Raw genomic sequence first — 55,131 nt, 5'->3', positions numbered from 1 at the left:
CCGCCCAAACATTTAATTTACCAATGGATATTGAAAATAAACCAACGAAAAATGGTTCCAATCATCATTTTTTGATGTTTGGAACCACTTTTCATTTATTTTTGGCTAGTTATGTCCCAGCCTCTTTGTTGGTTGGAATAGCTTAATTTTTCCTTTCTGTTAATTGAAGCTCTACGATTTTTTTCTCGCCATTTCGGTACACTTCGAGTTCAACAGAGTCACCAATTTTTGTTTCAGTATACATATATTTTCTTAGTTCTAAAATCGTCGGTGTCTCATGACCATCTATCTTTGTAATAACATCAAATTGTTGTAGTCCAGCCTGGTCTGCTGGTGAACCAGCTTCAACACTAGCAACGACCATCCCATTCTCAATCCCATCTGGTAATACGATGTTATGACGGTACTGCATTGGCACCTGATTTATGGTTGCGGTGCTTATTCCAATAAATGGGCGCTGTATTTCCCCATTCGTTTCGAGCTGCTCCATTATTGGTAATGCAGAATCAATGGGTATTGCAAAGCCTATTCCTTCTACTTGTGTACTAGAAATTTTCATGGAGTTGATCCCAATTATATCGCCATTCGCATCGACTAGTGCGCCACCACTATTACCTGGGTTAATTGCAGCATCTGTTTGTATAACCTCTGTGATCCAATCAGCAACACTGTCACCATTCATATCAATAGAAACTGATCGGTCTAATCCACTAATAATTCCTTTTGTCAGAGAGTTTGCAAATTCCATCCCAAGTGGATTTCCTATTGCAAATACAGTCTCTCCAACTTGTTTTCCATCTGTTGTACCGAGCGTTGCGACTCGATTTACTTTACTTCCATCAATTTGTAATACGGCTAAGTCAGTTAGCTCATCTGAACCAAGTACCTTCGCTTGAATATGCTCATCATTTGATAGTACGACTTCAACCTCTTCGTCTCCATCAACTACGTGGTGATTCGTAACGACGTAAGCTTTACCATCTTCCTTTTTATATATAATTCCAGAACCAGTTCCAGCCTCTTGGCTATTGGTCCAGACGTTTTGCTTTTGTAGGTTTGTGACGCCAACCACTGCCTCTGACACTTCAGCTAAGTTTGTAGAGGTTTCTGCATCTTCTGTTGACAATGTCGTTATTACCTCAGGACTATTACTGTCTGTATCTAGCGCAGTTTTGACAGCACTGTCAGAACTGTCGAATGAGATAACATTGTTAGTCAGCAAAATCAGTAAAACTGCTACAGGAATTAAACCACCCAAAATCCCGACAAAAAATGCTCGAATTGTTGATGGACGCTTCGATTTTTCTTTTTTCTTTTTAGGTTTTGTTATTGGCTTTGTAAGACCAGGATTTTCTATGACTTCGGTTTGATAGGCGTTTTCATCAGCTGAGTGATGTTGCTGATCAGTAGAACTCGAAGCTTGCATCTTATCTTCGTTATGTTCCATTTTATTCACCCTTTCTTCATGTATGTGTATAGCATATCCAGTAGCAGCGGAATACCTTTGGTATAATTGTGGAATAAGTGTGTAATTATACGAAATCTATTGTTTAGCTTCTCTGTATTATGTGAAAATAGAAACTAAGAAAAATTTGTAAAGCGGTGAGAATAATGAAATACCATATTGCTGTGATTGAAGATGACCAAAATATCCAAAATATTGTCTCAGCCTTTTTGAATAAAGAGGGTTATGAAGTAACGGTGATGGAATCTGCAGAAGAGGGTATGGCGTTATGGAAATCAAATCCACCACATATGTGGATAGTTGATATCATGCTTCCAGGAATGGATGGATATGAATTTTGTAAAAAAATTCGAAATGAAAGTGAAGTCCCTATCATTATTGTTTCCGCCAAGGACGAAGAGATTGATAAGATTCTTGGTTTGGAATTAGGTGGGGATGATTATCTAACTAAGCCATTTAGTCCAAGAGAGCTTATTGCACGTATTAAGCGTATTTTTAAGCGGTATAGTCCAGAGAAAACAACGCAAGAAACTGATTCTGATCAAGTCGTTGTCGACCAATTAGCCATTCATAAACATGATCGTCGTGTTTTTTGGGGACAAGCGGAACAGGATGTTACAACGAAGGAATTTGATATGCTTCTCTTGTTTGCCGAGAATGTAAATCGTGCCTTTTCCCGTGAGGAACTATTAATAAAGGTTTGGGGAGAGGATTATTTCGGTAGTGATCGTGCTGTGGACGATTTAGTTAAACGAATTCGTAAAAAAATTAAGGATATGCCCCTTGAGACTGTTTGGGGATTCGGCTATCGGTTACGAAGTAAGGATGAGTAGATTATGAAGCTTCAATATCAACTAAATGCAGCTTTTACAGCACTTTTACTAATCATAATGGCTGTTACCGGTTACGTGATTTACTCCTTGATCTTAGATTTACTAATTCAAGATGAGCAAAGACAGCTTGAACAAAAAGGTGAAATTATCGTTAATGTATTGGATGAAGCCTATATTTCAAGACAAAATTTACAAGAATTTAATGATTTTTTACAGGAACAGGATTTACAATTAATCCTATATGATAAGCAACAGAATGCAGTCCTGTTCTCAACCATGTCCAAGCAAATCGTAACTGGCCTTTTTTTAAATAATGATTTCTCTAATCAAAGTGAAGAGCTTTGGGAATTTGGAAAGGAAAAATATGTAACCTCGCGTATTTTATTTGTACCAGAAAGTCTTGGATTGGAGCTTGTTTTATTAACACCTCTTCAGGACATACAAGGCGTCCAACAGAATTTCATACAGCGTATGCTAATTGTCTTTTTAATTGGAGCGATTGTAGCAATAGGGCTCAGCTATTTCTTAACGAGAAAACTCGTTACACCATTAACAAGATTGAAGTACCAATTAAAGAAAATTGAAAAACGAAAATTTGATGAAGTAGTACCTATTAAGGCGACGGGAGAAGTGAAGGAAGTTGCTCAAAGTGTCTATGACATGGCCAATGAGTTACAACGTTACATCAATACACAGCAGACATTCTTTCAAAATGCTAGCCATGAATTGAAAACACCACTGATGACAATACAGGGTTATGCGGAAGGGATTAAAGAAAAAGTGTTTGAAGAACAAGACGAGGAAAAAGGCTTAGAAGTCATGGTCTCTGAGGTGAATAGATTAAAGAAAATTATTAATGAGATGATCGTACTGGCAAAATTAGAAAGTGAAGAAGCGACCTATAAGCACGATCGTATTGAATTACAGGCGCTATTGGAAAAAGTAATGGAGCGAGCATTACCATTGGCGACGGAAAGAAATATAAAGATAAGTCAGGATTTGGACAATGCGGTATATCTAGTGGGCGATGAAGAGCGACTCCTACGGGCGTTCTCGAACATCACCTTTAATGGGTTGCGTCATGCGAGTACACATCTTTCTATAACGGCATCTATTCAAAACAATCAAGTATATATTATCTTTGAAGATGATGGGGAAGGCATTTCTGAAGATATGATACCGCATATTTTTCACCGTTTTGTGAAAGGTAAGAATGGAGAGACAGGTTTAGGTTTAGCCATTGCAAGAGCAATTATTGAACAAACAGAAGGAAGAATTACAGTGGATAAATCAATTTTCGGAGGAGCAAGATTTACGGTAATATTTCCGAGTAATGGCAATTCGTAATATTAGTGGGACATATATCACTATTTATGATATAATAATCTAGTTTGATTCATCTCGGAAAATAAGAGGAGCGTACTTTATGCAATTAAGAGAAGATATAAGAAATATCGCAATTATTGCCCACGTTGACCACGGTAAAACAACTTTAGTTGACCAGTTATTAAAATACTCTGGTACATTTCGTGAAAATGAGCATGTTGATGATCGTGCAATGGACTCAAATGATATCGAGCGTGAACGTGGAATTACCATTTTAGCTAAAAATACTGCAATTAGTTATAACGATACAAGAATTAACATCTTAGATACACCTGGACACGCAGACTTTGGTGGTGAAGTTGAGCGTATCATGAAAATGGTTGATGGTGTTGCATTAGTCGTTGATGCGTATGAGGGTACAATGCCACAGACTCGTTTTGTCTTAAAGAAAGCATTGGAGCAAAAGTTAACACCAATGGTTGTATTAAACAAAATTGACCGCCCAAATGCAAGACCGACAGAGGTTGTGGATGAAGTATTGGATTTATTCATTGAATTGGGTGCAGACGATGATCAGCTTGAGTTCCCAGTTGTTTATGCATCAGCATTGAATGGTACATCAGGATATGAACCTGAAGAGCAACAAGAAACAATGGATCCAGTCTTCCAAACAATCTTAGACCATATTCCTGCACCTGCGGATACTCGTGAGGAACCTTTACAGTTCCAGGTTACATTGTTAGATTATAATGATTATGTTGGAAGAATCGGAATTGGCCGTGTTGTTCGTGGTAAGATTTCGGTTGGCCAGCAAGTAGTTGTTATTAAAAAAGACGGTACACAAAAATCGTTCCGTATCAGTAAGTTATTTGGTTTCTTTGGATTAAAGCGTATGGAAATTGAAGAAGCAGTATCGGGTGACATTGTTGCAATTTCTGGATTGGATGATATTAACGTTGGTGAAACCATCTGTCCACAAGACAATCCAGATCCGCTACCAATATTACGTATTGATGAACCAACGCTTCAAATGACGTTTCTAGTAAATAATAGTCCGTTTGCAGGGCGTGAAGGAAAGTTCATCACATCTCGTAAGATTGAAGAACGTCTAATGAAGCAATTAGAAACCGATGTTAGTTTACGTGTAGAGCCTACTGAATCTCCAGATGCATGGGTTGTGTCTGGGCGTGGTGAGTTACACTTATCGATTCTGATTGAAAACATGCGTCGTGAAGGCTATGAGCTACAGCTTTCAAAACCAAAGGTAATTCTAAAAGATATCGATGGTGTTCTATGTGAACCAGTTGAGCGAGTACAAGTAGATGTACCGGAAGAACATACTGGGGCAATTATGGAATCACTTGGAGCACGAAAAGGTGAAATGCTGGATATGGTGAACTTTGGTAATGGTCAAGTTCGCTTAGAATTTAAAGTACCTTCACGTGGTCTAATCGGGTATACAACAGAATTTATGTCTCAAACACGTGGTTATGGTATTCTAAACCATACATTTGAAGCATATGAGCCAATGATTAAAGGACAGGTTGGTGGAAGACGTCAGGGTGTACTTGTCGCTTTAGAAAATGGTAAAGCTTCTACTTACGGAATTATGGGGCTTGAGGATCGCGGTATTATCTTTGTTGATCCAGGGACAGAAGTATATGCCGGCATGATTGTTGGAGAGCATAATCGTGAAAATGACTTAACTGTAAATATTACAAAAGAAAAGCATTTAACTAACGTTCGTTCTGCAACGAAAGACCAAACTTCTGTTATCCGTAAGACAAGAAGTATGTCACTTGAGGAAGCATTAGAATATTTAAATGAGGATGAATACTGTGAAGTAACGCCAGAGTCAATTCGTCTACGTAAGAAAATCCTAAATAAAAATGAACGTGAAAAAGCAGCAAAACGCTCTAAACTAGTATAATATACAATCCGACATCTCTTGTGATGTCGGATTTTTTTGTTTAACGAACAGGTCAAATCCTTTCAGCCCACTTATAAAATAGTCTCTTTTGTTCTAGAATGTAGCTAAGGATTAGAGAAAAAGGAGTGAATTACGATTCGAAAGCTTTTTCCATTTATGAGTGTGTTGATGTTAATCAGTTGTTCAGACCAAAAACAAGAAGTGCCAAATCCGTCGTCAACCGTTATCAACCAATCGGACAAAAAGGTTGAGATAATCGCGACAAACCTCCAAGAGCCTTGGGAAATTGCAAGACAAGGTGATACGTTTTATATAAGTGAACGAGACGGAAGCATCGTAGAGATAGTGGATGGCAATAAACAACGAAAACCAGTTAACTTGAAAAAAGATTTATCTAACCAACCTGAAGCGGGATTACTCGGAATAGCTCTCCCAGCTGATTTTACAAATACTGCCTATGCGTATTATTCCTATGTAGAGGATGATACATATTATCAACGAGTTGTCGAAATTAGGTTAGTTGATGGGGGTTGGGAAGAATCAAATGTTCTGTTAGATAAAATTCCAGGTGGACAATACCATCAAGGGGGAAGAATAGAGATTGGTCCGGATGAAAAATTGTACATCACGACTGGTGATGCAACTGTACCGGAGCTTGCCCAAGAAGTGGATAGCTTGGCAGGGAAGATTTTGAGGATGAATTTAGATGGAAGTATCCCGACAGATAATCCTTTCCGTAATAGCTATGTATATTCCTATGGCCATCGAAACCCTCAAGGAATTGCGTGGGACAGTTCTGGAAATATGTATGCAACAGAACATGGATCAAGTGCACATGATGAGATAAACCAAATAGAAAAAGGATCTAATTATGGCTGGCCAATTATCCAAGGTAGCCAGATACAAAAGGGGATGGAGCCACCAATTATTCACTCAGGTGAAACTACTTGGGCCCCTTCTGGTATGGCATTTTTACATGATCGATTTTACTTCGCATCCTTAAGAGGGGAAGGATTGCGTATGTTTGACCCCAATACGAAAGAACAAGCACTAGTGTTAGCCAATGTTGGACGAGTCCGTGATGTCTTTGCTACCCCAGAAGGGTTATATCTCATTACGAATAATACGGACGGACGCGGGAATCCATCGAGAAATGATGATGTCCTTCTATTTATACCGATTGATCAATTAGAGCTTTCTTCTTCGTGAAGAAAGCTTTTATTTTTTCGATAAAACCTGTCTGTAATGACAACATAGTTTACGGGAAAGCTAATGTTGAATTTCCTTTATAATTTTTTCCTGAAATAATTTATCATGAAAACCTTTACAAAACTTGTATATACAAGTTATACTAATCTGTGAAACAACATGTATATACAAGTATAATTTTAAACAGGAGGTTCTCCTATGGAAAATAATAAAGAACAGTTAATTTATGCACCATTAACTGGTAAAATCGTTCAATTAAAAGACGTGCCAGACCCTACATTCGCTGAAAAAATGATGGGGGATGGTATTGCTATTGAACCGAGTGAAGGAAAGGTCGTAGCTCCTTTTGATGGCAAAGTTATTCAAGTATTTCCAACAAAGCATGCCATTGGTCTTCAAAGTGATTTAGGAGTAGAGCTTCTAATTCATATTGGCCTAGAGACGGTATCCTTAAATGGTGATGGCTTTCAAACACATGTGGAGGCAGGAGACCGAATCAAAGCAGGAGATGACTTAATTTCATTTGATTTGGACGTTATAAAAAAGAAGGCAACAAGTATTGTAACACCAATCATTATTACGAATAATTCAATTGGAATTATTTCTAAAACGGAGGAAAAGGATGTTGTTGCACTAGATTCTGTTTTATTAGGTGTTCGTGCTAGTCAAGCGCAGGTAAAGCAAGAATCCAAATCGACTACAGGAGTTCCATACAGCCAAGAAGCAAATGCTATCGTTTCTGCTGTAGGTGGAATCGATAACATCCAGGCTGCAACGCATTGTGTCACAAGACTTCGCTTTGCATTAACTGATGAGGCGAAAGTAGATAAAGATGCACTTGAAAAGATGGATATCGTGAAAGGTTCCTTTTCTGCAAACGGTCAATTTCAGGTTGTAATTGGGCAAGGAACTGTTGATAAGGTGTATAAAGCAATGGTACATGAGACAGGAATTACGGAAGCTTCAAAGGATGACGTTAAGGCTCTTGGTGGTCAGAAGCAAAACCCACTTCAAAGAGGCATAAAAACGTTAGCTGATATTTTTATTCCTATTCTTCCAGCTATTGTTACAGCCGGTCTGTTAATGGGGATAAATAATATTTTAGTAAACCCAATATTTAGCGATTTGCCAATAGTGGAGATGTATCCATCATGGGCTGGTATTGCAGATATGATTAATATCATTGCAAATACTGCATTTACTTTTTTACCAGCATTAATTGGTTGGTCTGCTGTTAAACGATTTGGTGGAAGTGAATTATTAGGTATTGTCATCGGTCTTATACTAGTACATCCAAGTTTGATGAATGCTTGGGGCTACGGTTCTGCCCTTACAGAAGGAACAATTCCAACATGGGATTTATTTGGATTAGAGGTTGAAAAGGTTGGCTATCAAGGACAGGTACTTCCCGTATTAATAGCATCTTGGGTGCTTGCGAAAATTGAAATATTCTTACGGAAACGTGTTATTGATTCCTTGCAACTATTAGTGGTTGCACCGATAGCATTAATGATTACAGGATTTTTAGCATTTATCATTATTGGTCCAATTACGTTTACTGTCGGTACTTGGATAACCGATGGATTGGTTGCGGTATTTGATGCCTTTCCAATTGTTGGTGGTTTATTATATGGAGCATTGTATGCACCACTCGTTATAACAGGAATGCATCATACCTTCCTAGCAGTTGATTTACAGTTAATTGGTAGCACGGGTACAACATTCCTCTGGCCAATTGTTGCCTTATCCAATCTTGCGCAAGGATCGGCTGTATTTGCAATGATGCTAGCAGCAAGAGATGAGAAATTAAAAGGTTTAGCTGGTACTTCAGGATTATCAGCGTGGCTAGGAATCACAGAGCCTGCAATGTTCGGAGTTAATTTACGTTATCGCTATCCGTTTATCGCGGCCATTACAGGTACTGCAATTGCTGGTGCATTTATTACCCTGCAGAAAGTTCAGGCTAGCTCCATTGGTGTCGGTGGTCTCCCAGCCCCACTTTCTATCGTTGCAGGTGACTGGATTCCTTTCTTAATTGGTATGTTAATTGTAATTATCGTGCCATTTGTCATTACATTTGTGATTGCAAAACGTAAGCTTCCGAGATAACAACAACGTAGGAGTGAATAAACGAATGCAGCAAGAACCTTGGTGGAAAAAAGCAGTAGTATATCAAATATATCCAAAGAGCTTTCATGATACGACAGGGAATGGTATAGGTGATATAAAAGGAATTATTGAAAAGCTTGATTATTTGAAGGAGTTAGGTGTCGACGTTATTTGGTTGACACCTGTCTACCAATCACCACAAAAAGATAATGGCTATGATATTAGTGATTATTATTCCATCGAACCAGAGTACGGTACCATGGCGGATTTTGAAGAGCTGTTAAACCAGGTACATCAGCGCGGGATGAAGTTAATCATGGATTTGGTGATTAATCATACCTCTACAGAGCATGAGTGGTTTAAGCAGTCTGCATCCTCAACAGAAAGTCCATACCGTGATTTCTATATTTGGAAGGATACTATAGATGGAGGCGAACCAAATAATTGGATCTCGAAGTTTGGTGGCTCTGCTTGGGAATATGATGACAAAACAAAACAATATTACTTACATTTATTTGATGTCACCCAAGCGGATTTAAACTGGGAAAATGAACAGCTTCGTAAAAAAGTAATCGAAATGATTCGTTATTGGGCAGAAAAAGGAATAGATGGCTTTCGTTTAGATGTCATTAATTTAATTTCAAAGAATCAAGAATTTCCTGATGATCAATCAGGTGATGGACGAAAGTATTATACAGACGGCCCCAAAATCCATGAGTATCTACATCAATTAAATAGAGAGGCATTCTCCCCGTACAACATGATGACAGTAGGAGAGATGTCTTCTACTACATTGGAGAAATGTGTGCTTTACACAAATCCAGAGCGAGAAGAACTAGATATGACATTTCAATTTCACCACTTAAAGGTTGATTATCCGGACGGAAATAAATGGACAAAAGCCGCGTTTGATTTTCTTTCTTTAAAGAAGATATTATCGGATTGGCAAGTTGGAATGCATGAGGGTGGAGGATGGAATGCCTTATTTTGGTGTAATCATGATCAGCCTAGAGTGGTATCTCGATTCGGAAACGATGAACAGTATCGCATCGAATCTGCAAAAATGCTTGCTACAACGATTCATATGATGAAGGGTACACCCTATATCTATCAAGGTGAAGAGATTGGGATGACGAATCCAAACTTCACAAGTATGGAGGAGTATCGTGATGTAGAATCGTTAAATGCATTTGAAATTCTGCAGAGGAAAGGTAAATCGACAGCGGAAATCTTAGAGATTCTAAAACAGAAATCACGAGATAATTCCAGAACGCCTATGCAATGGTCAGCCGAGGAAAATGCTGGATTTACAGCAGGTACACCATGGATAAAGCCAGCTGAAAATTATAAGCAAATAAATGTAGAAAAAGAACTTCATACAACTAATTCTATCTTTAATCATTATCAAGCATTAATCAGTCTACGTAAGAAATATGATATTATTACGTATGGGGACTATCAATTACTACTCGATGATGATCCTCAAATATTCGCATATACACGTAATTGGAATGGTGAACAGCTGATTGTGTTAAACAATTTCTATGCTAAAACGGTAGAGGTAAATCTGCCAGTTGAATTCAAGGGAAATACAGAAATATTGCTTTCTAATTATCCGGATTCTAAAATTACCCCTACTCAAACCTTAAGACCTTATGAGTCTGTCGTGTACTATGCAAATTAATGAGGTGCGCGATGCAAAGAAAGTATGTAGCGATATATGATGAGCTAGCAAGTAAAATTGATAAAAAGGAATGGGTGGCATATTCGATGCTACCCTCTGAAAATGAATTAGCAGATATGTATCAAACATCTAGAGAAACTGTGCGAAAGGCTTTGAATTTGCTTTCTCAAAATGGATATATCCAAAAGATACAGGGGAAAGGCTCCATGATTCTGGATGTGAATAAATTTTCCTTTCCGGTATCTGGTATTGTAAGCTTTAAGGAACTAGCAAAAAATCTTCAGTTAACCAGTAAAACGACAGTCATTAATTTAGAATACATTGCAAAAGGTCACTCGGTATACAATCAGCTTGAGAATGAAGACTATCGAATATGGGGTACAACAAGAGTTCGAGAAATTCAAGGCGAGAAGATTATTCTAGATAAAGATTATTTTACCGAAGAATATGTACCGATACTTTCGGAAACGATTTGTAAAGAATCCATTTATGAATACATCGAGAATGAGCTTGGGCTCTCAATTGGTTTTGCGCAGAAGGAAATAACAGTGGAAGAACCAACTAATGAAGATAAAGCATTATTGGATATAGAAGGGTTCTCTACAATTGTCGTGATTAAGAGTCTCGTTTATTTGGATGATGCAAGTCTATTTCAATATACAGAATCAAGGCATCGACCGGATAAATTTCGATTTGTGGATTTCGCTAGAAGAATAAAGTAGATAACGCCACCTTTACTTATAAAGGTGGTATTCTTTTTCATTTGTTTCAGGACTAACTTTAGTGAGAAGGAAGTAGAATGGAAAACACCGGAAGATTTTAGCTTTACAGTGCAAGAAAGACTGATAGGAAGTTACCCGATGCATGTATCGAAGGAAGTTCATTCGTTGGTGCTAAGTCCATATGAAGCAGTAGGTTATTTAGGGGAATAAGAGAAAAGCGGAAGTAAACAAACATTTGTTTACTTCCGCTTCTTTGTGCGTTTTTCATCCGGTATATATTTTGTATAGTAAGCTGCAAAAATTAAACAAATAAGAGTTAGGCCCCAAGAAGCAGCTCCGGTCCATTGTGAATCAATGCGTAAGCCGAATATCAATACGAGAGCACCTATAGCAAGAAATATTAATGTTAAATAACGCTTCATAAATTACACCTCAAATGGAAATCTACCGACCATGATGTTTTATTCTTTAAGGATTTTCTCTATCATTATATACTACATTTTCGTTCTTGTGTGAGCCTAAAATCCTATTAATGGCCAGCAACATCTCTTTTGGTGAAGAATACCCATGATAATACTAAGAAAATTACGTAATAAATAAGCAATATCGTTATCGAAAAGCCTAGAGACATACCATCAATCCAGTGAGAGTTGCCATTACTATATAATTCAAGATTGGTATTTGCAAATAGGATATATTTTACCCAGCTGTAATTACTAAAGAAGCCTACAATTGAATTCCCAGCAAACATTAGGAAGATGGCAATACCAATAGCAAGGGAGCTATTACGAAATACCGATGAAATCATAAAGGCGAATGTTGCCATCATCACCAAATTAACTAATCCATAGCCGTAGCTTGAGATTGTTTCACCTAATATGGATACATAATCTAATCCAGTTTCTTTCTCCATGACAAGATAAGGGTTAATTCCATCGAATCCAAAGAAAATTGCTCCAATAATGTAGGATAGGACTAGGAGAAAGATCAATGTCATAAATGCAAAGAAAATAACTGATACATACTTTGATAACAAGATTTTGGATCTAGATATAGGGCGAATAAGTAATAATTTCACTGTTCCCATGCGGAATTCACTAGCCACAATACCGGCCGCAACGATAATCGTAAATAAGCTGATAAGTGATAACAATGGAGCATTGTCCATCGTAAACTGCAAGGCACCATAACCCTCTGGTTTAATATCGTTATCCAAATAATATTCATTTTTTGCAATAATACTATTATTGAACGACTCTATAAATTCACCATCTTTATTTTGTTCTTCTAAGGCAGCGTTTTCCGCTTGCAGCTCTGTTTTCCAATTTTCTGCATCATACGATGTAGTTGGTTTATCAAAGATAAGTGTTAATGCTGCAATACCGATTGTCAACAGGATTAATATACCATACATAATCCAAGTTGATTTCCGGACAAATAGTTTTATTTGTTCGTTATATAATAGTTTAAGAAAATTACCCAATGATATTCTCTCCAATCAAATCAAAGAATTTGTCTTCCAAGCTAGCTTTCGATACTTCTACTTGATAAATCGCAATATTTTGTTTCACAAGTGACTCAATAAGTGATGGTATGTTGTTCTTCTCATATTGGAAGACTAGCTTATTAGCATCAAGAACAGCGTCTATTTCAAAGCTTGTTTTTAAAATCTCTATCGCTTGGTCAGCTGGTGATACTTCTAGCTTCACTTGGCTAAGTACTTGCGTTTCACTTTCTTCCGATGTATCGTTAACAGCTTGAATGGCAATCATTTCTCCATTTTTAATAATCCCAATTCGATCACACATTTGTTCAACTTCGCCTAATAGATGACTAGAAATGATGATTGCGACATTTTCTTCTGTTGCTAGTCTGCGTACGTAGTGTCTAATCTCTCGAATACCAGCAGGGTCTAGTCCATTTGTTGGTTCATCTAAAATCAAAACAGATGGGTTATGTAATAAAGCCTGCGCTATCCCTAAGCGCTGTCTCATTCCAAGTGAGTATCTACCTGCTTTTTCTTTTATTGCTTTTCCGAGACCGACGAGTTCAACGACTTCTTGAATACGTTGTTCCGTAATGCCTGGAATCATTCGAGCGTAATGCTTTAAGTTACTCCAACCAGACATAAATGGATACATTTCTGGATTTTCGACAATGGCACCAACCTCGGCAATTGCCTTTTTGTAATCAGTCTTTACACTATTTCCTAATATACGGATATCCCCATCTGTTAATTTCATTAACCCTACCATCATACGAATAGTAGTGGTTTTACCGGCACCATTTGGTCCGATGAAGCCAAATACTTCACCTTGGTTAATGGTAAATGATAAGCCCTTAATTATTTCCTTTTTTCCGATTGTCTTCTTGACATCGATTAATTCCATTGCTGCTTGCATAAGTTTGTATCCCCCAACTTTAGATTTGTGGACGAATTCTCCCAAATTACGGGCAGGATTAACCCACCAAGGCATTCCTGTAAACTAGGTGAGTCATAAACTGCTCGTAAATGTCCCATTCTGTTCAACTAAGCTTTGTAGGGGAAGTAATATCCCCCGCGAATAGCTAACCTTCAATAATTGTATTTGGCTTACGTGTTAAGCACAGAATACCTGCGATTAGGAAAAGGATTCCACTCAGTATTCCCCCACCAATAGTCACGATTACATAAACTACTCCTGTTGCAATAAAAATAATTCCAGCTGCAATAGGATTTTTATTTCCTTTTAGTAGAACCATGGCTACAATCCCTAATATTATTGCTAAAATAGGCATGATAACTAATAAAATTCCACCACTTGCAAGTGACCTATCAAACATTTCTTGTATCATATCCAAATCACCCTGTGTCAGTGCAAATTCATCCTGATTATCAACTAAATAATCATAAAGAAAACCCTTATTGTTCTCCATCCAAATACGCAAAGCCCCCAGTAGAACAGAAAAAACATAAAACACTGTTCCAATAATTCCGAGTGTAATTTCGGCAGTACGTTTCATCATAAAATCCCCCTTTAATAATATCGATAGTATCCTATACGAAGTTTAACTTAAATTGTTTCATTTTGATCCAAATTTTACAAAGTCTTAATTTTATAGAATTGAATGAAAATATTGTATATAATGAAGAGGATTTCATATAATCGTGTTGTATTCGTGTGATTGGAAGCTTTTTATAAAGTGATGTAGAGTTTGGTTGTTCAATTTGAGAGGATTAAAATAGAGGTGATGTATATGCGCGAGGTTGTTATTGTAGATGGTGTTCGTACTGCAGTAGGACGGAAGGGTGGAGCCTTAGCGAACTTTCGTTCAGATGATTTAGCTGCAGAAGTTTTAGTGGCATTAATAGAGCGGACGAAAATAAACAAAGAACATGTTGAAGATGTCATCTTGGGTTGTGTCACACAAGTAAACGAGCAAGGTGGAAATATTGCACGAACTGCTGCACTTATTGCTGGTTTCCCAGTCTCTGTTCCAGGTGTTACGATTGATAGACAATGTGGCTCCAGTCAACAGGCAATTCATTTTGGCGCGCAAGCAATTGCTGCTGGTGATATGGATGTTGTCATTGCTGGAGGCGTAGAGAGCATGACACGTTCTCCCATGTTTTCTAATATGGGAGGAGCAAAATCTAGTGATCAATTAACCTCTAAATATGAGATTGTCAATCAAGGCGTGTCCTCCGAGAAGATTGCTGATAAGTGGGGATTTTCTAGAGAGCAGCTCGATAATTATGCACTCGAAAGTCACCGGAAAGCTATAGATGCTATTGAAAAGGGATATTTTAAACAAGAGATACTTCCACTAGAAATTGATGATTTGAATGGTGATAGAAGAACCTATATGGTGGATGAAGGACCGAGAAGCAATACCTCTCTGGAGGCATTATCCAGCCTTAAACCAGTATTTCAACAGAATGGAAAGATAACAGCAGGAAATGCGAGTCAAATGAGTGATGGCGCAAGTGCAGTATTATTAATGTCTCATGAGAAAGCCATGGAACTAGGGTTAAAGCCAAAAGCAAAAATAATAGCAAGGGCAGTAGTAGGGTCAGATCCTACCTTAATGCTAACAGGCCCAATTGCTGCTACAAAACGAGTATTAGAGATTGCAGGCCTTTCTATAGGGGATATGGATCGTTATGAAGTGAATGAAGCATTTGCTCCTGTACCATTAGCCTGGTTAGCTGATACGGGAGCAAATCCGGAAAAACTAAATGTAAATGGCGGTGCCATAGCCCTTGGACATCCATTAGGAGCAACTGGTACGAAATTAATGACATCATTACTATATGAATTAGAACGAATAAGTGGACGATATGGATTATTAGCAATTTGTGAAGGAATGGGAATGGCAAATGCTACCATTATTGAACGTCTCTAATTAGTGTAAGTTTAGTAAAAACAACTACTGTATAGGTGGTTGTTTTTTTTGTATGTTTAAATTGCCTTTGGTAAAGTTGTTTACACGACGCAATTTATCTCCTAGCAATAGAGTTCTATCGTTCCATGTATGTTATACCAAACTCAAGTTATATTAATATTACAGTGTGTTGTACAAGCTGTAGAATAATGTTGAAATGTAAGATTTACTGGAAATTATTTCTTTAAAATATGTTATGATTAATTAAAAAGACAGGGGAGCAATTTTTATGAAAAGGGGATATATTACAGGGTCTTTCATGTTTTTACTCGTTTGTTTTCTGTTGGTTGCGTGTAATACTGGACCGCAAAATAGTGAGTCAGAAGAAAATCGAATAGCCGCATCACATCCCAATAAAGTGATGGGACCAAAAGAACAAAAGGAACCAATTGAATTTAAACAAGAAGTAACGATATCTGCGATTGGTGATATGCTAATCCATAATAGTGTTTATAATGATGCCAAGGTTGATGAAGGTTATGATTTCAAGCCCATGCTTGAGCAGGTTAAACCTTATCTATCTGACACTACTATATCTATTGCGAATCAAGAAACAATGATTGGTGGCGTGGACCTGGGATTATCGTCATATCCATCGTTTAATAGTCCAACGGAGGTTGGGGACGCATTAAAGTGGGCAGGTGTTAATGTCGTTACGATTGCCAACAACCATACGTTGGATAGAGGGGAAGAGGCTATCCAACGTGCGATTGAACATTGGGAAACCATCGATATGATGTATACAGGTGCGTATAAGAATGATGAGGATAGTGAAAATATACGAGTGCTTGAAACGGAAGAAGGTATATCGGTTGCTTTCCTATCGTATACGTATGGCACTAATGGAATCCCTGTCCCAAACGGCAAGGATTATTTAGTGAATTTAATTGATCAAGAGTTAATCGCCTCGGAGATTAATGAAGCAAAGGAATTAGCAGATGCTGTCGTTCTAAGTCTTCATTTTGGAAATGAATATGAGCGATTGCCAAACCAAGCACAGAAAGATTTAGTACAGTTTGTTGCCGATCAAGGAGTGGATGTTGTAATAGGGCATCATCCTCATGTCTTACAGCCGATGGAGTGGGTTACAGGGGAGAGCGGTAATAAAACCTTAGTAGCATACTCATTAGGCAATTTTCTGTCAGGTCAGGATGAATTCTATCGGAGAATTGGAGGAATCATGAAGTTCTCCATTTCGAAAACAGTTAAAGATGGCGAGACAACTATTGATGTTCATACCCCTCAATTTCTTCCTACCTTTGTAAAGTATGAAAACTGGGAAGACTTTGAAGTTCTGCCGATGTTTCAATTGACAAATGATCAGCTACCTAATGCACAGCAACATTATGAAGAAATAAAAGCACATATGTCACAATGGATGCCAGATTTAACCTTTATGGAAGGTATTTCCTAAATAAAAGCAGGGAGCGAAACTCCCTGCTTTTATTAATTCAAAAATTGTCGATTTTACTTGGTGATTCTATATTTTTTGTTTAATACAAATGAAACGATAAAGAGAATTATTCCTACTCCGACGAAGGTTAATACCGGAATACTGATGGGGCCACCGAAATCTGGCATGAAAATGGTGACTGCCAGTGAAAGTCCGATAAACACTACACATATAAGCCAAATTTGAAGAAATTCAACCCATTTTTTTATCTCTTTTTCACGAAAGGTAGATCCTTTCATCCATCTAAATACCACCTTGATAAAGAAATAAAGCAGGATTAGATCAATAAGAATGATAGCTGCTCCAGATCCGAGTGAAAAAGTAAACTCAATGCTTCCGATATCGAAGAATTGATGTAATAGGAAGCTTGAAGCTCCATAAAAGGTACTCAAAATGGCCAAATAATGCATGATAATATAGGAGCCGAAAAGTAGTGCCTGGGATTTCTTTTCACCGGGTATTTCTTCAATTAGCTCATCACAATATACTTTGAAATCATCTCCAAAGACATCCTTTGCTGTTTTCCCTTCAGATTGGGCTTGAAGTAGATGCTCTAAGAGCTCAAGTAGAACTTCCTCAGTTTGTTGCTCGGACTTATTCGCATTTAAACGAATATAGACAAGCATATCCTCATAAATTTTTTTATTTTCTTCTGATAATTCTTCTCGTAAATCATTATTCATTTTAATAATATCTTTGGAATTCATGAATTTTCTCCCCCTTTTTGAATGATGTTATCCACCGGTAATTTGATGTTCTCCCAATGATAGATGAATTCTTTTAAAGCCTTTTCCCCTTCTTCTGTAAGGTGATAATACTTTCGCTTTGGTCCAAAATCAGATTTCTGCATGGTACCTTGAATTAACGTTTCTTTTTGCAGTCGAAGTAAGATTGGATAAATGGAACCTTCACTAACATCAGCTAATCCATATTCCTGCAGTTTTACAGAAAGTTCATATCCATAGGTGGGTTGCTGGTGAATAATAGATAAGATACAACCCTCCAGTACTCCTTTTAATAATTGGCTCCTTAGTGACATTGCTAACACCTACCTTGCATAACAAGATACCCGATATATTTTTAGCTACCTTGCTATGCAAAGTAGCTATTATTTAGTATACAGCTTTTTCTATAAAATGCAACCATTATTTGGTATGATAATAAATAGTATTTGACATAAAGGAGAATATAACGATGGAATGGAAGAATATATATCGTGGCTTAATGATGGGTGCAAGTGATGTCATACCCGGTGTAAGTGGTGGAACAATTGCAGTTCTTCTTGGTATTTATGATCGCTTGATTGCCGCAATTAATGGTTTAATGAGTAAGGATTGGAAAAAACAGCTTGGATTCCTTATTCCACTAGGCATAGGTATTGGATCAGCGGTGCTATTATTAAGCCGATTAATTGAATGGTTATTTGAACATTATCCCGGTCCAACACAATTTTTCTTCCTTGGGCTTATTATTGGTATTTTACCTTATTTATTTCATCAGGCAGATGCAAAAAAGAGTTTTAAGGTAAATCATTACATACTCATTCTAATCGGAGCTTTACTTGTCAGTTCAATGTTGTTTTTAACGGAGAGTGAAGGTGCTGTCATTGAAGATGTAACCCTAATGACGTATGTTCAGTTATTCTTTTCGGGTTTTATTGCAAGTGCAGCTATGATTTTACCTGGAATTAGTGGGTCGTTTATTTTATTAGTAATTGGAATGTACGCTACAGTTATTAGTGCAATAAGTAATCTTCAGCTTGATATTATTGCTGTTGTTGGGATAGGTATCTTACTTGGTATTATTACAATGAGCAAAATCATTAATTATTTTCTTGTAAATTTTCGTAGTGCAACGTTTGCACTTATTATTGGATTAGTTTTTGGTTCAATTTTCGTCGTGTTTCCTGGTTGGCCAGATAGTACTTCCATGATATTACTAAGTGTTGTTACAGTTGCTGCGGGATTGTTTGTTGCTTACATTTTGGGGAAAATAGAATATAACGAATAAGCATACGCTAAGACAAAAGCATCCAAGATGGGTACAATAGGATTGGAAAAGGAGAGGTCAACATGGAACATATTAAAACAATGGATAGGTTTAACGAAGTAATTGAAAGCGAAGCACCTGTTATCATAAAGTTTTTCGCAGATTGGTGTCCAGATTGTAAACGAATGGACATGTTTATTGATGGTGTGATGGACGAGTTCCAGAATTTTGAATGGTATGAGGTCAATACAGATGAAATAAACGGAATTGCAGAGAAGTATGAAGTGATGGGAATTCCTAGTATGCTTATTTTCCAAAATGGTGAAAAGCTTGCCCATCAGCATAGTGCTTATACGAAAACACCAGAATCAGTAATCGAATTTCTGCACCAACAATTAGGATAATAGAATGCAAAAGAGAATGTGGCTCGCCACATTCTCTTTTACTAAACTAATTCAAAGTTCAGGTGCTCATTATCTGTGAAGACAATCTTTGTATTTTGCAGTGTGAACTGATTAGAAAAGCTTCTTTTTAGCTTCAGTTGATAAATATTCGTAAACGTTTGTTTGTCAACGCCACTATAGAGAATCTTCGTAATCGCTTGTGCATTGGTGAGACTTAAAGCAGTTGGCCCATTAGTGGAATTCTCCCATTCAATTAAAAATGGTAGCATACCTTCCTTGTAATCATATTTTGGAAATAGCATTCGCCATTTTAGGACAGTTCCGTCTGGTCTTACTCTTTCTCCAGGGAAGGGGCCATCATAAGGTATATTATTTGCTTCGAAATGTTGTATATAGTTATCCATTTGATCAGTCCTAAGTGCAAACTGAAAAGGACCTGGTTGTTGATGATTAGCAACCTGTACTAAATGTTGTATGAGTGGATTTTCACTTTGTTTGGCTTTATCTAAATCTCGTATTCCAAGCCATTCAATATAGCTTTCATTCGAAAAATAGGCGAGATAATTATATGTTCCCCAGTTTTCATGTTCTCCACCTTTTATCGCTTTAATTGCAAGTCTTTTATTATATAGCGCACTATCTTTTTCTGCGTCTTTCCCAGCAATTACAATATGATCAAGTGCAAGCAATTTATATCCCTCCCCACTTTCAACTATGTAATTATTATTAACATATTGATTCAGAAATGCAATTTATTGAGACTCTCATTCTAATTTTCATTACAATTAGTTAGAATTTTGATATATTAAACAAAATAGAATGGATAAGTAGGTGATAGGTTGCGTAAGCCGAAGCTATTAATTGTAGAGGATGAAGAAAAGCTAAGTAGAGTGCTACAGCTTGAGCTTGAATATGAGAATTATGAAACCGAGATTGCCAATAATGGAAAAGTTGCGCTCGAACGATTGCAAGAAAAAGATTGGGACCTCGTATTACTAGATATTATGATACCTGAATTAAGTGGATTAGAAGTATTAAGGAGAATTAGACGAACCGATGAAAGTACACCGATAATTCTTTTAACTGCTAGAGATGCAGTACATGATAAGGTTAGTGGATTAGATTTGGGTGCGAATGATTATGTTACAAAGCCGTTCCAAATTGAAGAACTCCTCGCCCGCATTCGTGTGCACCTTCGTAATCCGGTGGAGAATGCGGTCGTAAAAGAAGAACTTGTAGTCGGTGATTTAAAGGTTGACCTTGGTGGGCATGAAGTGATGCGATCTGGTAAGCTCATTGAGCTAACACCTAGAGAATATGATTTACTCGTTTGTCTATTGAAGAACAAAAACATTGTATTAACCCGTGACCAGCTATTAGAACAAGTATGGGGTTTTGATTATTTTGGTGAAACGAATGTTGTTGATGTTTATGTTCGGTACCTCAGACAGAAAATTGATAAAGGTTATTCGAAAGCCTACATTCAAACAGTTCGAGGTGTAGGGTATACGATAAAGGATTAGAAGATGAAATTACGTACAAAAATTCAATTATTTACTAGTTTATTCATGTTAGTATTAATTTTATTAATTAATGCATCCATTTATTTCTTATTTTATTCGAACACAGTAGACAGTGAGTTAGAAGAGCTTACCGAACAGGTAAACACAATTGTTTCAAACTTAAATGCCAATCCAGACATACCACCGACAGAGTTATTAAAAGCATTTTTACCGGCGGATGGAATCATACGAGTTTATCCAGAGAGTGGAAATCCTATTGTTCATTCTAAGGATAAAGAATTTCTTAGCTTGCCAGGTGCGTTTACAAACGCAGAAACAAGTGAAATTATTCTATTTGAAGGGGAGCGGTTTGCTACCGTATCCAAGCCAATTATTTGGAACAATGGTGATGTAGTAACATTGCAACTATCCAAGCAATTAGTTGCGTTATCTGAGAATATGCGGACGCTTTTTTATGTATTAGTCCTTGCTTCGTTAATCATATTAATTCCAACCATCATTGCAGGGAATGTCTTAGGAAGATTTCTCCTTAGACCAGTTAAATCGCTCATTCATACCATGAGAGAGAATATTAAATATGCAAGGTGGAAAAAGATTGATTTATCGAATCGCTCCAAAGACGAGCTCTATGAGATGGAAAAGACTTTTAATGACATGATCGATTCTTTAAAAGAAAGCTATGAGATGCAAGAGATATTTGTCTCGGATGCTTCTCATGAATTAAAAACTCCAATATCCATTATAAAAAGCTATGCACAACTTGTAGAACGTAGGGGAATGGATAATACAGAATTAATGAAAGAGTCAATTGAAGCAATTACATTAGAAGCAGAACGCATGCAAAAACTAGTGGAACAAATGCTTGCGTTAGCTAAAAATAAAGAAGTTCATCATGCTGAGGTCGTGGATATGAATCAGCTAATGGAAGAAACAATTGCCATTTTCACTGGTGCCTATGGAAGAGAAATTACTCTTAAGCATGACAGTGAAGCGCATTTCGTTCAGGGGAATACCGATCAACTTAAACAAGTATTATATATATTGATGGATAATGCTCATAAATATAGTGAGGATAAAGTAGATGTAAGAATTGGTGAAAAAGATGACGCTGTTATTATCGACATAATTGACAGTGGAGGTGGAATTCCTCAACAGGAAAGGGACCGAGTCTTTGAACGCTTTTATCGGATAGATAAAGCGAGAAGTCGGAATACTGGCGGAACAGGCCTAGGTCTAGCCATCGCAAAATCAATTACACTGGCCCACGGTGGGAAGATTGAGGTTGAAAGTGAAGCTGGCAAAGGCTCTACATTTACAATAAAGCTCCCGGCATTTAAAAAAATGGATTCTGAAAATTAACTTGTTAGTTTCTCATCAAATTCTAATCTTTTTCACAGTGTTATTTCATTCTGGATGTTTATGATAAAGACATCAAGAAATGAGGAGGCAAACAAATGAAAAAGAAAGTACTACTTATTGTATCAAGTATTTCCATCGCTGCATTACTCGGCTTTGGTATTTATAAATCAAATGCTGCTCAAGCTGAGCCGAAGTTGACAATGACAGATATTGAAGCGCTAGTTGCAGAACAATATCCTGGGACAATTACAGATATTGAACTAGAAAAAGGCTTTAACAGGGTTGTCTACGAGGTTGAGGTGCAAGGTGAGGGGAAAGAATACGAAATCAAGTTTGACGGTAATACTGGTGAAGTATTGAAACTAGAGGAAAGAGAAATCCAGGTTGCGGCAGAAGGCTCATCAGATGTTTCGATTTCGGAGAAGAATAACACGAACAAGAATGAAGTTGATGACAATTCAGCAAACGAGAATGCTTCTAGTGACGATAGCCAAGACAAGGCTGAAAATAATAATAAAGCTGGCGATAATACAACAGATGATGATGCAGCTAAGGAAGAAGAAACGAACAACACGGAAAAAGCAGATGACAACAAACAAGATAGCACTGACACAAAGACTACAGCGATTGATCCTGAACGCGCCAAGGAAATTGCGCTAGCAGAATTTCCAGGGACCATTACAGAGTTTAAGTTAGATGAGGAAGACGGTCGTTTAGTCTATGATGTAGAAATAGAGGGTACTACTGGAGAAACAGAGCTTGAAATTGATGCTTATACCGGTGAAATCGTCTCTATTTCATTGGACTCAGAAATTGATCTTTCTAACGATGATGATGGCGATGATGACTAAAGAGTAGGTTGAAGGAATCCAAGAGCGAACAGTGCTCTTGGATTCCCTTTTGCTTTTGGGGGTATGTATCATAGAGAAGAGCTATCGCATAGTAGGCAATCAAACCTCTAAGGATAGCTCTTCTATTATACTTTGATAACGTTAAAATTTGGGGTAACTTCTGCTTTAACGGTATGATGCTTTTCAAAATAAGAATGGATTAGTTCTACTGCATCCTTTTGAATTTCCTTAATAACTGGCTTGTCTTTAAACATATCGTAATTACCTCCGCCAGTTGCTCGATAGTTGTTTAAGACTACATGATAGGTTCTGTCGTCGGTTAATTCATCACCATGGTAAGTCACTTTCTCTATTCGAGATCCAATTGGCTTTGATACGTTAATGGTGTAGTTTATTCCTTCCCACATATCATAATTATAATGCTGGGGCTTAGGATTCACGTAAGCTGGATTAACTGAAATATTTTCATTTTCATCGAGCACAAAATATTCTGCGCTTTTTTCTAATGCAAGCTTGATATCTTTGCCGGTCAGCTCTAACACAACAAGTGTATTTGGGTACATATAGTTAGAAACAATATCGCGCATCGTTACAGTCGAGTTAAATCCCTCAGATTCATTATTTAGTAATGCGGTAACAGAAATATCCACATCACTTGCTTCCATTTGTACATTTTGGATAAATTGAACAAACGAATGTTTGAAAACCCGTGCGTGGAATGGATCAGCAATTGTCATATCGCCATCAATATATCCTGTTGGCTGATCAAGCCAGTTCTGAGTGGATGTTTCGATAGCATTCATATAGTCAACGATATCTGCATCTGGTTCCACATCACCCACAGGAATTATTTCTGCGTTCTTATGAGCAAGACGCCATTTTCCTTGTTCTTGTTTCATTTCAATATCAATTGCTCCATACATTTTTCCATTATTGCCTGGTTGCGCTACTAATACACCATTAACCTCTCCGGTAAGTATTCGGTGCTGATGCCCAGTCAATAGTACATCAATACCTTCAATATCCTGGCACATGGCATAGCCTTGATTTTCACCAGTGATTGGCTCTGTTGCTTCGCCCGTATCTAAATCTCTTTCGAATCCACCATGATAGGAAGCGATTAATAAATCAGGGTGTTCTTCTTGATGTATTTGGTTCACCCAAAACTTTAACGTTGTTCGTGCATCCTTAAATTCAATGCCTTCTATGTGTCCTGGTGATTCCCAATTAGGAATATAATGTGTGGTCACACCAACAATTGCTACCTTAATGCCGTTTGGTAAAGTCTTTATCGTATATGGCTTTCCGAAGTAAGGCATTCCGTCCTTGCCAACTAAGTTTGCTGAAAGCCATGGATAGTTAGATTGTCTTATGGCATCTAAAAGGATGCTCTTCCCGAAATTAAATTCATGATTTCCAATAACACCTGCGTCTATTCCAATCTGATTCATAATACCAACCATTGGGTTTTCTTTATCAGAATGCTCCTTAACATAATGTGTCATGAGCGGAGTACCTTGGATAAGGTCTCCATTATCGATTACCAGTACATTCTCATGTTGATCTCGTGCGCGCTTTACGATGGTTGCGTATTTGGCTAACCCTAGGTCTGCTTCTTCATTTGTTCCATATAAAATTGGCATTGCATTGCCATGAACATCACTCGTATAAAGTATTTTTAGCTGTGCTGTATTCAATCTGTACATCCTTTCTCTAAAGTGCCATAGAGGGTTACTACTTGCAATATGGCAGGATAAAAAGAAACGAAATTAAAGAGCTCTCCTTCAATTTCGTTTCACACGTCCTATACTATTTTACGTCTAATTTTTGCTGAAGCAAAGTCAATTACAGTTACGACAATAATGATTCCAAGTAAGATTGTTCCCATTTGGTTCCAGTCACGGTTGGAGGATGCGAAGAAGATCATCGTACCAATACCACCGGCACCTACAATACCAAGAATGGATGAAGCACGAATATCTACTTCGAATCGGTATATTGCGTAGGATAGGAATTCAGGAATAACCTGTGGCATTACTGCATAAAACAGTATTTGAATTTTGTTAGCACCATTTGCCTCCATTGCTCGAACAACTTCCATATCAATGGATTCAATGATTTCAGAGAACATTTTCCCAAGCATCCCTGTTGAACCAATCGCAATGGCAAGTACACCGGCAAATGCATTTGGACCAACGGCTACAACAAATAGGATTGCAAGAATAATATCAGGGAAAGCACGTACAGCAGATAGAATCCATTTACCAATCGTAGATCCAACTTTTCCACCCATCATATTATTTGCTGCAAGAAATGCTAATGGTACAGACAAGATTGCTGCCATTAATGATCCGGCAAATGCGATTGCAATAGTTTCCAGCATGCTGAGCGCAACATCGCCAGAAGCTGCCCAGTTAGGTTGGAATAGACCAGAAATTAAGTTTCCAAAATTTTTCACCATTTGACTAATTGCTTGAGCAAAATCAATATTAATTCCTAAGATTGTCCAAACATATATGGCAATGACAATAAGTGTAATGAATAGTCGCTTAAAAATTCGATAGCCTGAGTGTTTTGGTTTTGGAGGTAATTGTAAAGCTTCCATTAGAGTAGAGCCTCCCTTAATTTGGTGCTGATATATTCAATTACTAGGACCACAACAAAAATCATAATAATGATTGCCATTGCATTTGGATAATTATAAAATCCAATTTGTTGGTTTAATACTAGACCAATACCGCCTGCACCTACATAACCTAATACAACTGATGCACGAATGTTTATTTCAAAAACGTATAGTACAAGAGAAGTGTATTGTGGTAATACCTGTGGTATTAGACCGAAATTAATCATTTGTAGCGTGTTTGCACCTGAAGCGCGCATTGCTTCTAACGGATTCATATCCGCAGCTTCAATTGTTTCACTAATAAGTTTCGCTAAGATACCTAATGAAAATACGATTAGTGCTAAAATACCAGGGAATAAACCTATACCAAATAATCCTACAAAAATAACTGCTAATACTAAATCAGGAATTGTTCGTAATAGGTTTAACAAGGTTCTTGTCGCAACATAAAGTGGTTTAAACGTTGTAACGTTTTGAGCAGATAGTAATGCTAATGGAACCGTTATGATTGCAGCAATTGTTGTTGCAATGATCGCCATTTGAATGGTTTGAAATAAAGGATCTAAAATTGCAGATACTATTGAAAAATTAGGTGGAAAGAATTTCCCGATAACACGTAACATGTTATCTAGAGCACCACCAAATCCACCGACCATTTCACGTTGTGTCCAAAACATACTAAATAAGTACATTCCTAATATGATAAGACCAATCAGTGTGACTTGTTTTTTAGTTTTACTGGGATACATGGATAGTGATTGTTTTTTATTCGTCGCCACTATCTGCACCTCCACGTAAGTCATCCTCACGAATGGAGCGGCCATAAATTTCTTCGAAGGTTTTTTCTGTTACTTCTGATACAGGTCCATCAAAGACAACTTCTCCTGCTCGCATACCAATAATTCTGTCTGCATATTCCATTGCCATATCAATGAAGTGAAGGTTAACAATCGTTGTTATATTGTCTTCTTTGTTTATTTTTTTTAAGTAGGACATAACCTGATGTGATGTTGGTGGGTCAAGTGAAGCGACCGGTTCATCCGCTAAAATATAGTTAGGCTGCTGTGTTAATACGCGGGCAATACTTACACGTTGCTGCTGACCACCACTTAGTTCATCTGCACGATTATAGAGCTTCTCTTCTATATTAACGCGTTTTAAGCTTTCATAAGCTAACGCTTTGTCTTCATCTTTATAAAGTCCTAAGATTGAACGTAATGTTCCAGTATGGCCAAGACGACCAGCAAGTACGTTTTTTAGGACATTTGAACGTTTTACTAGATTATAATTTTGAAAGATCATACCAACCTTAGTACGTAGCTTGCGAAGGTTTTTACCTTTATAGTTTAAAATATTTTCTCCATCAACCTCTAAAGAACCTGATGTAGGGGTAACCAAACGGTTTATACTACGAATGAAAGTTGATTTTCCAGCACCGGAAAGTCCAACAATAACAACAAATTCTCCGTCATTAATGGTTACATTTACATTTTTTAAGCCCTCTGTGCCATTTGGGTATACTAAGCCTACATTCTTAAATTCTATCATTTTCAAAAGTCCTCCAGTACAGGCGTATAATTTCTATTATTATATCATGGTTATTAACGCAAGAAAAAGGGAAGTTGGCAATCCTTCCCTTTCTCTTACTATCAAATTTTCAAGTTAATCTTATAGGTCATCAATTGAGATGTTATCTCTAAACTTCTCATAAGTTTCACGAACTACATCATATTCTTCGTCAGTAGCCTCTGAGATCGCATCCCAGTTATATACTGTTTTCATAATTTCAATCATTTTTTCATCTTCATTGAAGGATAAAAATGCTTCTTTAATATCTTTAACAAGTTCTTCGTCAAGATCAGCTGTCACAGAAATCGTGTCATTAGGAATTTCAGCTGTATAGTCTAGTACAGTTAATTTATCCATAACATCAGGATACTCTTCTTCAATTTCAGTACGTGCATCATCAAATGTTGTAGCGACATCCGCTTCACCATTGTATACCGCTATAATTGATTTATCATGTCCGCCAGATTGAGTAGTTCCTTTGAAGAATTCAGTTTCTAGCTCAGCGGCTGTTTCTAAACCGAATTGTCCCATCATTTCATTAGCTGGGAATAAGTAGCCAGAAGTTGATAATTGGTCACCATAAGCCCATACTTTGCCTTCTAAATCTTCTAGACTTTTAATTCCTGAATCAGTGCGTACGACATATTGTGCTTTATAAGTTCCAGAACCATAACGGATAGATTTAAGGATAACTTCTACATCATATTCTTGGTTCGCTAATACATAACCAAAAGCTGGAACAAATCCGATGTGTACTTGGTTAGCACCCATAGCCTCTACTAATGCGCTATAGCTTGTCATTACTTTACTTTCTACTTTTTTATCTAATTCTTCTCCTAAGCGTTCTGCTAATGGTTCAACCGTTTCGGCGATAGAATCAGAATCCTGTGATGGTACAAATCCTATTACGATTGTATCTGGATTTGCTGCATCATTTGATCCACAAGCTGCCAGTACCAGCGCTAATCCTAGCATAAGCACTAGACTATAAAGTTTCTTCATTGTGACCCTCCTAGAAATATAAAGATTATGAAGCTTTCTATTTTATTAAATAACAAAATTCCGGAAAAAGCTAGACTTTTTTTGAATAATTTACACCTTTTTAACAAAAAATCCTTAAAAATCGACAAAAATGGGTATGTAATATTCGGATTTTGCTATAATTAGTATGTTATATATTTAAAAACGAAACCTTTTGCATTAAAAAAACGTAAATTGTAGTAGGAAGGTGACAAAAATGAAGCTATTAGACGTAATTAACGTAGATGTAAAAATTAAATCTTCTAAACTGCTAGATAATATTTCCTTTACAATGGAGGAAGGATCTGTATTGGCATTAGTTGGTCATAACGGAGCTGGGAAATCCACCTTAATGAAGGCGATTATGGGAGTGCATGAGAAAACTGCTGGTGAAATAATGATGAAAGAGAAATATAACCAGGATACTAATTTTCTAGAATATAAACAGTTAATTGCTTTTATACTAGAGGAACCCTTATTAATGTCCGAGTTAACAGCGATGCAGCATTTTCAGTTGTATGGAAAAAGCTATCAAATGGAAGAAGCAGAATTAAAGAAGCGAATAAATCGGTATGTTGAGGGATTTGAACTGCAAGGGAAATTAGATGAATACCCTGAATCGCTCTCAAAAGGAATGCGTCAGAAGGTACAAACTATTTGTGCCATGCTACCAGATGCGCCGCTGTTATTAATTGATGAACCCTTTATGGGACTAGATATCTATGCAGTGGATTATTTCGAAGCGATATTGAAAGAAAAAATTGCGAATGGTACTAGCATCTTATTAACAACCCACCAATTAGACCGCGTGAAAAATATTGCTAATCAATTTATCATGCTTCAGGAAGGAAAGGTTCTACATAGTGGACCGATTGCTGATTTTGAAACGATTAAAAGGAGATCAGACAATCAATGAGACACCCTTCTACATGGCAAGCGTATCGATTCATTCGAAAAAATAGGTTTATCAAGAAAAGAAATATCATGAAAATGTTAGTTGGCCTATCTATTGATAAAACGACCGCGATCTATTCATTAATAGTAGGTGGGTATGTTTTTGCTGCAATATTCATTTTTAACGATTATTTACAAATTTTTAAAGATGAGTTCGTATTTATTGAGCGGACAGCGGAAGAACGCTTTTGGTTGATTTTAACGATAGTGCCACTTCGTTATATTTTCCAATCATTTCGTCATCCAGGAATATTATTTACGAGCTCTTTCTATCAACTAGGAATGCTACCACACGCACTAAACAAAATCGGTTTTCTTTGTATTGCGGAGAAATGGCTAAAGCAATTGTTGATATACAGTGTCATAAGTGCTGTTGTTATTTTATTAACACCATTAAATACAGTCCTCGTACTAACGTATTTCGGTTTGTTCTGGTGTATTGAGCTTTTTATGACGATTCCGCAATGGAAGCTATTTCAAGCAAATTTCGTAATAAAGTTAGCTATTTTGTTAACGGTGATGCTTTTAAATGTTCTTGGGACCATAACCAATCAGAGTCAACTAGTCAGTATTATTGTTTTTTCAATCGTAATCATTAGTAATATCCTTCTGTTTAAAAAAATGTATTCAGGAATAAATTGGGGAAGGGTTACAGAAGTAAATGATTATTTAGTTTGGAGTATGCCAATGGTTGCGAGGGCAACGAAGGTGAAGTTTAAACGACAAAGAAGATATAATTTATTTCAAAATAGATCATCCAGGAAAAGGCCTTTCCGCTATACAGAGGCATCCATTCATAAGCGTTTATGGATTCAACATATTAGGGAGAATATCGAATTAATTGTAAAAGTAGTTGGGACATTATTTATCGCATTAGTGATGTTGAATTTTGTGCATCATTTCGTGGTGTTAATTGGCATCGCCATTAGTATCCATGTCTATACAACTTTCATGGCTAGCCTGTTCGTAGACCGATTTCAATCAGGGATTGTACAAGTACTGCCTTGGGATGTAGGTGGCTACCAAAAAACAGTGAAGCAATGGGTGTTTTATGGAGCGATACCTTTATTAATTCCTACTATTATTTTTGCCATTATTCATTTCCAGTGGTGGAGTCCAATTTTTATTTTGTTAGTGATTGTCACAGCAGTATTTAACTATACCATTAAAATGGGAAATGCAGCGGCTATTCTAGATAAGAAACTTGGGGCTTTGAAGGTAAAGGATGTCCTATCATTTTTAATGTTAGGCTTCATTGTATTGTGTGAATACGATCCGTCCTTCGCATTAATATCGATGGGGATATTGCTAGTTGTTATCTATCGTTCTCGAAGGAAGCACAAGCTTTAACAAGGTGCTTCCTTCTTGTTAAGTAAAGAAAGATAAATTTTTGGATGATTGCTTTCCTTTAAAGGTACAGACACATCCATCACCAGCGCCCAGTGGCTAGCGTGACTTCCCTCGTCTTCGTACGATAAGTCAACATCGGCTTCCTTTGGTCACCGTGTTTTCTTTAACTCCTACGGCACAGTCCAGTCCGTATGTCTCTACGCAGGGCGCTTAGCTTTTGTTCTTTTTACACACGATTTAGTAGACGTTTGCATAAATTATAGTAAAATGCTTAAGGGAAAGGTAGTGTCAGAAAATGCAATTTAGACATTCGCCGTTTCAACGACAATTTCAACCCTATAACCAACAGCCAATGCAACAGCAATTTTATTCTACTCCGCAAGCTCCTTATCAAGCTATGTATCCGTATCAGCAACCACAAACTCCTTTCGAGCAGTTTGCGAAGCCCCAGCAGCCAGCTGATTGGTACAACACTAACCAACAAAATCAAACGTATAATCAACAGGCCTATGGTAATCCTTCGCAAGGTGCAATGTCTCAATTCCAAGACGAAAATGGGCAACTTAATTTAGATAAGGTACTTACGACAGTAAGTCAATTTGCGAATACTTATCATCAAGTCTCTCCAATCATTAAACAATTTGGATCGTTTATGAAAACTTTTCGTTAATAGATAGAACAGGGCTATAAGAGTGTTGGAACAGTTATTAAGAAGCTAACACAACTATTAAAAGTGGGGATATGAGTTCCGTTTGTAATATTTCGTGTGATTTTAGGGCAAAAGAAAAAAAGGACTTTTGCTTTTTTGGGGTGTTAAGGAATTCCTTGTTAGGCATCGAGAATTTCATAAAGGAGATTTTGCCATGATTGGTTGTTTGATTATACACGGATTTACAGGTGGTCCACACGAGTTAGAGCCACTCACAAAATACTTACAAGAAAAGACAAACTGGCATATTGCTGTTCCAACCTTACCTGGACATGGGAGAGAGCTCGCACTTGAAAACGTGTCCCATCGAAGTTGGATTGAGACAGCTGAAGCATCATTAAAGCGATTAAAGGAAAAGTATGATGAGATATACCTTATTGGGTTTTCAATGGGTGGTATGATTGCTGCTTATTTAGCTGCCAAATATCATGTTGATAAGCTCGTATTATTAGCAACTGCAGGTAAATATTTATCATTCAAACAGATTGGTGTGGATTTAGGAGAGGTAATAAAGGATAGCTTTACTGGAAAGCTAAGTCAGAATAAGTTATATCGTCACTATAAACGGAAGTTGGGTAGTGTTCCACTGAAAGCAAATATTGAATTTTTAAAGCTTGTTCGTTTGACCAGAAAATATTTGAAGAGCGTTGAATCTCCAGTACTGATAGCACAGGGGCAAATGGACAGTATGGTCCCTTATAAAACTGCATACTATCTTGATAAAGAAATCCCTGCCGCGCGAAAAGAAGTAGTGTTTTTTGAACGATCTAGACATCTAATATGTTTAGGGAATGATAAAGATACGTTAAATAGAATGGTTCATGAGTTTCTGGTGAAAGCAGTAGAAACCCAAGCTCAAGAACTCTATCCAGATACCGTATAGAAAAAAACAGGTTGGCATTTGCCAACCTGTTAGTCTTTAAAGAAGGAAATAACGAGTGCGCCTTCGCCACCATAGGTGGAGATGAGAGGGCCGGTTTCAGTTAAGTATGTCTCTTTGAATTTATATTTTGCTTTTATTTCAGCTAAGACAGCCTTTGCACGTTCTCCTGCATTACAATGTGTCATGACTAAAATTTTATCTTCGAAAGTCCGTGCATATTCTCCGATTTGCTCAACGAATCGTCGAATAGATTTTTTCTCGCCACGAACCTTCTCTGTGACCTCGATTGTTCCTTCCTCACTTGCTTTCATTAGAAGCTTTATATTTAACGTTTTAGCTAATGTCCCTTTTACTTTATCCAGTCTACCGCCCAACACTAAATTTTCCAGTGTTTTCAACACAAATAATGTTGTAGTATGTTTGACCTGGTTTTGTAAATGGTCAACAACTTCTTCGTATGAAAAGTTCTCTTGGATTTTGCGATAAGCCTCAGCTAACAATACGGCCTGACCACAGGAAGCAGTTCTTGTATTAATGACTTCAATTTTTCGATTGGGTTCTTCCTCGAGCAGCATATTTCTAGCTGCAACAGCATTTTCATACGTACTGCTCAAACCTTTTGATAAGCTCACCATGATAATAGGATCAGAAGGATTAACTTGCTTATAGCCTTCGTAAAAATCATTAGGACTCGGTGCTGCAGAACGAGGCAGCTCTTTTGTTTCCTCAATTTTTTTATAGAAGCCAGCTATGTCTAGGTCAACCCCACTTTTATATTGTTCATCCTTGAAGTTTAAATATAGTGGAATAACGTTAATATCGACTAAGTCAGTCAGTTCCTTTGGTAAATCTGCACCGCCGTCCGTCATTAACTGGATTGTCATACGATCACCTATTTCTTTCATTAGTAGTTTCTTTATTATAGCGTGTCTTAAGATGTAAACATAGCTTTTAACTCGATGAATTTTTATGGTGGATGGTAACACGTGATTTTCGGGTTGTACTTACAATGAATAAAAATAATCCAAAAATAACAATGGTTCCACCTAGCCATTGAGACCAAGTAACTCTTTCATTTAGAATCACATAAGCAAGTATTGTGGCACCTATAGGCTCAAAAACAATAGCCATACTAATAGTGGAAGTACTTAACCATTTCAGGGCCCAATTAAATAAGGTATGACCTAAAAAGGTCGGGATAATCGCTAGCGCTAGAAATATTAGCCAGGTGTTGCTGGAGTACCCAACAAAGGGATTTTGTAATACTAAATTGTACAAGATTAAGGTAATCGAGCTTACACCGTATACTACAAATGTATAAGTCATTAAGGATAACCTTCTACGCACGTTTTGTCCCATTAAAAAATATGCAGTAATTGCGATAGCTCCAATAAAAGCTAGAATATCGCCAAATAATGCAATCCCGCTTATTTGAAAGTCCCCCCAGCTAATGATAACACTACCAAAAAGGGCGATTACCATACTTATAATGGCACCGGGCGTAAAGCGTTCTTTAAAAAAGAGATAAGTACCTAAAAAAGCAAATATTGGTTGTAAGGTAACGAGTACAACAGAGCTAGCTACAGATGTATAATTTAAGGATTCAAACCAGAGAATAAAATGAAATGCTAAAAACACACCTGCAAAAATAGATAAAAGCCAATCTCTTCTTTCGATTTTTTTAAATTCATGCCGGTAATTTATAAAAATAAATGGTGCCATTAATAGCACGGCAATGAGCAAACGATAATTCGCGATGATAGCTGCTGGTGCATCATCTGCTAATTTAACAAGTACAGCTGATGTTGAAACAGAGATAACACCTATTACGACTGCAGCATATGGATTAAATGGAGGGACTCTCATCTTATTGCCTCCTAGTATATGTATGGTTGATATAACTTATATTTGCTAAAGAATCAAATGCTATACTTTTTTTATTTTAGCATGTTCGTGCGTAAAAATCATATTGTAACTAGCTTGTATTAAACGTAGTATGTTATCATTAACTAACGGTTAATTTGCCACGGTGCTTATCGTCTGATAAAAACAGACTTTTATGTAGCTCTCCGGGTATGCGGAGATAGAATGAATGATGAATTCATCGGCTTTTCTCTTTGGATAAGCCTTTTTCCGGTTAAAACAAAATTTATACGGATCATTCCAATATCTAAATTTCGTGTTGGGAAAAATATGATTAGCCTACAACACGTAAGTTTTAATTTAATGGATAAGATAAGATAAATGGGTGATGTGATTCTCGGTACAAGCATCACGGCAAGTTCAAGCGCTAATACAATAAATATTTGCATAAAGGAGAAGTAACAGCGTGACAACATTTAATGAGTTAGGTATTTCAAATCCTATTATGAAATCTTTAGAAAGAATGGGTTTTGAAGAAGCAACGCCGATACAGGCGGAAACAATTCCTCTTGCTTTAGAGGGTAACGATGTAATTGGGCAGGCGCAGACTGGTACTGGTAAAACAGCTGCATTTGGTATCCCGATGATTGAAAAAATTGATACGAAATTAAGAAAGGTTCAGGGGTTAGTAGTTGCCCCTACAAGAGAACTAGCTATTCAGGTAGCGGAAGAGTTGAACCGACTTGGTAAATTAAAAGGAGTTCGTTCACTTCCGGTTTATGGTGGTCAACATATGGACCGACAAATACGTTCATTAAAAGATGGACCACACATTGTCGTTGCAACACCAGGAAGATTATTAGATCACTTTAGAAGAAGAACTGTCCGTACAGATACTGTAAAAACAGTTGTGTTGGATGAAGCAGATGAAATGCTAAACATGGGCTTTATCGATGATATTCGCGAGATATTAAAGCAGGTTCCAAGTGAAAGACAGACCTTGCTATTCTCTGCAACGATGCCTAAGGAAATTCGAGATATTGCAACCAATCTGATGAATAGTCCGAAAGAAGTTAAAGTAAAAGCAAAAGAAATGACAGTCGAAAATATTGATCAGCATTTCGTTGAGATTCCAGAAAAATTTAAGTTTGATACGTTAACGAATCATTTGGATATTCATAACCCTGATTTGTCTATCATATTCAGTAGAACAAAAAAACGTGTGGATGAGATTACAGAAGGCCTTCAAGCAAGAGGTTTTCGAGCTGAAGGAATTCATGGTGATTTAACACAAGGTAAACGTATGTCTGTTCTGAATAAATTTAAGAATGGTCGTGTGGATGTGCTTGTTGCAACAGATGTTGCGGCTCGTGGTCTAGATATTTCCGGTGTGACACATGTATATAATTTCGATATTCCACAGGACCCAGAAAGCTATGTACACCGAATCGGTCGTACTGGTCGAGCGGGACGTACTGGTGAAGCAATATCATTTATTACGCCTAGAGAAATGGCGCATTTACGATTAATTGAAAAAGTAACGAAGAGTAAAATGAAGCGTATGGTTCCGCCGACGAACAAAGAAGCTCGTCTCGGACAACAACAAGTAACAGTTGAAAAAATTCTTAAGACAATTGAACGTAATGATCTTGAAGCGTATCACGAAACAGCCAATGAATTATTGGAAGAGCATGATTCTGTAACGATTGTTGCAGCAGCATTAAAGATGCTAACGAAGGAAAGAAGAGATGTTCCAGTACAAATTTCTTCTGTAGCTCCAATAAGTGTTAAAAAAGCACAGCAGGAAAAAGGTAGATCAAATAACAAGCGTCACTATGGAAAACGTGGTCAAGGCGGTGGTCGCAATCAAGGCGGAAACCGTAATCAAGGTGGCCGCAACCGTAAAGGTAATTTCCAAAAACGAAGAAATCGTGACTAAGCATAGTTAAACATCTAGAAAAAGCTCCTTATTGAATGGGAGCTTTTTTTTAGAGGTAAGGGGGAAAAATATGAGAAATCCACCAATACATACCATTTCGCGTGATGCGGTCAAGGCTTGGCGTATCACTGCAGGATTATATGAGTCTATATCTTGGTTGTTAACCATTGCGGGCTTTGTGCTCTATGTCGTTATTGACTTTCCATTATGGATTGTGCTAATAGCGCTCGGGGTAACATTGGTTAGTACTTATTTCGTGGTTTATTTGCTGCCGAAGCTTAGATGGAAGCGATGGAGATACGAAGTGTTTGATCAAGAAATCTATATTCAGCACGGAATTCTCGTTGTATCAAGAACCATTATTCCTATGATAAGAGTGCAGCATGTTGAGACGAAGCAAGGTCCTATATTAAAGAAGTTCGATTTAGCAAGTGTATCCATATCAACTGCTGCTACAACTCATGAAATACCCGCTCTTTCGAATGAAGACGCTTCGGATTTAAGGGACCGTATTTCTGCTTTAGCTAGGGTGGATGAAGATGATGTCTAATCCGATGCGATTACACCCCGTGACAATCGTATTTAATCTCATAAAAGGAATAAAGGATTCCATTTTTCTTTTTGTATTAGCGTTTGTAACGCTATTTGACGGGTACCTATTGTATGCGATTCTGGCTATATTAGTCTTACTTACTGTAATCTTCCTCACAAGTATTCTCTCTTGGCGTCGCTTTACTTATTTGATAGAAGGTGATGAGCTTCGATTGGAATATGGGATATTTGTAAGGAAAAAACGCTTTATATCCAAAAACAGAATTCAATCCATTGACTTAACACAAAGCATCATACATCGTATTTTTAAACTAGTGAAAGTAGAGATTGAGACTGCAGGAACTGGGTCAGAGGCGGAGGCATCCTTGTTAGCGGTAACGCTTGATGATGGTGAAGCACTTAGACAAGAGCTAAAGTCTATAAGAGTCGAAGAGCAAGAGGAATATGACAAGCGTGATTATCCGCTTCAAACAATCGATAAAAGAAGTTTAATTCTTGCTGGAGCAACCTCTGGTAGTGTTGGTGTATTAGTAGCCATTGCCGGTTTTGTTTTTTCTGAGATTGAGCGTTTTATCCCAACTGGGTTTTATGATAATGCCTATAAATGGGTCGTTGGTTTGGGATTACTGGTATTAGTGCTGATGATTATCGGGGGATTACTACTTCTTTGGTTACTAGGGATTGCAGGTACGGTAATCAAGTACTGGAACTTCACCATTTCGAAAGTGGAAGACGATTTAATTATTACACGTGGTTTGTTGGAGAAAAAGCAAATAACTATTCCATTAAAAAGGATTCAAGCAGTTGGGTTTTCAGAAAACATCATTAGACAGCCTTTTGGATATGCAACCGTAATTGCAGAAATAGCAGGTGGATCCAATGAAAAGGGTGAAGATTTTTCAACTGTATTATTTCCGATTATGAAAAAAGAGGAGATTGCCTCTTTTTTAGGGGAATTTCTAGCGGATTATCAGACAACGCAGAGTGCCATTCAAGTTCTTCCAAAGCGGGCAAGGAAGTATTACCTTTTCCGAGCGGTTATACCTGCAATTGTATTAGTAGCAGCAGTACTGTACTTCCTGCCGCAATTTTCCTGGGTTCCAATTCTGTTTCTTATCGTCAGTATCTACCTAGGGATCCTTCGACACCGTGATGGTGGTTATAGCTTAGAGGGAAAGAAATTAATGATTCAATATCGATTGCTTAATAAAGTGACCATGGTTATAAACCATAAGCGAATACAAGCGTTTAATAAAAAACAGCATTTCTTACATAAGAAATCAGATCTGGCAACACTCAGGCTATCCATTGTAGGCAAAATGGGGCTTGGTAAGCATTACACCATTAAAGAGTTAGAAGAGCTTGATGTCGATGGATTAGCAGAGTGGTATTCATATCGAAAAAAAGACTGATGGGCGGTAATATACCCATCAGTTTTTTGATGCTATAGGAACTTGCTTATTAGTCCGATGACTACTAGTATTCCAATAATAATCCAAAGCGCATTTTGTCTTAGCTTTTTAACGTGTCGCTTCTTTTTCCACCGATTCGGATTAAATTGTATTTCTTGATCATCACGGTATCGATAGTTTCTCCACGGTGAATATGGTCTTGCTTTTATCAACACGATAGGTGCAAGTAGAAATCCAGCTATAAACCCAAAAACATGGGCGTATTGGTTAATTCCTGGTCGTATAAAGGTCATAATCATCCCGATGATAAAAATGACCATAACAATCTGTGCATTTTGTGAATCAATTAAATGCTTTCGGAATGCCACCATAAATACATACATTCCAAAAAGGCCAAATATGGCTCCAGATGCCCCTACATGGACATACCCAAAGGATGGGTTAAGAATAAAGGTAGCGATATTGGCGAGTATGCCAGCACCTAAATAAGCGAACAGAAATTTTACTTTTCCTAGCATTTGTTCTAATGCAGGACCAAATAATACAAGTGAAAAAGAATTAAAGAGCATATGGGTAAATCCGGCATGTAAGAATATTGGTGTAATAAATCGCCAGTATTCGCCATTATGAATCCCAAAGTGACTACCTTTACCTAAGTCATATAACTGTTCGAAAAACGGAATTGGTAGTAGCGTATGCAAAAACCAAATTACAATATGAATGATGACAATGACCGAGACAACAGGGTAAAATTGAATAAATTCTTTTATGCTTTTTTCATTGCGAATAAACATTGCTTCCCCTCTTTCTAAAAGTGCGGGTTACTAGTAATGCATGATATTGGTTATGATAATAGTATGGTCACTATTAGATTACTATAATACTAAATTTACATAAAACGATATGTTAAGGAAAAAGATTATGTTGGGAGATAGGCGGATGATTAAAGGGATTGGAATCGATATTATTGAATTGAAAAGAATACAAAAAAGTATGGAGAATGAACGTTTTGTTAATCGTATCTTAACTGAAAAGGAAAAGGAAAGCTATATTCAACTAGACAATCGAGCTAGAAAGGTAGAATTTCTTGCGGGAAGGTTTGCCGCAAAAGAAGCCTTTGCTAAAGCAATGGGAACAGGTATTGGAAAGCTGAGCTTTCAAGATATCAGTGTGTTAAACAATCGGTTAGGTGCCCCGTTTATCGATATTACAGTAACAGAAAAAATGAATATTTTTGTATCAATTAGTCATAGTAGAGAATATGCAGTAGCGCAAGTAGTTATCGAGATGTAAATCAAGTAGTTTCATGTATCTTCTGCATAATTGCAAAGGTTGTCTCATATATTTTAGTGCGGGCAGAAGGGGACAAATTGTATTTTTTCACCGTAAAGAAATGTACATTAAGGACCGTTTTCCCATGCGAGAAGTAGACGAATAAGTAAGTAATGGAAGGAATGAAGGAGCGAGATTGTGCCTGAAGAGGTTTCGAAACAGTCATGATAAAAGGGTTATGCTGTGGGCGAAAGTATTGCTTGGATAAAGGTGGTAATAATTTGCAATGAAAACTAGTTTTATTTCTCCTCAATTAACCCGATGCTTGCAAACAGATAAAGCCATTAATATGGAATAAGCACACGATTTTTATACGGTGGCTTATTTCTAAAATGAAGGGTATCTATCGAAAATGTCGGGCAGCTTTCGAACAATTATCTGGCTGTTTTAGGGAATTGTAGTTTTGTAATACAGAGTCTGCTAATCAAGTTAATGAAAGTTTGTTGTCACTTAAGTGGACTAGTAGAACAGTAACAGTACCTTTCCGATGTATTCTCGACCGTGAAGTACGAATTACACGGCCAAGTGGTAGCATCTGGCACAATTTGTATTTGATTTTCTTGGCTTATTCGTATTAACCTGTTTAACGATTTTCTGAAAATAAATCCTGTAACAGGTCCGTCAAACGATGAAATTGTCAGGGGAAAGCTGTTTCAAACTGGACTTGCTATTTGTGTATTACAAGTTGGGCTTGTTGAATGGGAGAGAATGTTGGATGAATAATTATAACAAACTAGTGCTTCTATCTGTTCTGGTGATGTTTGAAACAACAACTTTTCGGTAATGCTTGCTCACGAATATGTCTACTTGCGCATGAAAAATGGGTCTTACAGATTGGTTAGAAGTATTCCTAACAGGTAACAATGTTTAGGGTCTGCCAATTGTTTATTGTGTATTCTTTCTAGGAAGGTGAATATGTTCCCTTTGTATAAATCGTAAAACCTACTACGTTTAGGTTTGGAATTTTTGACAAGGGAGATATGTCCATGACAAAAAAATCAAGTATATGGATGATTTTTGTATTCGGCTTAGTACTAATTCTTGCTGCATGTGGAGAAAAGTCACAAGAGGATGTTGTAAAAAAACTAGGTGAGAATATGGAAAGCTTATCTGGATACAAAGCCAATGTAGAAATGAAAATGAATACTGGGCAAGAAGCACAAACTTATAAGATTGATGTGTGGCATAAGAAAGAAGATTTTTACCGAGTAGCGCTTTCCAATAATCAAGAAGATAAAAGCGGACAAATCATCTTAAAAAACAAGGATGGCGTTTTTGTCTTAACACCAGAACTGAAAAAGAGCTTCAAATTTCAATCTGAGTGGCCAGAGAACAGTAGCCAGCCATATTTATATCAATCACTTATTGAGGATATCGTCAATGATAAGGAAGCAGAATTCACAGCAGATGAAAAACACTACATTTTTAAGACAAAGACAAACTACCAGAGTAATAACAACTTACCGTATCAGCAAATCTATTTTGACAAAGAGAGCTACACACCAACTTTAGTGAAAGTATTAGATACGGATGGTAATGCTATTGTGGAAGTGAAATTTACAAGTTTTGAATTAGATCCTAGCTTTAGTGATAAAGACTTTGAAATTGAACAAAATATGGCAAGTGCAATGCCAGAGGACCTTCCAACATCAGGTGATGGAATGCCAGAAGAGCTAAGTGTTATGGTCCCTGTCCAAACAGCTGGAGCGGAATTAGAAGACCGCGTAGAGGTAGAACTGGAAGATGGTAAACGTGTCATCTCAACTTACACTGGTGAAAAAAGCTTTACATTAGTGCAAGAGAAAAGAAATGTCGTTGAGACCCTTACTTCTCCTGTAGAAGTGGAAGGGGACATCGTTAATTTAGGCTTTGCCTTAGGAGCTTTATCTGAGAATGCGGTGGAATGGGATTACAATGGAATGAACTTCTACTTAGCAAGTGATCAGTTAACAAAAGAAGAATTATTAGAAGTAGCACAATCCGTCCAGGGACAAGAAGTGAAATAATGTGAAGCTTCATTTAGTGTGGGTTAGTCTTAGGTGAGAGAAATGCAGCGATAATGCTTAGTCTGCATTTCTCCATCCCCACTGGATGGTAGTTGAATATGTGGGGGCAGGCTCGGAGATAGGGGTCTGCTTTTATTTTTTTATATAGTATAATAGATACAATGTTTAATTAAGAAAGGAGCTATCTTTTGTGGTAGAAAATATGTATCGTGAAACCTGGGCAGAAATAAATCTTAACGCAATTGAGTATAATATCAAGCAAATAAAGGAAAAACTACCGCAAGATAGTAAAATTATTGCAGTTGTTAAGGCGGATGCATATGGCCATGGGATTATTCCAATTGCTAAAAAAGCACTCCAATCTGGTGCTACTGCATTAGCTGTTGCTATTTTAGAAGAGGCGATGCTGTTAAGAAAGGCATCCATTGACGTGCCAATATTAGTTTTAGGATGGGTTCCACCTCGATATGCATCAGTAGCAGCATCCAATAATATCACCTTAACGGTGTTCCAAAAAGAATGGATTGAAGAAATAGCGAGTCTCTCCTATGAGCCACCATTAACTATTCATCTAAAAGTAGATACTGGTATGGGAAGAATAGGAATTCGTTCGCGGGAAGAGTTAATCAATCTATTGCAGGTGTTACGTAAGAATCAACATATTCAATTATCTGGTATCTTTACACATTTTGCGACAGCAGATGCAAAGGAATTGGATTTTTATCATGAACAGACAAAAAGATTCGAAGAGATATTAGCAGTTTTTCATGAAAATTGGTCAGATTCCGTAAGCGTTCATGTAGGAAATAGTGCAGCTTCTATACGTTTCCCAGAAAAAATGCATAATTATATTCGTTTTGGCATATCCATGTATGGGTTGTATCCTTCAATAGATGTTAAACAAGAAGACAATATTACGCTAAAAGCAGCCTTTTCATTACATAGCAGATTGGTTCATGTGAAAAGAATAGCAAAAGGTGAATCAGTTAGCTATGGGAAAACCTATGTCGCAAAAGAGGATGAGTGGATTGGTACCATACCAATTGGTTATGGTGATGGCTGGAATCGCAAGCTACAGGGAGCTAGTGTGCTAGTTAATGGCAGGAGAATGCCTATCGTTGGGCGAATATGTATGGATCAAACAATGATACGGTTAGACCAATCATATGATATTGGAACGAAGGTTACATTAATCGGTGAGCAAGAAAGTGAGCGTATTGAAATGGATGAGATTGCGAGTCACCTCGATACGATTAATTACGAGATTCCATGTATGATTAATGAACGAGTACCTAGGGTTTACATCGATTAACCTACCTGATAATGGTAATGTTAACAAGAATTTCAAGCGGCCTAGTCAAAATACCTACTTTTTTTCTTGAAAGTGCTGATAAGCCTTTGCAATTACGTCTATACAATGATATTATTAAGTTTGATTAAATGGATATATATAACGGTCGTTCAACAGTTGGCGGAGGTGCTTGGTTTTGTCAGAGAGCTTACAAGAAATTATGGTACGGCTACCAAAAAACCTACTAAATGAGGTGGATGGATTAGTGAAAAAAGAAAATAGAGATCTTAGTGATTTCATTTGTCAGGCAACTCGAACCTATTTAGAGTCAAAAAAAGAAGAATATGTTCAAAACTTCTATAAATCCATGCAAAAAGGCTATCAAGAAATGGCAAGAATAAATCTCTCTATTGCTTCGGAAGCTTTTCAAGCTGAAGAGGAGGCTGAAGTTACCCTAGAGCGCTCTGTGATCGGGGTGTAGAATTTGATTGTTCAAAGAGGCGAAGTGTATTTCGCTGACTTATCCCCTGTAGTTGGATCGGAACAAGGGGGCGTTCGTCCTGTATTAATCCTCCAAAATGATATTGGGAATCGATTCAGCCCAACCGTTATTGTTGCTGCAATTACAGCTCAAATCCAAAAGGCAAAATTGCCTACTCATGTAGAGATTGACGCAAAACGATATGGATTTGACCGAGATTCTGTTATTCTTTTGGAGCAGATCCGTACATTGGATAAACAGCGCCTAACAGATAAAATTACGAAGCTAGACAACGAAATGATGCAAAAGATAAATCATGCACTGGAAATAAGTCTAGGACTTAAAGATATGTATGGTTAATAAGAACTCATAGTTTATTATAAAAAATACTATGAGTTTTTTTATGTGTATTGGTAGTTATCTGAAAATTTTTTGATTATAATTAAGTTTGTATTATCTAAACTTTGTCGTGTATATAGTTGCATTAAAAACGGTATCATGTGACAATATTTATAATGTTTTCGTTATCGGGGGGAGTGCGGGGGATGAAAAGAAACCTACGAGATATTGCGATTGAAAATAGTGATCAAATTGTCCAGGAGTGGTTGAAGCAAATAGGTTCATTAAAAGAAGTTAACTACACTGCTGACATATCAGAGGAATTGTTTGACAGTAATAATCGCGAATTTGTTGGGGTTATTTTTAATAGTATTAAAGAAAATGGATCTACCAAGATTATTGAGGAGTTTTCCGGGAAAATTATTCATCTCGGATGGCCGTTGAGTTATATTACAGACGGGCTTCAGGTGTTTAGAAGCGTGACAATTAATACAATACTTAGTAAATTAGAAAAAGTAGATGCAGAATATATTTCAGAGGTCTTAAATAGCGTTGACTCATGGGTTGAACCAATTATTAGACAGCTTGTTAATGAATATTCGGTTAGTTGGGAGCATGTCGTTTCCCTACAGCGAATAGCGTTACAAGAATTATCTGCACCTTTAATTCCAGTTATGGATAATATTACAATCATGCCACTAGTAGGTACGATTGATACAGAACGTGCGAAATTCATTATGGAAAACCTTTTAGAAGGCGTGATGCGTCATAATTCAGAAGTAGTCCTGATTGACATAACAGGTGTTCCGGTAGTAGATACAATGGTTGCACATCATTTATTTCAAGCGACCGAAGCGGTAAGGTTGTTAGGAGCGAAATGTATACTTGTAGGCATACGACCAGAAATTGCTCAAACGATTGTTAATTTGGGAATTGATTTCTCGAAGCTACCAACGAAAAGCTCACTCAAAAAAGGTTTTCTACTAGCTCTAGAAATAACGAATAAGTCAATCGTTGAGCTTGATAAAAAACTAGAAAGTGTCGAAGAGTTATTAGGGACTAGTAAAGGAAGTGAAGGAAGTTATGAGAATACCAATATTGAAACTACATAATTACTTATTAATTTCAATACAAACAGAGTTAGATGATCAGACTGCCATTCAATTCCAAGAGGATTTATTGAAAGAAATACATAAAACAGAAGCCTTGGGAGTTGTGATTGATTTAACATCTGTTGAAGTAATTGACTCCTTTATTGCGAAGGTGTTAGGGGATGTAGTTGCGATGTCAGATTTAATGGGGGCGAAAGTAGTCTTAACGGGTATTCAGCCAGCAGTTGCCATGACGTTAATTGAATTAGGTATTCATTTAAAAAATGTTTCAACTGCTTTGGACCTTGAACAAGGTTTATTTAAACTCCATCAGGAATTGGGGGAATAAATCCATGAATTCCCAATGCTTTGTAACTTCCATTCATAAGGAATGGGATATCGTGGCAGCACGTCAAATGGGGCGTGAGCTTGCAAAAAAAATTGGATTTGGTACAGTGGACCAAGCCCGCATAACCACTGCAATATCTGAACTTGCCCGTAACATTTATTTATATGCTAGTAAGGGACAAATTAAATTTGAAGTTATCGAGTCTTTAGAACAAAAAGGAATTAAAGTTGTTGCAGAAGATTCAGGGCCGGGAATTGAGGATTTAAGTCAGGTAATGGAGGATGGATTCTCAACTTCGGGTGGTCTTGGTGCAGGTCTGCCAGGTGTTCGAAGACTGATGGATGAATTTGATATCATATCTGAAATTGGAAAAGGTACGATTATTAACACCATTAAATGGGTTCGGTAACCTATTTTAAAGTAGTAATCTGTCGTCCTACTTATCATTAATACTTCTTAAGTTCCTTTTTATAGAATAGGAGAGGCCATGATGGATACGAAAAGCTTAAACGCTCAAGACTATATTGATTTAGTAAAAGCTTATGTTGAAACACAAGATGAGAAAACGCTTTATGATGCGGAACAGATTGCGAAATCTTTTATAAAGAATAATATCTTACCCGAAGAAATAGTGAACTTACATATACAGGCACTGCTTGAAATATATCCTGATCTTAAGGATGATATTCAAGCATCCATGAAATTCTTGCTAGAGGCAATGATTATGTATGGCCTAGCCCATCAGGAATATCAGCAGCTTAGAGAAAAGCAGCTAGAAATCAAATCAGAAATTCTTGTAGCAGCAAGAATGCAACAAATGCTGCTTCAATCAGACATACCAAAAACGGAAGCGTTAGATATTGGAGTCATTAGTGTTCCTGCAAACCAAATGAATGGGGATTACCATCATTTTGTAAAAGGAAAGGATGGCTCTATTGGTATTGCTATTGCAGATATTATTGGAAAAGGGATTCCTGCGGCGTTATCTATGTCCATGATTAAATATGCGATGGATAGTTTTCCGGAGAACTTGATGTCAACGGATACAATTCTGGCTAGTTTAAATCGTGTTGTAGAACGTAATGTTGATCCAAGTATGTTTATTACGATGTTCTATGCGCAGTATAAGCCGAACACAGGAAAGCTATATTATTCATCGGCAGGACATGAGCCGGGCTTTTATTATAATAGTCATTCGAATAATTTTGAAGAGCTTGAAGCTAAGGGGCTAGTGTTAGGCGTGAATCCTGATACTACTTATATGCAATATGAGTTAAAGCTGGAAAAAGACGATTCAATAATCCTGTTAACAGATGGTGTTACGGAATGTCGTAGGGAAGAGCAGTTCATTGAACGTGAAGAAGTGTTAGAAGTCATAAAGCACTATATCCATTTACCAGCACAGGAAGCAGTGAACCAAGTATATAGACATTTTGAACGTTTACAAAATTTTCAATTAAGGGATGATTTTACCTTAGTTATTTTGAAAAAAATTGTTTAAGGTGTTTGGTAATAGGGTACTGAAGTATACGCAGCATGCTGATGGTACAACAATGTCAAGTTGTGTATAGGGGGAATATTATGAATCTACAAATTCACATCGAAGAAGGAAATGACAAATCACATGTTCATTTGTCCGGAGAGATTGATGTTTATACAGCACCAAAATTAAAGGATGCACTAATCCCACTGACGAGCAAGCAAGGCAACACCATAGAAGTTAATTTGGAGCAAGTTAAGTATATGGACAGTACTGGCCTAGGTGTATTTGTTAATGCATTAAAGTCTTCCAAGGAAAATGGAAGCAAGTTAAAGCTAATAAACCTTCAGGATAGGGTGCTTCGTCTGTTCCAAATTACAGGATTACAAGAAATAATGGATATTAATGCTACGATTCGAGGTGTTAATGAGTAATGGAATCGTTTGATTTTATTGAAATGAGGTTTCCGGCAAAAGCAGAATATGTTGGGGTTATTCGTTTAACAATTTCTGGTATAGCAAATCGAATGGGTTTTACGTATGAAGATATTGAAGATCTAAAAGTTGCTATGTCAGAGGCGGTGACAAATGTAGTTGCACATGCTTATCGTGAAGAGGATGATGGAGAAGTTACGATTGGATTCGGAGTATATGAAAACCGATTAGAGTTAATGGTGGCTGATCATGGTGGCAGCTTCGACCTAAATGAAGTTAAGGCAGAAATTGGTCCGTACGAAAGTACTGAGTCTGTTGAAAACCTTCGAGAAGGGGGTTTTGGTTTATTTCTAATTACTGCATTAATGGATAAGGTTGAAATTAATAATAACTCAGGTGTCATTGTATTAATGACCAAGTACCTGGATGAGATTGAGGTGGGGTTTAATGACGGCCACGTCTCAACCAGACAATAAAGGGCGGGATAAGGTATACGAGTGGATTGACCACCTTCAACAGCATCCTACCGATGAAACGATTCAGCAAAATGTAATTGATATATATCAAGACCTTGTTGAATCTATTGCTAGAAAATATTCGAAAAATAGTATGATACATGAAGACCTTGTGCAAGTTGGAATGATAGGTTTACTTGCAGCAATTAAGCGTTTTGATGCCTCGTTTGGAAAGACTTTTGAGTCTTTTGCGATACCAACCATTGTTGGAGAAATTAAACGGTTTATTCGTGATAAGACATGGAGTGTACACGTCCCTAGAAGGATTAAAGAATTAGGTCCAAAAATTAAAAAAGCCGTTGATGAACTCACCACTAACAATCAAAAATCACCAACCATTCAAGAAATAGCTAATTATATCGGAGTGTCTGAGGAAGAAATACTTGAAACAATGGAAATGAACAAAAGCTATCAAGCATTGTCAGTTGATAGAACCATTGAAGGTACCTCAGATGGAAGTACAGTTGCCATATTGGACATGATAGGAACAAATGATGCAGGATACACAGAAATTGATCAGAGGATGTTATTAGAAAAAATACTTCCAATTTTAACGGATCGAGAACAACAAATTATTCGATGCACATATTTTGAAGGTATGAGCCAAAAGGAAACGGGTGAATTACTAGGAATTTCACAAATGCACGTTTCAAGATTACAACGTAGGTCGTTAAAAAAACTCCGTGATGCAATCAATTCAGATAGTGCGGAGGTATTATAAATAGAAATGAATAGGGTAAAAGTATCGGTTTTTCAAGAAGCGAAGAACGGCAATGTAGAATGTGGGGATAGTTATTATTATCAAGAAACAGATGAGGGATTTATTTGTGCCCTTGCTGATGGCCTTGGAAGTGGGCAATATGCCAAGGAATCCTCTAAGATTGTTATTGATATAATAGAAGAAAATTTCACGCTAAAGCCGGAAGAGCTTATCGTGAAATGCAATAAGCAATTAATCGGCAAGCGTGGTGCTGTCCTAGCAATTTTTAAAATGGATTACGTGGCACATGCGTATACGATATCTTTAATAGGGAATATTGGTGTCATGTCGGTCTCTGGTGACAAGAAGCGAAAGTATATTCCAATTGTAGGATACTTATCGGGATGTAACAATAATCTAAAGGTTATTCGAGAACCTTTAGAGGAAGAAATGAACTTCATTATGTATACAGATGGTGTTACGAATCAAGATTTATCACAAAATTATTTTTACGATAAGGATGTTGAAAGAATCACCAAGTGCTTTGCTTTAAAGAATGATGGTCCTAGAAAAGATGATACGACATTAATTGCAATACACTATAATAGAGCATAAGACTGGCCAAATCTGCCAGTCTTTTTTGTTTTGGTAGGGACGGTTGTGGGATTTATAGGATTTTTTTGATAAAATAATAATGGTGTAAAAGGAGGAAGTAACGTGTCAACTGAATTGGAAAAAGAGTTATCCCAATGGGTTTCAAAAGAAACAAATGTAAATTCAATAACGGTAAATAAAGTCATCGCTTTGTTGAAAGAAGGTAATACCGTACCATTTATTGCGAGATATCGTAAAGAAGTAACGGGTGGACTTGATGAAGTTCAGATTAAGTCGATACAAGATAAATGGCAATATGCATTTAATTTAGCTGAACGAAAAGAAGAGGTTATTCGTCTCATTGATGAACAAGGTAAACTTACGCCGGAATTAGAATCGGAAATCAAAAAAGCAACACAGCTTCAACGAGTAGAGGATTTATATAGACCATATAAGCAAAAACGTAGAACAAAAGCTACAGTTGCGAAGGAAAAAGGATTAGAGCCATTAGCTGAAGTTGTATGGAAACAACAATCAATTGATATTCAGGCTGAAGCTGAAAAGTACTTATCGGAAGAACATGATTTACATACGATTGATGATGTATTGGCAGGCGTAAATGATATTCTAGCTGAATGGATTTCGGATGAGCCGGAATACCGAGAGTATATTCGTAAGGAAACCTTTAAGCGAGGTTTAATTCAATCAGACGTCAAGAATCAGGAGAAGGATGAAAAAAGCATTTATGAGATGTACTATGAGTATAGTGAAGCGGTGCGATCTATCGTTTCACACAGAATACTTGCGCTTAACCGTGGGGAGAAGGAAGACATATTAAAGGTTTCTATTAATCCTCCAAATGAGGCGATAATCTCGTACTTAGAACGAAAGATTATGAAGTCAAGTACAAGTGAAGCCATTCGAATGATTATAAAGGCTGCTATTGAGGACAGCTATAAACGCTTAATACAGCCTTCCATAGAGCGTGAGATTCGTGGAGGTTTATCGGAGAAAGCGGAAGAGCAAGCGATTTCCGTATTTGCAACAAATCTTAAGAACTTATTATTACAACCTCCGTTAAAAGGGCGAACAGTATTAGGTGTCGATCCTGCATTTCGTACTGGGTGTAAACTTGCGGTAATCGATGAGACAGGTAAATTGCATCATGTAGGGGTCATGTATCCAACTGCCCCGAAAAATGATATTGTTGGAGCCGAAAAAATAGTATTATCGTTTATTAAACAGTATTCCATCGAGTTAATTGCGATTGGAAATGGAACAGCATCTAGAGAAACTGAACAATTTATTTCAGATGTTATTACCAAGCAAAACCTTGATATTCCTTATATTATTGTCAATGAAGCGGGAGCAAGTGTTTACTCCGCCTCAGAGCTAGCGAGAGAAGAATTCCCTGATTTACAAGTGGAAGAAAGAAGTGCGGCATCGATTGCAAGACGGGTACAAGACCCATTAGCGGAGTTAGTTAAAATTGATCCGAAATCGATTGGTGTTGGACAGTACCAACATGATGTGGGCCAGAAGGCTTTGAATGAGTCCTTAACATTTGTTGTTGAGACTGCAGTTAACCAAGTGGGGGTAAATGTAAACACAGCATCTGCATCATTACTTCAATACGTCTCTGGGCTTAGCAAAACCGTTGCAGCCAATATTGTTAAGCTTCGAAATGAAAATGGAAAGTTTAGTAATCGAAAACAGTTAAAGAAAATTCCAAGATTAGGTGCGAAAACATATGAGCAGGCAATAGGCTTCTTAAGAATCATTGATGGTGAAAACCCACTTGATCGGACACCAATCCATCCAGAAAGCTATGCTCATACTGAAAAACTATTGGCAATGCTTGATTGTAAGATAGAGGATATTGGTTCTGAATTACTAAAGGAGAAGCTTCAATTACTTGATAAAAAAGAAACCGCGGTAAAGTTAGATGTTGGGGAACCAACCCTAGTGGATATTATTGAGGCATTAAGTAAACCAGGACGGGATCCTCGTGATGAATTTCCACAGCCATTATTGAAGAAAAATGTGTTATCCCTAGAGGATTTAAAGCCTGGTATGGAATTACAGGGAACAGTTCGAAATGTAGTTGATTTTGGGGTGTTTGTTGATATTGGAGTTAAGCAGGATGGGTTAGTTCATATTTCAAAAATGTCGAACACATTTGTGAAACATCCGATGGATATTGCATCTGTTGGTGATGTTGTAACCGTTTGGGTAGAAGGAATTGATGTTAATAAAGGTCGAGTAGCTCTGTCTATGATAAAGGAAAACTAAAGTAAAGGGTACTGCGTTATAGGCAGTACCCTTTTATTGATTATTATTCTACATCACTAGCGGCTTCAACTTCATTCATTGGAATGCCAAGTGCATTCGCAACACCTTCGCCATATGCAGGATCTGCTTTATAGCAATTGTTAATATGTCTTAATTGAATATCCTTTGTAGTGCCATCCATTGCACGTGCTGTGTTTTCGAACAATCTTTGTTGCTCCTCAGCACTCAATAAACGGAATAATTTACCTGGTTGTTCATAGTAGTTATCATCATCTGCGCGGAAGTCGTAGTAATCCGCGTCTCCACCAAGCTGTAATGCTGGTTCTTGATGCTCTTTGCTATCTTCCCATTCACCATATTTGTTCGGGCTGTATGATACTTGACCACCAGAGAATGGGCAAACTCTCATTGCGCCATCTCTATGATATGGCTTGAAGTCTTTAACGTTTTTAGGATAGTTAACTGGAATTTGCCAGTGATTTACACCTAAACGATAACGTTGTGTATCACCATAAGAGAATAAGCGACCTTGAAGCATTCTATCAGGTGAGAACCCAACACCAGGAACGATATTAGTAGGTGCAAATGCTGCTTGCTCAACCTCTTCAAAGTAGTTGTCAGGATTACGGTTTAATTCTACTTCTCCAACTTCAATTAATGGGAAGTCTTTTTTATACCATACTTTTGTTAGATCGAATGGATTGTATGGTAAGTTTTTAGCTTCTTCATCAGTCATAACCTGGATGTAAAGCGTCCATTTAGGATTGTCACCACGTTCAATTGCTTGGTATAAATCTCGTTGGTGACTTTCACGGTCTTTACCAACTACTGTTTCAGCTTCTTGGTCTGTAAGATTATGAATACCTTGGTGAGAACGGAAATGAAATTTAACCCATACACGTTCATTGTCAGCGTTGATTAAGCTATATGTATGGCTTCCGAACATATGCATTTGTCTATAGCTAGCAGGTAGACCACGGTCACTCATAAGGATTGTTACTTGGTGAAGTGCTTCTGGTAGAGAACTCCAGAAATCCCAGTTAGCTTGTGCATTATGCATATTGGTTTTAGGGTCGCGTTTTACGACGTGATTTAAGTCAGGGAAACGCTTTGGATCTCTAAAGAAGAAAACAGGTGTGTTATTACCAACAATATCCCAGTTACCTTCCTCTGTGTAGAATTTGATAGCTGTACCACGGATATCGCGCTCAGCATCTGCAGCTCCACGCTCACCAGCTACCGTTGAAAAACGGATGAACATATCTGTTTTCTTACCGATCTCAGAGAAAACTGCTGCTTTCGTATATTTTGAAATGTCGTGTGTTACGGTGAAAGTTCCATATGCACCAGAACCTTTAGCATGCATACGACGTTCAGGAATAACCTCACGGTCGAAGTGTGCTAGTTTTTCAAGGAACCAGAAGTCTTCCATTAATAGAGGTCCTCTAGCGCCGGCTGTTTTTACATCATCATCATTTGGTACTGGAGCGCCAAACGCTGTGGTCATTTTTTTCTTGCTTTGCTCTTTTTCACTCATTAAATATGTCCCTCCTGTATAAAATTCACTAAAAATAGTATCATAGTAATTATGAGATTACTAAATAGATAGCTTTGAGTAAAATCCTTTTCGAGGATGTTTGTATAATAGATGAATCTTTAATCTAGTTGAAAAAAGATTTTCTCATATTTTACTTGTAATCCTCCTTTCATATTTTCATATAAGGTATTCACTCATATACCTAATTATAAACGATTATATTTAAAAATCAATATTTAATTATAATTATTTTAAATAAATATTTAGTATATATAAATGTAATACGGTTTACTTGCGTTATTTTAATACATAAAAGTAATAAAGGATGTATTCGCAAATGAAGCTTTTAAATGAGAAAGAACTATATCAATTGGTAAATAATATCTCTATGGAGTTTTTTAATAAGCCTTTTATAGACGAAGTAACATTTAACAATCGGCTTCGGACAACAGGGGGGAGATATTTGCCTGCTAAAAGAACAATAGAGCTTAATCCTAGGTACTTTATGGAATCGGATAAAAGTGAATTCATAGGAATTATTAAACATGAGCTTTGTCATTACCACTTACATATAGAAGGTAAAGGTTATAAGCACCGTGATCCTGAATTTAGATTATTATTAAAACAAACCGGATCTCCAAGGCATTGTAGTCCACTTCCGTCTAATCAAAGGGAGAAGAAGCATCATTATATGTGTGAAAAATGTAGCCACATTTACAGGAGAATTAGAAGGGTAGATGTAAAGAAATACCGATGTGGTATTTGTAGCGGGAGGTTGAAGAAAGTAAATTGATTTGGAGGCTGACCAAACATGATTTAATTTTTTGGTAAATATACTAATAGGTAAGAACTTGGGCGTAATAAAGTTTATTTATTCAGACATGAAAAATAGATTGACGAAATGATTTTACCGTGTTAAATTATATAAAGTCTTAACAAAAGACATGCTACAAACAACGACGAAAACATTCTGTAGGTTACAAAAAGAGTTTTGAAACTGCTTGACATTGTTTTTGATATATAGTATGCTATTTTTCGTCGCTGATAAATTATTCTACAGTAGGCAAAAGCTTAAAAGGCTTTTCAAAATTATATTATTCCACAGTAGCTCAGTGGTAGAGCAATCGGCTGTTAACCGATCGGTCGTAGGTTCGAATCCTACCTGTGGAGCCATATGGAGAAGTACTCAAGTGGCTGAAGAGGCGCCCCTGCTAAGGGTGTAGGTCGGGTAACCGGCGCGAGGGTTCAAATCCCTCCTTCTCCGCCATTTTTATATGGCCCGTTGGTCAAGCGGTTAAGACACCGCCCTTTCACGGCGGTAACACGGGTTCGAATCCCGTACGGGTCATTTATCCTTACAAATGTAATAAAAAGAAAGGTCCGGTAGTTCAGTTGGTTAGAATGCCTGCCTGTCACGCAGGAGGTCGCGGGTTCGAGTCCCGTCCGGACCGCCATTAAATTGTTGGGCTATAGCCAAGCGGTAAGGCAACGGGTTTTGGTCCCGTGATTCCCAGGTTCGAATCCTGGTAGCCCAGCCAATTTTGCGTTTGTGAGATGTTTAACAAACTCAAAGGATAATAGAAAGAACATCTTCTATTTTAAAGAATAAATTATTTAATGAGCCATTAGCTCAGTCGGTAGAGCATCTGACTTTTAATCAGAGGGTCGAAGGTTCGAATCCTTCATGGCTCACCATTATATATTGCGGGTGTGGCGGAATTGGCAGACGCGCTAGACTTAGGATCTAGTATCTTCGGATGTGGGGGTTCGACTCCCTTCACCCGCACCATATCCTTATCAAAATAGAACTTCGTTTTTGATGCGGTCGTGGCGGAATGGCAGACGCGCTAGGTTGAGGGCCTAGTGGGAGTTAAATCCCGTGGAGGTTCAAGTCCTCTCGGCCGCACTAGTTCCAGTTATTGGTATTTAAAAAAGCTTGATATAATACGTTGAATATGTTATTCTAATAAACGTTGCTCTTGCGCCCGTAGCTCAATTGGATAGAGCGTTTGACTACGGATCAAAAGGTTAGGGGTTCGACTCCTCTCGGGCGCGCCACTTTATATCGGGAAGTAGCTCAGCTTGGTAGAGCACATGGTTTGGGACCATGGGGTCGCAGGTTCAAATCCTGTCTTCCCGACCAGTGCGATCTAGTTCTTCTATATAATTTATATGCGGGTGTAGTTTAATGGTAAAACTCCAGCCTTCCAAGCTGATGTCGAGGGTTCGATTCCCTTCACCCGCTCCATTATTACTATGGGCCTGTAGCTCAGCTGGTTAGAGCGCACGCCTGATAAGCGTGAGGTCGGTGGTTCGAGTCCACTCAGGCCCATCATTCTAAAAAAAGAATGAAATTATTGTTGACATAATACAGGCAACGTGATACGATATAAAAGTTGTCGCTAAAAACAACAATGAAGATTTTGCTCCTTGAAAACTGAACAAAACAACCAGTATGTCAAGAAAAAACATACCCTGTTTTTTCGATAAAAGAAATACAGAAGCTAGCGCTTCTTTGCTAAGAAACAACC

The 55,131-nt window shown here is 37.4% G+C and carries 54 protein-coding genes and 12 tRNA genes; 48 read left to right on the top strand and 18 right to left on the bottom strand.

What is annotated here, in order from left to right:
* Window positions 1-142: 142 nt before the first annotated feature.
* Entirely contained in the window at window positions 143-1,447 is a 1,305-nt protein-coding gene (locus tag ABC228_RS18985) for a S1C family serine protease (protein ID WP_345826746.1), read from the bottom strand.
* 164 nt (window positions 1,448-1,611) lie between these two features.
* Here ABC228_RS18985 and ABC228_RS18980 point away from each other — a divergent pair, with 164 nt between their 5' ends.
* The 7 genes from ABC228_RS18980 to treR all read left to right on the top strand — a co-directional run bounded on the left by ABC228_RS18980 (window position 1,612) and on the right by treR (window position 11,278).
* A complete protein-coding gene (locus ABC228_RS18980) occupies window positions 1,612-2,298 on the top strand; it encodes a response regulator transcription factor (protein ID WP_345826745.1) in 687 nt (228 codons plus the stop codon).
* Between the two features lie 3 nt (window positions 2,299-2,301).
* On the top strand, window positions 2,302-3,645 hold the full coding sequence (locus tag ABC228_RS18975; protein ID WP_345826744.1) for a sensor histidine kinase: 1,344 nt from the start codon (window positions 2,302-2,304) through the stop codon (window positions 3,643-3,645).
* A gap of 79 nt (window positions 3,646-3,724) precedes the next feature.
* Complete coding sequence (gene typA, locus ABC228_RS18970) at window positions 3,725-5,554, top strand: translational GTPase TypA (RefSeq protein WP_345826743.1); 1,830 nt, start codon at window positions 3,725-3,727, stop codon at window positions 5,552-5,554.
* A 168-nt stretch (window positions 5,555-5,722) separates the two neighbouring features.
* Window positions 5,723-6,763 carry a PQQ-dependent sugar dehydrogenase gene (locus ABC228_RS18965; protein ID WP_345826742.1) on the top strand — a complete coding sequence of 347 codons (1,041 nt, stop codon included), beginning with the start codon at window positions 5,723-5,725 and terminating at the stop codon, window positions 6,761-6,763.
* Between the two features lie 198 nt (window positions 6,764-6,961).
* Window positions 6,962-8,872, top strand: a complete 1,911-nt coding sequence (treP, locus tag ABC228_RS18960) for a PTS system trehalose-specific EIIBC component (RefSeq protein ID WP_345826741.1) — start codon at window positions 6,962-6,964, stop codon at window positions 8,870-8,872.
* A 25-nt stretch (window positions 8,873-8,897) separates the two neighbouring features.
* Complete coding sequence (gene treC, locus ABC228_RS18955) at window positions 8,898-10,556, top strand: alpha,alpha-phosphotrehalase (protein WP_345826740.1); 1,659 nt, start codon at window positions 8,898-8,900, stop codon at window positions 10,554-10,556.
* An 11-nt stretch (window positions 10,557-10,567) separates the two neighbouring features.
* A complete protein-coding gene (gene treR / locus ABC228_RS18950) occupies window positions 10,568-11,278 on the top strand; it encodes a trehalose operon repressor (RefSeq protein ID WP_345826739.1) in 711 nt (236 codons plus the stop codon).
* Window positions 11,279-11,517: 239 nt separating this feature from the next.
* On the opposite strand, the gene ABC228_RS18945 is transcribed toward treR, so the two are convergent.
* From ABC228_RS18945 to ABC228_RS18930, 4 genes are all read right to left on the bottom strand, one after another.
* Window positions 11,518-11,700: a hypothetical protein gene (locus tag ABC228_RS18945; RefSeq protein ID WP_345826738.1), complete on the bottom strand. Its 183-nt coding sequence runs from the start codon at window positions 11,698-11,700 to the stop codon at window positions 11,518-11,520.
* Between the two features lie 107 nt (window positions 11,701-11,807).
* Entirely contained in the window at window positions 11,808-12,761 is a 954-nt protein-coding gene (locus ABC228_RS18940; protein WP_345826737.1) for an ABC transporter permease subunit, read from the bottom strand.
* The gene (locus tag ABC228_RS18935) at window positions 12,754-13,680 is read right to left on the bottom strand and encodes an ABC transporter ATP-binding protein (protein WP_345826736.1); all 927 of its coding nucleotides are present in this window, start codon (window positions 13,678-13,680) and stop codon (window positions 12,754-12,756) included. The genes ABC228_RS18940 and ABC228_RS18935 overlap by 8 nt, the downstream gene beginning before the upstream one ends.
* Window positions 13,681-13,846: 166 nt before the next feature.
* A complete protein-coding gene (locus ABC228_RS18930) occupies window positions 13,847-14,284 on the bottom strand; it encodes a DUF4064 domain-containing protein (RefSeq protein WP_345826735.1) in 438 nt (145 codons plus the stop codon).
* Between the two features lie 231 nt (window positions 14,285-14,515).
* On the opposite strand from ABC228_RS18930, the gene ABC228_RS18925 reads away from it, so the two are divergent.
* Together ABC228_RS18925 and ABC228_RS18920 are read left to right on the top strand one after the other, a co-directional pair.
* Window positions 14,516-15,664: a thiolase family protein gene (locus ABC228_RS18925; protein WP_345826734.1), complete on the top strand. Its 1,149-nt coding sequence runs from the start codon at window positions 14,516-14,518 to the stop codon at window positions 15,662-15,664.
* A 268-nt stretch (window positions 15,665-15,932) separates the two neighbouring features.
* The gene (locus ABC228_RS18920; RefSeq protein ID WP_345826733.1) at window positions 15,933-17,117 is read left to right on the top strand and encodes a CapA family protein; all 1,185 of its coding nucleotides are present in this window, start codon (window positions 15,933-15,935) and stop codon (window positions 17,115-17,117) included.
* Between the two features lie 53 nt (window positions 17,118-17,170).
* Here the strand turns inward: ABC228_RS18920 and ABC228_RS18915 are convergent, their stop codons facing one another.
* Together ABC228_RS18915 and ABC228_RS18910 are read right to left on the bottom strand one after the other, a co-directional pair.
* Window positions 17,171-17,863: a DUF1129 family protein gene (locus tag ABC228_RS18915; RefSeq protein WP_345826732.1), complete on the bottom strand. Its 693-nt coding sequence runs from the start codon at window positions 17,861-17,863 to the stop codon at window positions 17,171-17,173.
* Complete coding sequence (locus ABC228_RS18910; RefSeq protein ID WP_345826731.1) at window positions 17,860-18,195, bottom strand: PadR family transcriptional regulator; 336 nt, start codon at window positions 18,193-18,195, stop codon at window positions 17,860-17,862. Before ABC228_RS18910 ends, ABC228_RS18915 begins: the two co-directional genes overlap by 4 nt.
* 155 nt (window positions 18,196-18,350) lie before the next feature.
* Between ABC228_RS18910 and ABC228_RS18905 the strand changes: the two genes are divergently transcribed.
* Together ABC228_RS18905 and ABC228_RS18900 are read left to right on the top strand one after the other, a co-directional pair.
* Window positions 18,351-19,166, top strand: coding sequence for a DUF368 domain-containing protein (locus ABC228_RS18905; protein ID WP_345826730.1), 816 nt, complete (start codon window positions 18,351-18,353; stop codon window positions 19,164-19,166).
* A 62-nt stretch (window positions 19,167-19,228) separates the two neighbouring features.
* Complete coding sequence (locus ABC228_RS18900; protein WP_345826729.1) at window positions 19,229-19,549, top strand: thioredoxin family protein; 321 nt, start codon at window positions 19,229-19,231, stop codon at window positions 19,547-19,549.
* A gap of 41 nt (window positions 19,550-19,590) precedes the next feature.
* Here ABC228_RS18900 and ABC228_RS18895 read toward each other — a convergent pair whose 3' ends face one another.
* Window positions 19,591-20,238, bottom strand: a complete 648-nt coding sequence (locus ABC228_RS18895; protein ID WP_345826728.1) for a VOC family protein — start codon at window positions 20,236-20,238, stop codon at window positions 19,591-19,593.
* A 150-nt stretch (window positions 20,239-20,388) separates the two neighbouring features.
* Here ABC228_RS18895 and ABC228_RS18890 point away from each other — a divergent pair, with 150 nt between their 5' ends.
* From ABC228_RS18890 to ABC228_RS18880, 3 genes are all read left to right on the top strand, one after another.
* On the top strand, window positions 20,389-21,072 hold the full coding sequence (locus ABC228_RS18890; RefSeq protein WP_345826727.1) for a response regulator transcription factor: 684 nt from the start codon (window positions 20,389-20,391) through the stop codon (window positions 21,070-21,072).
* A gap of 3 nt (window positions 21,073-21,075) precedes the next feature.
* Window positions 21,076-22,431 carry a HAMP domain-containing sensor histidine kinase gene (locus tag ABC228_RS18885; protein WP_345826726.1) on the top strand — a complete coding sequence of 452 codons (1,356 nt, stop codon included), beginning with the start codon at window positions 21,076-21,078 and terminating at the stop codon, window positions 22,429-22,431.
* Between the two features lie 95 nt (window positions 22,432-22,526).
* Window positions 22,527-23,282 (top strand): PepSY domain-containing protein, encoded by a 756-nt coding sequence (locus ABC228_RS18880; protein WP_345826725.1) that lies wholly within the window; start codon window positions 22,527-22,529, stop codon window positions 23,280-23,282.
* A gap of 125 nt (window positions 23,283-23,407) precedes the next feature.
* On the opposite strand, the gene ABC228_RS18875 is transcribed toward ABC228_RS18880, so the two are convergent.
* The 5 genes from ABC228_RS18875 to ABC228_RS18855 form a co-directional block, all read right to left on the bottom strand.
* A complete protein-coding gene (locus ABC228_RS18875) occupies window positions 23,408-24,988 on the bottom strand; it encodes a bifunctional metallophosphatase/5'-nucleotidase (protein WP_345826724.1) in 1,581 nt (526 codons plus the stop codon).
* A gap of 98 nt (window positions 24,989-25,086) precedes the next feature.
* Complete coding sequence (gene phnE, locus ABC228_RS18870; protein WP_345826723.1) at window positions 25,087-25,887, bottom strand: phosphonate ABC transporter, permease protein PhnE; 801 nt, start codon at window positions 25,885-25,887, stop codon at window positions 25,087-25,089.
* Window positions 25,887-26,657 (bottom strand): phosphonate ABC transporter, permease protein PhnE, encoded by a 771-nt coding sequence (gene phnE, locus ABC228_RS18865; RefSeq protein WP_345826747.1) that lies wholly within the window; start codon window positions 26,655-26,657, stop codon window positions 25,887-25,889. The genes phnE (ABC228_RS18870) and phnE (ABC228_RS18865) overlap by 1 nt, the downstream gene beginning before the upstream one ends.
* 16 nt (window positions 26,658-26,673) lie before the next feature.
* Window positions 26,674-27,456: a phosphonate ABC transporter ATP-binding protein gene (gene phnC / locus ABC228_RS18860; protein ID WP_345826722.1), complete on the bottom strand. Its 783-nt coding sequence runs from the start codon at window positions 27,454-27,456 to the stop codon at window positions 26,674-26,676.
* Window positions 27,457-27,576: 120 nt separating this feature from the next.
* Window positions 27,577-28,479: a phosphate/phosphite/phosphonate ABC transporter substrate-binding protein gene (locus ABC228_RS18855; protein WP_345826721.1), complete on the bottom strand. Its 903-nt coding sequence runs from the start codon at window positions 28,477-28,479 to the stop codon at window positions 27,577-27,579.
* Between the two features lie 235 nt (window positions 28,480-28,714).
* On the opposite strand from ABC228_RS18855, the gene ABC228_RS18850 reads away from it, so the two are divergent.
* The 4 genes from ABC228_RS18850 to ABC228_RS18835 all read left to right on the top strand — a co-directional run bounded on the left by ABC228_RS18850 (window position 28,715) and on the right by ABC228_RS18835 (window position 32,393).
* Window positions 28,715-29,413, top strand: a complete 699-nt coding sequence (locus ABC228_RS18850; protein ID WP_345826720.1) for an ABC transporter ATP-binding protein — start codon at window positions 28,715-28,717, stop codon at window positions 29,411-29,413.
* Window positions 29,410-30,801 carry a hypothetical protein gene (locus ABC228_RS18845; protein ID WP_345826719.1) on the top strand — a complete coding sequence of 464 codons (1,392 nt, stop codon included), beginning with the start codon at window positions 29,410-29,412 and terminating at the stop codon, window positions 30,799-30,801. Before ABC228_RS18850 ends, ABC228_RS18845 begins: the two co-directional genes overlap by 4 nt.
* 295 nt (window positions 30,802-31,096) lie before the next feature.
* Window positions 31,097-31,471, top strand: a complete 375-nt coding sequence (locus ABC228_RS18840) for a YppG family protein (RefSeq protein ID WP_345826718.1) — start codon at window positions 31,097-31,099, stop codon at window positions 31,469-31,471.
* Between the two features lie 193 nt (window positions 31,472-31,664).
* Window positions 31,665-32,393 carry an alpha/beta hydrolase gene (locus tag ABC228_RS18835; protein ID WP_345826717.1) on the top strand — a complete coding sequence of 243 codons (729 nt, stop codon included), beginning with the start codon at window positions 31,665-31,667 and terminating at the stop codon, window positions 32,391-32,393.
* A 29-nt stretch (window positions 32,394-32,422) separates the two neighbouring features.
* On the opposite strand, the gene ABC228_RS18830 is transcribed toward ABC228_RS18835, so the two are convergent.
* Both ABC228_RS18830 and ABC228_RS18825 read right to left on the bottom strand, forming a co-directional pair.
* Window positions 32,423-33,277, bottom strand: a complete 855-nt coding sequence (locus tag ABC228_RS18830) for a DegV family protein (protein WP_345826716.1) — start codon at window positions 33,275-33,277, stop codon at window positions 32,423-32,425.
* A gap of 67 nt (window positions 33,278-33,344) precedes the next feature.
* The gene (locus tag ABC228_RS18825) at window positions 33,345-34,259 is read right to left on the bottom strand and encodes a DMT family transporter (RefSeq protein WP_345826715.1); all 915 of its coding nucleotides are present in this window, start codon (window positions 34,257-34,259) and stop codon (window positions 33,345-33,347) included.
* Window positions 34,260-34,722: 463 nt separating this feature from the next.
* On the opposite strand from ABC228_RS18825, the gene cshA reads away from it, so the two are divergent.
* From cshA to ABC228_RS18810, 3 genes are all read left to right on the top strand, one after another.
* The gene (gene cshA / locus ABC228_RS18820; RefSeq protein ID WP_345826714.1) at window positions 34,723-36,195 is read left to right on the top strand and encodes a degradosome RNA helicase CshA; all 1,473 of its coding nucleotides are present in this window, start codon (window positions 34,723-34,725) and stop codon (window positions 36,193-36,195) included.
* Window positions 36,196-36,265: 70 nt separating this feature from the next.
* Window positions 36,266-36,745: a PH domain-containing protein gene (locus ABC228_RS18815; RefSeq protein ID WP_345826713.1), complete on the top strand. Its 480-nt coding sequence runs from the start codon at window positions 36,266-36,268 to the stop codon at window positions 36,743-36,745.
* Window positions 36,735-38,159: a PH domain-containing protein gene (locus ABC228_RS18810; RefSeq protein ID WP_345826712.1), complete on the top strand. Its 1,425-nt coding sequence runs from the start codon at window positions 36,735-36,737 to the stop codon at window positions 38,157-38,159. The genes ABC228_RS18815 and ABC228_RS18810 overlap by 11 nt, the downstream gene beginning before the upstream one ends.
* Before the next feature lie 32 nt (window positions 38,160-38,191).
* Here ABC228_RS18810 and ABC228_RS18805 read toward each other — a convergent pair whose 3' ends face one another.
* Window positions 38,192-38,953 carry a rhomboid family intramembrane serine protease gene (locus ABC228_RS18805; RefSeq protein ID WP_345826711.1) on the bottom strand — a complete coding sequence of 254 codons (762 nt, stop codon included), beginning with the start codon at window positions 38,951-38,953 and terminating at the stop codon, window positions 38,192-38,194.
* 145 nt (window positions 38,954-39,098) lie between these two features.
* On the opposite strand from ABC228_RS18805, the gene acpS reads away from it, so the two are divergent.
* The 14 genes from acpS to ABC228_RS18735 all read left to right on the top strand — a co-directional run bounded on the left by acpS (window position 39,099) and on the right by ABC228_RS18735 (window position 51,063).
* Window positions 39,099-39,452: a holo-ACP synthase gene (gene acpS, locus ABC228_RS18800; RefSeq protein WP_345826710.1), complete on the top strand. Its 354-nt coding sequence runs from the start codon at window positions 39,099-39,101 to the stop codon at window positions 39,450-39,452.
* A gap of 1,025 nt (window positions 39,453-40,477) precedes the next feature.
* The gene (locus tag ABC228_RS18795) at window positions 40,478-41,497 is read left to right on the top strand and encodes a LolA family protein (protein ID WP_345826709.1); all 1,020 of its coding nucleotides are present in this window, start codon (window positions 40,478-40,480) and stop codon (window positions 41,495-41,497) included.
* A gap of 190 nt (window positions 41,498-41,687) precedes the next feature.
* Entirely contained in the window at window positions 41,688-42,809 is a 1,122-nt protein-coding gene (gene alr, locus ABC228_RS18790; protein ID WP_345826708.1) for an alanine racemase, read from the top strand.
* A 175-nt stretch (window positions 42,810-42,984) separates the two neighbouring features.
* Window positions 42,985-43,269, top strand: coding sequence for a CopG family ribbon-helix-helix protein (locus tag ABC228_RS18785; protein ID WP_345826707.1), 285 nt, complete (start codon window positions 42,985-42,987; stop codon window positions 43,267-43,269).
* Between the two features lie 3 nt (window positions 43,270-43,272).
* Window positions 43,273-43,629, top strand: coding sequence for a type II toxin-antitoxin system PemK/MazF family toxin (locus tag ABC228_RS18780; RefSeq protein WP_345826706.1), 357 nt, complete (start codon window positions 43,273-43,275; stop codon window positions 43,627-43,629).
* A gap of 185 nt (window positions 43,630-43,814) precedes the next feature.
* The gene (locus tag ABC228_RS18775; protein ID WP_345826705.1) at window positions 43,815-44,720 is read left to right on the top strand and encodes an RsbT co-antagonist protein RsbRA; all 906 of its coding nucleotides are present in this window, start codon (window positions 43,815-43,817) and stop codon (window positions 44,718-44,720) included.
* Window positions 44,692-45,048, top strand: coding sequence for an STAS domain-containing protein (locus ABC228_RS18770; protein ID WP_345826704.1), 357 nt, complete (start codon window positions 44,692-44,694; stop codon window positions 45,046-45,048). The genes ABC228_RS18775 and ABC228_RS18770 overlap by 29 nt, the downstream gene beginning before the upstream one ends.
* A gap of 4 nt (window positions 45,049-45,052) precedes the next feature.
* On the top strand, window positions 45,053-45,457 hold the full coding sequence (locus tag ABC228_RS18765) for an anti-sigma regulatory factor (protein WP_345826703.1): 405 nt from the start codon (window positions 45,053-45,055) through the stop codon (window positions 45,455-45,457).
* An 81-nt stretch (window positions 45,458-45,538) separates the two neighbouring features.
* Window positions 45,539-46,549: a PP2C family protein-serine/threonine phosphatase gene (locus ABC228_RS18760; protein ID WP_345826702.1), complete on the top strand. Its 1,011-nt coding sequence runs from the start codon at window positions 45,539-45,541 to the stop codon at window positions 46,547-46,549.
* An 80-nt stretch (window positions 46,550-46,629) separates the two neighbouring features.
* The gene (locus tag ABC228_RS18755; RefSeq protein WP_345826701.1) at window positions 46,630-46,962 is read left to right on the top strand and encodes an anti-sigma factor antagonist; all 333 of its coding nucleotides are present in this window, start codon (window positions 46,630-46,632) and stop codon (window positions 46,960-46,962) included.
* The gene (gene rsbW / locus ABC228_RS18750; protein WP_345826700.1) at window positions 46,962-47,438 is read left to right on the top strand and encodes an anti-sigma B factor RsbW; all 477 of its coding nucleotides are present in this window, start codon (window positions 46,962-46,964) and stop codon (window positions 47,436-47,438) included. Before ABC228_RS18755 ends, rsbW begins: the two co-directional genes overlap by 1 nt.
* Window positions 47,410-48,198 (top strand): RNA polymerase sigma factor SigB, encoded by a 789-nt coding sequence (gene sigB, locus ABC228_RS18745; RefSeq protein WP_345826699.1) that lies wholly within the window; start codon window positions 47,410-47,412, stop codon window positions 48,196-48,198. Before rsbW ends, sigB begins: the two co-directional genes overlap by 29 nt.
* Window positions 48,199-48,204: 6 nt before the next feature.
* Entirely contained in the window at window positions 48,205-48,792 is a 588-nt protein-coding gene (locus tag ABC228_RS18740) for a PP2C family serine/threonine-protein phosphatase (RefSeq protein ID WP_345826698.1), read from the top strand.
* Window positions 48,793-48,894: 102 nt separating this feature from the next.
* A complete protein-coding gene (locus ABC228_RS18735) occupies window positions 48,895-51,063 on the top strand; it encodes a Tex family protein (RefSeq protein ID WP_345826697.1) in 2,169 nt (722 codons plus the stop codon).
* A gap of 43 nt (window positions 51,064-51,106) precedes the next feature.
* Here ABC228_RS18735 and ABC228_RS18730 read toward each other — a convergent pair whose 3' ends face one another.
* A complete protein-coding gene (locus tag ABC228_RS18730) occupies window positions 51,107-52,600 on the bottom strand; it encodes a catalase (protein ID WP_345826696.1) in 1,494 nt (497 codons plus the stop codon).
* 337 nt (window positions 52,601-52,937) lie between these two features.
* Between ABC228_RS18730 and ABC228_RS18725 the strand changes: the two genes are divergently transcribed.
* The 13 genes from ABC228_RS18725 to ABC228_RS18665 all read left to right on the top strand — a co-directional run bounded on the left by ABC228_RS18725 (window position 52,938) and on the right by ABC228_RS18665 (window position 54,932).
* A complete protein-coding gene (locus ABC228_RS18725; RefSeq protein ID WP_345826695.1) occupies window positions 52,938-53,393 on the top strand; it encodes a SprT family protein in 456 nt (151 codons plus the stop codon).
* A gap of 305 nt (window positions 53,394-53,698) precedes the next feature.
* A tRNA-Asn gene (locus ABC228_RS18720) sits at window positions 53,699-53,773 on the top strand.
* Window positions 53,774-53,776: 3 nt separating this feature from the next.
* Window positions 53,777-53,867: transfer RNA gene (locus ABC228_RS18715), tRNA-Ser, on the top strand.
* Window positions 53,868-53,876: 9 nt separating this feature from the next.
* Window positions 53,877-53,948, top strand: a tRNA-Glu gene (locus ABC228_RS18710).
* 29 nt (window positions 53,949-53,977) lie between these two features.
* Window positions 53,978-54,054: transfer RNA gene (locus ABC228_RS18705), tRNA-Asp, on the top strand.
* Between the two features lie 9 nt (window positions 54,055-54,063).
* A tRNA-Gln gene (locus tag ABC228_RS18700) sits at window positions 54,064-54,138 on the top strand.
* 81 nt (window positions 54,139-54,219) lie between these two features.
* Window positions 54,220-54,295 (top strand) — tRNA-Lys (locus tag ABC228_RS18695).
* Between the two features lie 9 nt (window positions 54,296-54,304).
* Window positions 54,305-54,389: transfer RNA gene (locus ABC228_RS18690), tRNA-Leu, on the top strand.
* A gap of 32 nt (window positions 54,390-54,421) precedes the next feature.
* Window positions 54,422-54,506 (top strand) — tRNA-Leu (locus ABC228_RS18685).
* A 75-nt stretch (window positions 54,507-54,581) separates the two neighbouring features.
* Window positions 54,582-54,658 (top strand) — tRNA-Arg (locus ABC228_RS18680).
* An 8-nt stretch (window positions 54,659-54,666) separates the two neighbouring features.
* A tRNA-Pro gene (locus ABC228_RS18675) sits at window positions 54,667-54,743 on the top strand.
* 31 nt (window positions 54,744-54,774) lie between these two features.
* Window positions 54,775-54,848, top strand: a tRNA-Gly gene (locus ABC228_RS18670).
* Between the two features lie 10 nt (window positions 54,849-54,858).
* Window positions 54,859-54,932 (top strand) — tRNA-Ile (locus tag ABC228_RS18665).
* A 5-nt stretch (window positions 54,933-54,937) separates the two neighbouring features.
* Here ABC228_RS18665 and ABC228_RS18660 read toward each other — a convergent pair.
* A partial coding sequence (locus ABC228_RS18660) for a hypothetical protein (RefSeq protein ID WP_345826694.1) occupies window positions 54,938-55,131 on the bottom strand: 194 nt, incomplete at its 5' end.

Source organism: Ornithinibacillus xuwenensis, from assembly GCF_039614845.1.
Taxonomy (GTDB): Bacteria; Bacillota; Bacilli; order Bacillales; family Amphibacillaceae; genus Ornithinibacillus; species Ornithinibacillus xuwenensis.
Note: the sequence above shows the minus strand (reverse complement) of the source record. Positions and strands in the feature narration are given on the sequence as shown.

Excerpts from the sequence above, each read along its gene's own strand:
- ABC228_RS18985 (WP_345826746.1), bottom strand. The coding sequence starts at position 1,447 with ATGGAACATAACGAAGATAAGATGCAAGCTTCGAGTTCTACTGATCAG.
- ABC228_RS18980 (WP_345826745.1), top strand. The coding sequence starts at position 1,612 with ATGAAATACCATATTGCTGTGATTGAAGATGACCAAAATATCCAAAAT.
- ABC228_RS18975 (WP_345826744.1), top strand. The coding sequence starts at position 2,302 with ATGAAGCTTCAATATCAACTAAATGCAGCTTTTACAGCACTTTTACTA.
- typA (WP_345826743.1), top strand. The coding sequence starts at position 3,725 with ATGCAATTAAGAGAAGATATAAGAAATATCGCAATTATTGCCCACGTT.
- ABC228_RS18965 (WP_345826742.1), top strand. The coding sequence starts at position 5,723 with ATGTTAATCAGTTGTTCAGACCAAAAACAAGAAGTGCCAAATCCGTCG.
- treP (WP_345826741.1), top strand. The coding sequence starts at position 6,962 with ATGGAAAATAATAAAGAACAGTTAATTTATGCACCATTAACTGGTAAA.
- treC (WP_345826740.1), top strand. The coding sequence starts at position 8,898 with ATGCAGCAAGAACCTTGGTGGAAAAAAGCAGTAGTATATCAAATATAT.
- treR (WP_345826739.1), top strand. The coding sequence starts at position 10,568 with ATGCAAAGAAAGTATGTAGCGATATATGATGAGCTAGCAAGTAAAATT.
- ABC228_RS18945 (WP_345826738.1), bottom strand. The coding sequence starts at position 11,700 with ATGAAGCGTTATTTAACATTAATATTTCTTGCTATAGGTGCTCTCGTA.
- ABC228_RS18935 (WP_345826736.1), bottom strand. The coding sequence starts at position 13,680 with ATGCAAGCAGCAATGGAATTAATCGATGTCAAGAAGACAATCGGAAAA.
- ABC228_RS18930 (WP_345826735.1), bottom strand. The coding sequence starts at position 14,284 with ATGATGAAACGTACTGCCGAAATTACACTCGGAATTATTGGAACAGTG.
- ABC228_RS18925 (WP_345826734.1), top strand. The coding sequence starts at position 14,516 with ATGCGCGAGGTTGTTATTGTAGATGGTGTTCGTACTGCAGTAGGACGG.
- ABC228_RS18920 (WP_345826733.1), top strand. The coding sequence starts at position 15,933 with ATGAAAAGGGGATATATTACAGGGTCTTTCATGTTTTTACTCGTTTGT.
- ABC228_RS18915 (WP_345826732.1), bottom strand. The coding sequence starts at position 17,863 with ATGAATTCCAAAGATATTATTAAAATGAATAATGATTTACGAGAAGAA.
- ABC228_RS18910 (WP_345826731.1), bottom strand. The coding sequence starts at position 18,195 with ATGTCACTAAGGAGCCAATTATTAAAAGGAGTACTGGAGGGTTGTATC.
- ABC228_RS18905 (WP_345826730.1), top strand. The coding sequence starts at position 18,351 with ATGGAATGGAAGAATATATATCGTGGCTTAATGATGGGTGCAAGTGAT.
- ABC228_RS18900 (WP_345826729.1), top strand. The coding sequence starts at position 19,229 with ATGGAACATATTAAAACAATGGATAGGTTTAACGAAGTAATTGAAAGC.
- ABC228_RS18885 (WP_345826726.1), top strand. The coding sequence starts at position 21,076 with ATGAAATTACGTACAAAAATTCAATTATTTACTAGTTTATTCATGTTA.
- ABC228_RS18880 (WP_345826725.1), top strand. The coding sequence starts at position 22,527 with ATGAAAAAGAAAGTACTACTTATTGTATCAAGTATTTCCATCGCTGCA.
- ABC228_RS18875 (WP_345826724.1), bottom strand. The coding sequence starts at position 24,988 with ATGTACAGATTGAATACAGCACAGCTAAAAATACTTTATACGAGTGAT.
- phnE (WP_345826723.1), bottom strand. The coding sequence starts at position 25,887 with ATGGAAGCTTTACAATTACCTCCAAAACCAAAACACTCAGGCTATCGA.
- phnE (WP_345826747.1), bottom strand. The coding sequence starts at position 26,657 with ATGTATCCCAGTAAAACTAAAAAACAAGTCACACTGATTGGTCTTATC.
- phnC (WP_345826722.1), bottom strand. The coding sequence starts at position 27,456 with ATGATAGAATTTAAGAATGTAGGCTTAGTATACCCAAATGGCACAGAG.
- ABC228_RS18855 (WP_345826721.1), bottom strand. The coding sequence starts at position 28,479 with ATGAAGAAACTTTATAGTCTAGTGCTTATGCTAGGATTAGCGCTGGTA.
- ABC228_RS18850 (WP_345826720.1), top strand. The coding sequence starts at position 28,715 with ATGAAGCTATTAGACGTAATTAACGTAGATGTAAAAATTAAATCTTCT.
- ABC228_RS18845 (WP_345826719.1), top strand. The coding sequence starts at position 29,410 with ATGAGACACCCTTCTACATGGCAAGCGTATCGATTCATTCGAAAAAAT.
- ABC228_RS18840 (WP_345826718.1), top strand. The coding sequence starts at position 31,097 with ATGCAATTTAGACATTCGCCGTTTCAACGACAATTTCAACCCTATAAC.
- ABC228_RS18835 (WP_345826717.1), top strand. The coding sequence starts at position 31,665 with ATGATTGGTTGTTTGATTATACACGGATTTACAGGTGGTCCACACGAG.
- ABC228_RS18830 (WP_345826716.1), bottom strand. The coding sequence starts at position 33,277 with ATGACAATCCAGTTAATGACGGACGGCGGTGCAGATTTACCAAAGGAA.
- ABC228_RS18825 (WP_345826715.1), bottom strand. The coding sequence starts at position 34,259 with ATGAGAGTCCCTCCATTTAATCCATATGCTGCAGTCGTAATAGGTGTT.
- ABC228_RS18815 (WP_345826713.1), top strand. The coding sequence starts at position 36,266 with ATGAGAAATCCACCAATACATACCATTTCGCGTGATGCGGTCAAGGCT.
- ABC228_RS18810 (WP_345826712.1), top strand. The coding sequence starts at position 36,735 with ATGATGTCTAATCCGATGCGATTACACCCCGTGACAATCGTATTTAAT.
- ABC228_RS18805 (WP_345826711.1), bottom strand. The coding sequence starts at position 38,953 with ATGTTTATTCGCAATGAAAAAAGCATAAAAGAATTTATTCAATTTTAC.
- acpS (WP_345826710.1), top strand. The coding sequence starts at position 39,099 with ATGATTAAAGGGATTGGAATCGATATTATTGAATTGAAAAGAATACAA.
- ABC228_RS18795 (WP_345826709.1), top strand. The coding sequence starts at position 40,478 with ATGACAAAAAAATCAAGTATATGGATGATTTTTGTATTCGGCTTAGTA.
- ABC228_RS18775 (WP_345826705.1), top strand. The coding sequence starts at position 43,815 with ATGAAAAGAAACCTACGAGATATTGCGATTGAAAATAGTGATCAAATT.
- ABC228_RS18770 (WP_345826704.1), top strand. The coding sequence starts at position 44,692 with ATGAGAATACCAATATTGAAACTACATAATTACTTATTAATTTCAATA.
- ABC228_RS18765 (WP_345826703.1), top strand. The coding sequence starts at position 45,053 with ATGAATTCCCAATGCTTTGTAACTTCCATTCATAAGGAATGGGATATC.
- ABC228_RS18760 (WP_345826702.1), top strand. The coding sequence starts at position 45,539 with ATGGATACGAAAAGCTTAAACGCTCAAGACTATATTGATTTAGTAAAA.
- ABC228_RS18755 (WP_345826701.1), top strand. The coding sequence starts at position 46,630 with ATGAATCTACAAATTCACATCGAAGAAGGAAATGACAAATCACATGTT.
- rsbW (WP_345826700.1), top strand. The coding sequence starts at position 46,962 with ATGGAATCGTTTGATTTTATTGAAATGAGGTTTCCGGCAAAAGCAGAA.
- sigB (WP_345826699.1), top strand. The coding sequence starts at position 47,410 with ATGACGGCCACGTCTCAACCAGACAATAAAGGGCGGGATAAGGTATAC.
- ABC228_RS18740 (WP_345826698.1), top strand. The coding sequence starts at position 48,205 with ATGAATAGGGTAAAAGTATCGGTTTTTCAAGAAGCGAAGAACGGCAAT.
- ABC228_RS18730 (WP_345826696.1), bottom strand. The coding sequence starts at position 52,600 with ATGAGTGAAAAAGAGCAAAGCAAGAAAAAAATGACCACAGCGTTTGGC.
- ABC228_RS18725 (WP_345826695.1), top strand. The coding sequence starts at position 52,938 with ATGAAGCTTTTAAATGAGAAAGAACTATATCAATTGGTAAATAATATC.